Source organism: Pseudomonas sp. WSY_20 (genome assembly GCF_043104335.1).
GTDB lineage: Bacteria > Pseudomonadota > Gammaproteobacteria > Pseudomonadales > Pseudomonadaceae > Aquipseudomonas > Aquipseudomonas parafulva_B.
Window position 1 is genome coordinate 170,861 of sequence record NZ_JBICKP010000030.1, and the last position, 46,319, is coordinate 217,179.

40 protein-coding genes and 1 tRNA gene (1 of these 41 cut by a window edge) are annotated in these 46,319 nt (G+C 61.0%); 12 read left to right on the forward strand and 29 right to left on the reverse strand.

Annotated elements, in window-relative coordinates:
- Nucleotides 1–1,798: the 5' portion of a phosphodiesterase DibA gene (gene dibA / locus ACF8E5_RS09305; protein WP_196127041.1), read on the reverse strand. Its footprint begins 98 nt before the window's first position; 1,798 of the gene's 1,896 nt are visible here — the first part of the coding sequence; the start codon lies at nt 1,796–1,798; the stop codon falls past the left edge of the window.
- 208 nt (nt 1,799–2,006) lie between these two features.
- Between dibA and desA the strand changes: the two genes are divergently transcribed.
- Both desA and ACF8E5_RS09315 read left to right on the forward strand, forming a co-directional pair.
- A complete protein-coding gene (gene desA / locus ACF8E5_RS09310) occupies nt 2,007–3,191 on the forward strand; it encodes a delta-9 fatty acid desaturase DesA (RefSeq protein ID WP_058637055.1) in 1,185 nt (394 codons plus the stop codon).
- Nucleotides 3,192–3,319: 128 nt separating this feature from the next.
- Nucleotides 3,320–4,306 carry a sensor domain-containing diguanylate cyclase gene (locus ACF8E5_RS09315; protein WP_145253854.1) on the forward strand — a complete coding sequence of 329 codons (987 nt, stop codon included), beginning with the start codon at nt 3,320–3,322 and terminating at the stop codon, nt 4,304–4,306.
- A gap of 78 nt (nt 4,307–4,384) precedes the next feature.
- On the opposite strand, the gene gabT is transcribed toward ACF8E5_RS09315, so the two are convergent.
- Nucleotides 4,385–5,662, reverse strand: a complete 1,278-nt coding sequence (gene gabT / locus ACF8E5_RS09320) for a 4-aminobutyrate--2-oxoglutarate transaminase (protein ID WP_196124563.1) — start codon at nt 5,660–5,662, stop codon at nt 4,385–4,387.
- Between the two features lie 182 nt (nt 5,663–5,844).
- Complete coding sequence (gabD, locus tag ACF8E5_RS09325) at nt 5,845–7,287, reverse strand: NADP-dependent succinate-semialdehyde dehydrogenase (protein WP_023535744.1); 1,443 nt, start codon at nt 7,285–7,287, stop codon at nt 5,845–5,847.
- A 320-nt stretch (nt 7,288–7,607) separates the two neighbouring features.
- Between gabD and ACF8E5_RS09330 the strand changes: the two genes are divergently transcribed.
- Nucleotides 7,608–7,684, forward strand: a tRNA-Arg gene (locus ACF8E5_RS09330).
- Between the two features lie 155 nt (nt 7,685–7,839).
- Entirely contained in the window at nt 7,840–9,570 is a 1,731-nt protein-coding gene (locus tag ACF8E5_RS09335; RefSeq protein ID WP_392475196.1) for a dipeptidase, read from the forward strand.
- Nucleotides 9,571–9,639: 69 nt separating this feature from the next.
- Here the strand turns inward: ACF8E5_RS09335 and ACF8E5_RS09340 are convergent, their stop codons facing one another.
- The gene (locus ACF8E5_RS09340; RefSeq protein WP_197844578.1) at nt 9,640–10,530 is read right to left on the reverse strand and encodes an EamA family transporter; all 891 of its coding nucleotides are present in this window, start codon (nt 10,528–10,530) and stop codon (nt 9,640–9,642) included.
- 134 nt (nt 10,531–10,664) lie between these two features.
- Complete coding sequence (locus ACF8E5_RS09345; protein WP_197844577.1) at nt 10,665–11,924, reverse strand: MFS transporter; 1,260 nt, start codon at nt 11,922–11,924, stop codon at nt 10,665–10,667.
- Between the two features lie 139 nt (nt 11,925–12,063).
- On the opposite strand from ACF8E5_RS09345, the gene ACF8E5_RS09350 reads away from it, so the two are divergent.
- Both ACF8E5_RS09350 and ACF8E5_RS09355 read left to right on the forward strand, forming a co-directional pair.
- Nucleotides 12,064–12,519: a winged helix-turn-helix transcriptional regulator gene (locus ACF8E5_RS09350; RefSeq protein ID WP_392475186.1), complete on the forward strand. Its 456-nt coding sequence runs from the start codon at nt 12,064–12,066 to the stop codon at nt 12,517–12,519.
- Nucleotides 12,520–12,651: 132 nt separating this feature from the next.
- Nucleotides 12,652–13,089: a CBS domain-containing protein gene (locus ACF8E5_RS09355; protein WP_023535729.1), complete on the forward strand. Its 438-nt coding sequence runs from the start codon at nt 12,652–12,654 to the stop codon at nt 13,087–13,089.
- Between the two features lie 152 nt (nt 13,090–13,241).
- On the opposite strand, the gene ACF8E5_RS09360 is transcribed toward ACF8E5_RS09355, so the two are convergent.
- The 3 genes from ACF8E5_RS09360 to ACF8E5_RS09370 all read right to left on the reverse strand — a co-directional run bounded on the left by ACF8E5_RS09360 (nt 13,242) and on the right by ACF8E5_RS09370 (nt 16,372).
- A complete protein-coding gene (locus tag ACF8E5_RS09360) occupies nt 13,242–13,484 on the reverse strand; it encodes a DUF2789 domain-containing protein (protein ID WP_058637047.1) in 243 nt (80 codons plus the stop codon).
- Between the two features lie 214 nt (nt 13,485–13,698).
- Complete coding sequence (locus ACF8E5_RS09365) at nt 13,699–14,331, reverse strand: LysE family transporter (protein WP_058604691.1); 633 nt, start codon at nt 14,329–14,331, stop codon at nt 13,699–13,701.
- Nucleotides 14,332–14,461: 130 nt separating this feature from the next.
- Entirely contained in the window at nt 14,462–16,372 is a 1,911-nt protein-coding gene (locus ACF8E5_RS09370; RefSeq protein WP_058637046.1) for an ATP-binding cassette domain-containing protein, read from the reverse strand.
- A gap of 50 nt (nt 16,373–16,422) precedes the next feature.
- On the opposite strand from ACF8E5_RS09370, the gene ACF8E5_RS09375 reads away from it, so the two are divergent.
- Nucleotides 16,423–16,905 carry a TIGR02444 family protein gene (locus ACF8E5_RS09375; RefSeq protein ID WP_392475187.1) on the forward strand — a complete coding sequence of 161 codons (483 nt, stop codon included), beginning with the start codon at nt 16,423–16,425 and terminating at the stop codon, nt 16,903–16,905.
- Here ACF8E5_RS09375 and ACF8E5_RS09380 read toward each other — a convergent pair.
- Nucleotides 16,881–17,819, reverse strand: coding sequence for an AlgP family protein (locus ACF8E5_RS09380; protein ID WP_392475188.1), 939 nt, complete (start codon nt 17,817–17,819; stop codon nt 16,881–16,883). The genes ACF8E5_RS09375 and ACF8E5_RS09380 overlap by 25 nt on opposite strands.
- Nucleotides 17,820–18,076: 257 nt before the next feature.
- On the opposite strand from ACF8E5_RS09380, the gene ACF8E5_RS09385 reads away from it, so the two are divergent.
- The gene (locus tag ACF8E5_RS09385; RefSeq protein WP_196185966.1) at nt 18,077–18,715 is read left to right on the forward strand and encodes an FKBP-type peptidyl-prolyl cis-trans isomerase; all 639 of its coding nucleotides are present in this window, start codon (nt 18,077–18,079) and stop codon (nt 18,713–18,715) included.
- A 7-nt stretch (nt 18,716–18,722) separates the two neighbouring features.
- On the opposite strand, the gene rsd is transcribed toward ACF8E5_RS09385, so the two are convergent.
- The 7 genes from rsd to ACF8E5_RS09420 all read right to left on the reverse strand — a co-directional run bounded on the left by rsd (nt 18,723) and on the right by ACF8E5_RS09420 (nt 25,140).
- On the reverse strand, nt 18,723–19,193 hold the full coding sequence (gene rsd, locus ACF8E5_RS09390) for a sigma D regulator (RefSeq protein ID WP_144966069.1): 471 nt from the start codon (nt 19,191–19,193) through the stop codon (nt 18,723–18,725).
- Nucleotides 19,194–19,405: 212 nt separating this feature from the next.
- A complete protein-coding gene (locus ACF8E5_RS09395) occupies nt 19,406–19,927 on the reverse strand; it encodes a disulfide bond formation protein B (RefSeq protein ID WP_197844572.1) in 522 nt (173 codons plus the stop codon).
- Nucleotides 19,928–20,149: 222 nt separating this feature from the next.
- The gene (locus ACF8E5_RS09400; RefSeq protein ID WP_058604684.1) at nt 20,150–21,388 is read right to left on the reverse strand and encodes a heme biosynthesis HemY N-terminal domain-containing protein; all 1,239 of its coding nucleotides are present in this window, start codon (nt 21,386–21,388) and stop codon (nt 20,150–20,152) included.
- Nucleotides 21,385–22,485, reverse strand: a complete 1,101-nt coding sequence (locus ACF8E5_RS09405) for a uroporphyrinogen-III C-methyltransferase (RefSeq protein WP_392475189.1) — start codon at nt 22,483–22,485, stop codon at nt 21,385–21,387. The genes ACF8E5_RS09400 and ACF8E5_RS09405 overlap by 4 nt, the downstream gene beginning before the upstream one ends.
- Nucleotides 22,486–22,516: 31 nt before the next feature.
- Nucleotides 22,517–23,299 (reverse strand): uroporphyrinogen-III synthase, encoded by a 783-nt coding sequence (locus tag ACF8E5_RS09410; protein ID WP_058637038.1) that lies wholly within the window; start codon nt 23,297–23,299, stop codon nt 22,517–22,519.
- Nucleotides 23,296–24,237 (reverse strand): hydroxymethylbilane synthase, encoded by a 942-nt coding sequence (gene hemC, locus ACF8E5_RS09415; protein WP_023535732.1) that lies wholly within the window; start codon nt 24,235–24,237, stop codon nt 23,296–23,298. The genes ACF8E5_RS09410 and hemC overlap by 4 nt, the downstream gene beginning before the upstream one ends.
- Nucleotides 24,238–24,396: 159 nt before the next feature.
- A complete protein-coding gene (locus ACF8E5_RS09420; protein ID WP_058637037.1) occupies nt 24,397–25,140 on the reverse strand; it encodes a LytTR family DNA-binding domain-containing protein in 744 nt (247 codons plus the stop codon).
- Nucleotides 25,141–25,450: 310 nt separating this feature from the next.
- On the opposite strand from ACF8E5_RS09420, the gene argH reads away from it, so the two are divergent.
- On the forward strand, nt 25,451–26,845 hold the full coding sequence (argH, locus tag ACF8E5_RS09425) for an argininosuccinate lyase (protein WP_058604679.1): 1,395 nt from the start codon (nt 25,451–25,453) through the stop codon (nt 26,843–26,845).
- Between the two features lie 111 nt (nt 26,846–26,956).
- Here argH and ACF8E5_RS09430 read toward each other — a convergent pair whose 3' ends face one another.
- Entirely contained in the window at nt 26,957–27,616 is a 660-nt protein-coding gene (locus ACF8E5_RS09430) for a glutathione S-transferase (protein ID WP_392475190.1), read from the reverse strand.
- A gap of 148 nt (nt 27,617–27,764) precedes the next feature.
- On the opposite strand from ACF8E5_RS09430, the gene ACF8E5_RS09435 reads away from it, so the two are divergent.
- Both ACF8E5_RS09435 and ACF8E5_RS09440 read left to right on the forward strand, forming a co-directional pair.
- Nucleotides 27,765–28,064, forward strand: coding sequence for a hypothetical protein (locus tag ACF8E5_RS09435; RefSeq protein WP_058637035.1), 300 nt, complete (start codon nt 27,765–27,767; stop codon nt 28,062–28,064).
- A gap of 68 nt (nt 28,065–28,132) precedes the next feature.
- Entirely contained in the window at nt 28,133–28,378 is a 246-nt protein-coding gene (locus ACF8E5_RS09440; RefSeq protein WP_023535777.1) for a TIGR02647 family protein, read from the forward strand.
- Between the two features lie 147 nt (nt 28,379–28,525).
- On the opposite strand, the gene ACF8E5_RS09445 is transcribed toward ACF8E5_RS09440, so the two are convergent.
- The 6 genes from ACF8E5_RS09445 to ACF8E5_RS09470 all read right to left on the reverse strand — a co-directional run bounded on the left by ACF8E5_RS09445 (nt 28,526) and on the right by ACF8E5_RS09470 (nt 34,486).
- A complete protein-coding gene (locus ACF8E5_RS09445) occupies nt 28,526–29,944 on the reverse strand; it encodes an efflux transporter outer membrane subunit (protein WP_392475191.1) in 1,419 nt (472 codons plus the stop codon).
- Nucleotides 29,941–30,816, reverse strand: coding sequence for an HlyD family secretion protein (locus tag ACF8E5_RS09450; protein ID WP_058604675.1), 876 nt, complete (start codon nt 30,814–30,816; stop codon nt 29,941–29,943). The genes ACF8E5_RS09445 and ACF8E5_RS09450 overlap by 4 nt, the downstream gene beginning before the upstream one ends.
- Complete coding sequence (locus ACF8E5_RS09455; protein WP_023535833.1) at nt 30,813–31,025, reverse strand: DUF1656 domain-containing protein; 213 nt, start codon at nt 31,023–31,025, stop codon at nt 30,813–30,815. Before ACF8E5_RS09455 ends, ACF8E5_RS09450 begins: the two co-directional genes overlap by 4 nt.
- Nucleotides 31,022–33,109 carry an FUSC family protein gene (locus ACF8E5_RS09460; protein WP_392475192.1) on the reverse strand — a complete coding sequence of 696 codons (2,088 nt, stop codon included), beginning with the start codon at nt 33,107–33,109 and terminating at the stop codon, nt 31,022–31,024. The genes ACF8E5_RS09455 and ACF8E5_RS09460 overlap by 4 nt, the downstream gene beginning before the upstream one ends.
- Nucleotides 33,106–33,558: a MarR family winged helix-turn-helix transcriptional regulator gene (locus tag ACF8E5_RS09465; protein WP_058604673.1), complete on the reverse strand. Its 453-nt coding sequence runs from the start codon at nt 33,556–33,558 to the stop codon at nt 33,106–33,108. Before ACF8E5_RS09465 ends, ACF8E5_RS09460 begins: the two co-directional genes overlap by 4 nt.
- 136 nt (nt 33,559–33,694) lie before the next feature.
- On the reverse strand, nt 33,695–34,486 hold the full coding sequence (locus ACF8E5_RS09470) for a tetratricopeptide repeat protein (RefSeq protein ID WP_196185959.1): 792 nt from the start codon (nt 34,484–34,486) through the stop codon (nt 33,695–33,697).
- A 207-nt stretch (nt 34,487–34,693) separates the two neighbouring features.
- Between ACF8E5_RS09470 and ACF8E5_RS09475 the strand changes: the two genes are divergently transcribed.
- Nucleotides 34,694–35,254: a WYL domain-containing protein gene (locus tag ACF8E5_RS09475; protein WP_058604671.1), complete on the forward strand. Its 561-nt coding sequence runs from the start codon at nt 34,694–34,696 to the stop codon at nt 35,252–35,254.
- A 59-nt stretch (nt 35,255–35,313) separates the two neighbouring features.
- Here the strand turns inward: ACF8E5_RS09475 and ACF8E5_RS09480 are convergent, their stop codons facing one another.
- From ACF8E5_RS09480 to ACF8E5_RS09505, 6 genes are all read right to left on the reverse strand, one after another.
- A complete protein-coding gene (locus ACF8E5_RS09480; protein WP_058604670.1) occupies nt 35,314–36,177 on the reverse strand; it encodes an ABC transporter permease in 864 nt (287 codons plus the stop codon).
- 15 nt (nt 36,178–36,192) lie between these two features.
- Nucleotides 36,193–37,056, reverse strand: coding sequence for an ABC transporter ATP-binding protein (locus tag ACF8E5_RS09485; RefSeq protein WP_145253870.1), 864 nt, complete (start codon nt 37,054–37,056; stop codon nt 36,193–36,195).
- 3 nt (nt 37,057–37,059) lie between these two features.
- A complete protein-coding gene (locus ACF8E5_RS09490; RefSeq protein WP_058637030.1) occupies nt 37,060–38,079 on the reverse strand; it encodes an ABC transporter substrate-binding protein in 1,020 nt (339 codons plus the stop codon).
- A 16-nt stretch (nt 38,080–38,095) separates the two neighbouring features.
- On the reverse strand, nt 38,096–38,995 hold the full coding sequence (locus ACF8E5_RS09495) for a TauD/TfdA family dioxygenase (protein ID WP_196185958.1): 900 nt from the start codon (nt 38,993–38,995) through the stop codon (nt 38,096–38,098).
- Nucleotides 38,996–39,191: 196 nt separating this feature from the next.
- Nucleotides 39,192–39,533, reverse strand: a complete 342-nt coding sequence (locus ACF8E5_RS09500) for a hypothetical protein (RefSeq protein ID WP_023535786.1) — start codon at nt 39,531–39,533, stop codon at nt 39,192–39,194.
- Between the two features lie 186 nt (nt 39,534–39,719).
- The coding region (locus ACF8E5_RS09505) for an immunoglobulin-like domain-containing protein (RefSeq protein WP_392475193.1) at nt 39,720–46,319 on the reverse strand (6,600 nt) is incomplete at its 5' end.

Sequence of the window (46,319 nt, forward strand, 5' to 3'; positions counted from 1 at the left end):
GCTGCTCGATGCCTTCGGCGTGCACTTGCATGCCCATGCTGCGGGCCAGGGCGATGATCACACGCACGATGGCGACATCATCCTCATCGCACGGCAGCCCGGTCACGAAGCCCTGGTCGATCTTGAGCTTTTGCACGGGCATGCGCTTGAGACGTAGCAGCGAGGAATACCCAGTGCCGAAATCATCGATGGCCAGGGTTACCCCCAGCTCGCGCAGACGGTGAAGCTGCTCCAGGGCCACTTCCGGGTCCTCCATCACCGCACTTTCCGTGACCTCCAGCTCAAGCAGCGCTGGCGCCAGGCCTGTTTCATGCAGCACATCGGCCACCTGCCGGTACAACTCATGCTGGCCAAACAGCCGGCTCGAGATGTTCACGGCCACGAATGCCAGTGGGCGGCCTTCCTGCTGCCAGCGCACCATCTGCAGGCACGCCTGGCGTAGCACCCAGGCATCGATTTCGGCAATCAGACCGGTGCGTTCGGCAATCGGAATGAATTCGCCCGGTGCCACCAGGCCCCGCTGGGGATGCTGCCAGCGGACCAGCGCCTCGACCCCCACCTGGCTGCCCGAGGCCAGGTCCTGCACCGGTTGATAGAACACGCATAGCTCATCCTGCTCGAGGGCGCGGCGCAATTCCCCGGCCGTTTCCACGCGCAACTGGGCGTGCGCTGTCAGCTCCTCGGTGTACAGGGCGTAGCAGGCGCGACCGTTGGTCTTGGCCTTGTACAGCGCCGAATCGGCATTGCGCAGCAACTGCTCGGCACTCAGGGCGTCGCTTGGGAACAGGCTGATGCCTGCGCTGACGCTGATGAACAAGCGATGGCCCTCGAACAGGAAGGGCTCGCGCATGCGTTCGATGATGCGCTGGGCCAGCTTTGCCGCCTGCCCCAGGTCCTGGCAGTGCTCGGCCAGGACGCCGAACTCGTCGCCGCCCAGGCGCGCCAGGGTGACCCCGCTGCTCACCACTTCGCCCAGGCGGGCGCCCACCAACTTAAGCAACTGATCGCCGATCGTATGACCCAGCCCGTCGTTGATGCTTTGGAAATGATCGAGATCCAGAAGCAGCAGCGCACAACCGCGCTTCTTGGCCTGGGCCGCAGCCAACGCCTGTTGGACCCGGTCGGTGAACAACAAGCGATTGGGCAGGTCGGTCAGGGGATCATGGTGGGCCAGGTAGGCCAGCTCCTGCTCCGAATGCTTGATGGCGCTGATGTCACTGAATACCGCCACGTAATGGCTCAGTTCGCCTTCGTCGTCACGAATGGCGCGAATGGTTTGCCATTGAGGATAGATTTCACCGCTTTTGCGGCGGTTCCAGATCTCGCCGCTCCACTCCCCAGTCTCGGTCAGGGCCGCGTAGATCTGCTGGTAGAACGCGGCACCATGGTGCCCCGACTTGAACTTGCTCGGGCGCTGGCCGATGACCTCATCCTGCTGATAGCCGGTGATGCGCATGAACGCGCGGTTGACGTGCACGATCACCCCCTGCCGGTCGGTCACAAGGACCCCTTCCAGGGTGCAGTCGAACACCGCGGCGGCCATGCGCAGGCGCTCACGGTCTTCGCCGCGCAGGCGCGCACCGGCACCGATGAAGTTCAACAGCCGCACACGCGAGACGTAGATCAGCAAGGCGCTGAGCAACACCCAGACCACGACGTTGATCTGGCGCCCCACCGTCAGGGCCAGGGGGTCTTCAGTCATGCTGTGCAGCACCACCTCGGCCAGCACCAGCCAGAGGATCGAGAGCACCACATAGAGCGCAGCCATGCGCAAGGCGTCGCGAACGGAAACAGACATGTCGGGTGGAATTGCCCATGGAAAGTGTTGGGGGATTATAAAGCTTCTGCTGCCCGACGTGCGGTTGCCGCTTTGCAAAGGCCTCGCGCCAAGGCATGCCGCGCACCGCCGCCCCGCTGAAACATCGCGTGGTCAGCTTTGACTGGTTTTATTTCCCGACCCAGGGATAATCGCACCTTTCCCCTGAATTTCGAGGGTATCTCTACCTATGTGGTACAACGGCCTGCTCGACTTGTCGGCCTGGCAACTGGTCGGCATCACTTTGTTGATGACCCATGTGACCATTGTCAGCGTCACGGTCTACCTGCATCGCTATTCCGCGCATCGCGCGCTGGAGCTCAATTCCGGGCTCAAGCATTTCTTCCGCTTCTGGCTGTGGCTCACCACGGCGCAGAACACCCGTGAATGGACCGCTGTTCATCGCAAGCACCACGCCAAGTGCGAAACCCCGGACGACCCGCACAGCCCAGTCTACAAGGGCTTGAGCACGGTGCTTCGTAAAGGGGCCGAGCTCTACCGCGAAGAGGCGCGCAACCCTGAGACCCTGCGCATCTACGGCAAGAACTGCCCGGACGACTGGGTCGAACGCAACCTCTACTCCCGCTACAAGCTGGGCGGTATCGTGCTGATGGCGCTCATCGACCTGCTGCTGTTCGGTACCGCCGGCATCACGATCTGGGCCGTGCAGATGATGTGGATTCCCTTCTGGGCAGCCGGGGTAGTCAATGGCCTGGGCCATGCCGTGGGCTATCGCAATTTCGAATGCCGCGACGCTGCCACCAACCTGGTGCCTTGGGGCATCGTCATTGGCGGCGAAGAGCTGCACAACAATCACCACACCTACCCCAACTCGGCCAAACTTTCGGTCAGGCGCTGGGAATTCGACATGGGCTGGGCGTGGATTCGCCTGTTCTGCCTGCTGCGGCTGGCCAAGGTCCAGCGCGTGGCCCCCATCGCCCACCGCGTTGCCGGCAAGGCCAGCCTGGACATGGACACTGCCATGGCCATTCTGAACAACCGCTTCCAGATCATGGCCCAGTACCGCAAGCTTGTGATCGGCCCGCTGGTCAAACAGGAACTGGACCGCGTCGATGCCTCGGTCAGCCACCATTTCCGACGCGCCAAGCGCCTGCTGTCCCGCGAGACCAGCTTGCTGGAGGATCGCCACCATGTCCGTATCGAGTCCATGCTGGCGCACAGCCAGGCATTGAAGACCATTTACGAGAAACGCCTGGCCCTGCAGCAGATTTGGGCGCGGACTAGCGCCAACGGCCACGACATGCTTGCCGCCATGAAGGATTGGGTGCATGAGGCCGAGACCAGTGGCATCCACGCCCTACGCGACTTTGCGTCACAGTTGAAAACCTATTCCCTGCGCCCGACCGCTGCCTGACCTCCGTTGATCGATACGCCCCGTTCTGGGGCGTAAGCTCAGGAACTTCACTGCTCTGTTTCGACTCGAACTGCCCACATCGGCCGGAAGGTGGCCGCACCTTTACCCGTCGAGCGCGCTCTGTGCACATGGCCAAGAACAATCCCAAGATTCTGCCCGGTACTCCTCCCCCCGACGCTGCTCAAACCCTGCTGGCACTGATGCATGCCCAAAGCGAAGTCGCCCGCCTCAGCGAACGTGAGCAGTTGTTCAGTTCGCTGCTCGAAAGTGTCAACGCCGTACTGTGGGCCTTCGATTGGGAAACGCGGCAAGTGCTCTACGTAAGCCCTGCATTCGAGCGCATCTTCGGTCGCCCTGTCTGCCGGGTCATGGCCGACTTCAACGTATGGCGCGACAGCATCTATCCGGATGATCTTGAATTTGCCGAACAGAGCCTGGCTCAGGTACTGTCCACAGGCTCCGTGGAACACCGCGAATACCGCATTCTCAATGGCGATGGCGAACTGCGCTGGTTAAGCGACAAGTGCTACGTCAGCCAGCAGCCAGGTAACGATCGGGTAACCATCGTTGGCATTGCCGAAGACATCACCGACAAGAAACGACTGGAGGGCGAGCTTCAGCGCCTGGCCACTACCGATGTCCTGACCCAGAGCAGTAACCGTCGCCACTTCTTCGAATGCGCCAAGCAGGCGTTTGACAAGGCACGCGAAGACGGTACACCGCTGACGTTCCTGCTTCTGGACATCGACGATTTCAAGAACATCAATGACAGCTATGGCCACCAGGAAGGCGACCAGGTGCTGCAGCGTATCGCCCACAGCGGCAGGACCGTACTGCGCCGAGGTGATCTGTTCGGCCGGATCGGGGGTGAAGAGTTTGCCGCGGTGTTCCCGGGCTGTAAGGCCAAAGTGGCAGAACAGATCGCCGAACGGTTGCAGCGGGAGGTTCAGCGGCTGAGCTTCGGCCAGGAGGGCCAGACCTACAGCGTGACGGTGAGTCAGGGTCTGACGGGTTTATTGGATGACGATGACACCCTGAACAGCTTGTATGCCCGCGCCGACGCAGCCATGTATCAAGCCAAGCGCCAAGGCAAGAACCAGATCGTTCAGGGGTGAGCATCGCCGCCGCCTGCCGTCTGTATATTGCTGACATGAAAAAACCCGCCGAAGCGGGTTTTTTTAAAGCCAGCTACATCAAGCGAGTTCAGCGAAGCACTCTTCGATGATGGCCAGGCCCTTGTCCAGCAGGGCGTCTTCGGCGGTCAGCGGCACCAGAATACGCAGGACGTTGCCGTAGGTACCGCAGGACAGCAGGATCAGACCCTTGTCGCGTGCCTTGGCAACGACCTGGGCGACAGCTGCAGCGTTAGGGGCATGAGTGCCTTTCTCGAAGACTTCGACGGCAATCATCGAACCCAGGCCACGCACGTCACCGATGATCGGGTGCTTCTGCTGGATTTCACGCAGGCCGGCAGTCAGGCGCTCGCCCACGGCCTTGCTGCGGTCCAGCAGGTTTTCTTCTTCGAATACATCGATGACGGCCAGGGCCGCAGCACAGGCGATTGGCGAACCGGCATAAGTGCCGCCCAGGCCGCCCGGTGCAATGGCGTCCATGTATTCAGCCTTGCCGCACACACCGGCCAGCGGGAAGCCGCCAGCGATGGACTTGGCGAAGGTCGTCAGGTCAGGCGCAACGCCCATCTGCTCCATGGCGAAGAAGGTGCCAGTACGGCCTGCACCGGTCTGCACTTCGTCGGCAATCAGCAGGATACCGTGCTGGTCACACAGGGCACGCAGACGCTTCATCAGCTCTTTAGGCGCTGGCAGGAAGCCGCCCTCGCCTTGTACGGGCTCGAGGATGATAGCGGCGATGTCACGTGGCTCGGCATCGTTCTTGAAGATGCGCTCGACCGAAGCGATGGCATCGTCAACGCTGACGCCATGCAGCTCGCTCGGGAACAGTGCACGGAAGACGCCACCTGGCATCAGGCCCATGCCTGCGGAGTACGGCACGACTTTACCGGTCAGGCCCAGTGTCATCATGGTACGGCCGTGGTAGCCGCCGGTGAAGGCGATCACGCCAGCGCGGCCGGTCGCGGCACGGGCGATCTTGACGGCGTTCTCGACCGCTTCGGAGCCGGTGGATACCAACAGGGTCTTCTTGTCGAAGTCACCTGGCACCAGCTTGTTGATCTTTTCGCACAGCTCTACGTAGGGCTCATAGGCCAGCACCTGGAAGCAGGTGTGGCTGACCTTGGTGAGCTGCTCTTGCACCGCTGCAACCACTTTTGGGTGCAGGTGCCCGGTGTTCAGCACGGCGATACCGCCAGCGAAGTCGATCAGTTCGCGGCCTTCGACGTCGATGACGGTGGAGTTCTTGGCCGATTCAACGAAAATCGGGTGGATCTGACCGACGCCACGTGGAACGGCGGCGACACGGCGTTGCATCAAGGATTCGTTGGTCTTGCTCATAATGCCCTCATTGCGCCGTTGAACATGGCGCTTTTATTCGGGGGTAGCTGGGGTTGCCCGCAGTCAGTATTCGTTGATCGACTGCCGCGAGCGCCCTGGCCACCAGGTGCTGCAATGTAAAAAAGGCCAGCGGAACGTCGCTCTCGCGCCCCGCTGGCAGAGGTAAAGCCTTTACCGTGCGATCAGACGCTGATGCACAGGTATTTGATTTCGAGGTAATCCTCGATACCGTACTTGGAGCCTTCGCGGCCCAGGCCAGAAGCCTTGATACCGCCGAATGGCGCCACTTCGTTGGAAATCAGGCCGGTGTTGATGCCTACCATGCCGTATTCCAGCGCTTCGGCGACACGGAACACACGGCTCATGTCGCGGGCGTAGAAGTAGGAGGCCAGGCCAAACTCGGTGTCGTTAGACATGGCGATGACTTCGGCTTCGTCTTTGAAGCGGAACAGCGGCGCCAGCGGGCCGAAGGTTTCTTCCTTGGCAACGGCAGCGGTCTTGGGCACGTCGACCAGAATGGTCGGCTCGAAGAAGTTACCTTCGATCAGCTTGCCGCCGGACAGGACCTTGGCGCCTTTGCTCACTGCGTCTTCGATGTGCTCCTGCACCTTGGCCACGGCCTTGCCGTCGATTAGCGGGCCAGTGGTGGTGCCGTCTTCCAGGCCGTTACCGATCTTGAGCTTGGCGACAGCGGCGGCCAGCTTCTGCGCGAACGCGTCATAGACGCCGTCCTGCACGTAGATACGGTTGGCACAGACGCATGTCTGGCCGTTGTTGCGGTACTTGGAGATGATCGCGCCTTCGACTGCCTTATCCAGATCGGCGTCGTCGAACACGATGAACGGGGCGTTGCCACCCAGCTCCAGGGATACTTTCTTAATGTCCTTGGCGCATTCCTGCATCAGCTGGCGACCGATTTCGGTGGAGCCAGTGAAGGAGAGTTTGCGCACCAAGGCGTTGCCGGTCAGCTCGCCGCCGACTTCGCCAGCACTGCCGGTGACCACGCTCAGCACGCCCGCCGGAATACCGGCACGGTTGGCCAGTTCGACCAGGGCCAGCGCGGAGTACGGCGTCTGCGAGGCAGGCTTGAGCACCATGGTGCAGCCAGCGGCCAAGGCCGGGCCGGCTTTACGGGTGATCATGGCAGCCGGGAAGTTCCACGGGGTGATGGCCGCAGTGACGCCAATCGGCTGCTTGATGACGATCAGGCGCTTGTCAGGCTGGTGGCCCGGGATGGTGTCGCCATAGACGCGCTTGGCTTCTTCGGCGAACCACTCGATGAAGGAGGCGGCATAGGCGATTTCGCCTTTGGCTTCAGCCAGCGGCTTGCCTTGTTCGGTGGTCATCAGGCGAGCGAGGTCGTCCTGATTTTCGATCATCAGTTCGAACCAGCGACGCAGCTTGGTCGAGCGCTCCTTGGCGGTCAGGGCACGCCAGGCCGGCAGGGCCTTGTCGGCTGCCTCGATGGCGCGGCGGGTTTCCGCAGTACCCATCTTCGGCACGGTACCAATGACTTCGCCCGTGGCAGGGTTGGTCACATTGATAGTCTGGCCGCTGTCCGCATCCAGCCATTCACCGTTGATGAAGGCTTGCTGGCGGAACAACTGAGCGTCTTTGAGCTGCATGTCGGCTTCCCGAATTGTTGATTGTTGAAAGCGCCCAGCGCAGGGCTCCGAGCGTTTGAAATCTCAAACGAATGCTAAGCGTCTGCTGGGGTGTTGGACAATAGGCTGTTCGAAAAAAAGAACGAGCGGTTGAACACCTTAATCTGAAATCGGCCCGCTGGCCTGGCGTAATGCAGCCCGCCGGACCTGGGCGAGCACGAATCGAAAATAGTAGCCCTAGGCAGCAGCACCATGGAGGCGAAACACGGCAGCAGGTAAAAAGGGCTACAGATCAAGGCGATGGACGCCGACGAACGAGATAGGTATCATGCGTGCGCGTTGCACTCGTAGCTCAGCTGGATAGAGTACTGCCCTCCGAAGGCAGGGGTCGTGGGTTCGAATCCCGCCGAGTGCGCCATACATGAAAAGCCCCAGGCCAACGCCTGGGGCTTTTTCGTTTGTGCGCCATGTCACACGCCTGGTACTGCCGTACCACAGGTCATTGGTGTTAGCGTGAGGGCCTTCCCGCACGACGGGGCCTCATCAATGACTGGCGAAGGAATGCGTACACTCATGCACCTGAAAAAGCTCACCTCTGTTTCCCTGCTGGCGGCCAGCATCGGCTTGTTCACATTGCCTGCCCAGGCCAACCTCACCCAGCAGCAGTCTGCGGCGATCGTCAAGGCGTTCGACGGCAGCGATCCGCATGACTTCAAGCAGTTTCTCGGCAAGCTCAAAGGCAGCGACCTGAACCAGGCCGATGGCCTGGGCGCCACCCTGGACACTTACCTGGCCGGCAAGCCGTTGGACGCCGAGCAGCAGAACGAGATCAATCGCCTGCTCGGGCTCTACACCCGCATCAAGTACGGCAAGGCCGCCACCCAGACGCTGCGCGAATTGGTGGCCATTCCCACGGTCACCGTCGAGGGTACACCTCAGCATGAAAACCCTGAGTTCCTGAAGATCGCCGACAAGATCAAGGCACTGGCCGAAGGCTTTGGGCTGGCTTTTCGCAACGTCGACAACCGTGTCTACGAAATCTCCCTGGGAAGCGGCAAGGAAGTGGTCGGTATCCATGCCCATGCCGACGTGGTTCCTGTCACACCGGAAAACTGGAAGCTTGCCGACGGCACGCGCCTGGACCCGTTCAAGGTGACCCTGGTCGGTGATCGCATGTACGGCCGCGGTACCGAGGACGACAAGAATGGCATCGTCGTAGCGCTGTATGCCCTGAAGGTCGCCAAGGATGAAAACCTGCCCCTGGCGCGGCAATTCAAACTGCTGATCGACACCACCGAAGAAACCAGCGGCGATGCCATCCCGTACTACTTCGAGCGCAACCCCACGCCTGACTACAACCTCGCCCTGGATGGCGGCTACCCGGTAGTCATCGCGGAAAAAGGCTACGGCACCATAATGGCGAATTTTGCCAAGCGTGCGGCCAGCGGCCAGGGGGCCGAAATCGTCAACCTCACCGGTGGGCTTGCTACCAATCAGATCCCGTCCACCTCGGTAGCGACCTTGCTCACCGACGACTCCAGCGCCCTGGCGCAGCGACTGAACACGGCCGGTGCCGAGTACGTGAAGCAAAACGGTGGCGACTTCAGCATCGCTGCCAAACCCGACGGCAAGCAGGTGGTGCTCACCGTAACCGGTATGTCAGCTCATTCCTCAGAACCCGAATCGGGCGTGAACCCTGTCGCGCGCATGCTGGACTTCATCAATGGCGTGGGCAAAACGGTGCCATTGAAGCAGAACCAGTTCACCGATGCTGCCCGCTATGCGGCGGACAACTGGGGCCTGGACTACCTGGGCAAGAAGCTGGGCATCGCCTATGACGATGCGTTCATGGGGCCGCTTACCGCCTCGCCAACCTTCGTCGGTGTGGATGACAAAGGCTTGAAGCTGGCGATCAACCTGCGCATTCCCAAGGGCAAGGCGGTCGCAACGATCAAGGATGAAATCGCCGACAAGCTCGGCAAATGGTCGCAGCAGAGCCATATCACGCCCGCCTACGACTACAGCCTGGATGAGCCGATGTACCGCAACCCAGAAGGCGAGTGGGTCAAGGCACTGCTGGCCGTGGCCAGCGAAAACCTGGGCATGGAGCACACCTTCGGTACGTCCGCCGGGGCCACCTCGGTTCATGACCTGCCCAACGGCGTGCAGTTTGGTCTGGCAATGCCCGGCGTGAAGTACACCGGGCATAACGACAACGAGTTCAAGACCGTGGACCAGTTCATGCTGGACCTGCAGGTGGTTAGCGAAATGGTGGCGCGGATTGGGCAGATGCCGAAGCTCTGAAGCATCTGCCTTCTTGAGCCTGGGCTCCGCCCGCTTGTGCATGACGACCCGACCTTCGCGTTGGGATCGTCATGCAGCGCGAACGCGTGCGAACAAGGCGGTGACGAGCCGGCGACCATAAAGCCCTACAACCAGACCGAGCATGATCAACGTTGCAGCCAATGCTATGCCTGCCGTCAAGCGTTCACCGAACACCAGAACCGACCCAACCAGGCCGAAGATCGGCACCAGCAGCGACAGCGGTGCAATCGTAGACAGGGGATAAGTCCTGAGCAAAGAGTTCCAGATCCAGTACGCGAACAATGTATTGGGATAGACCTGAAACAAAAGCGAAAAGACAGCAGTGCTGTTCATCTGGCGCAACAGCGCACCATAGCCTGCGCCGCCATGCACTGCATAATCCAGTATGAACAAAGGAACCGGCGCGACCGCGCTGGACCACACCAGAAATCCGAACACGTCGTTGGTTTGGGCCTTCTTGACGATGGTATTGGCGATACTCCAGCAGGCAGCACCGGCCAGCACGAACGCCAGACCAGGCCAGGTCACCGATCCACCGCTGAACTTTATGATGCACAGCAGGCCTGTGCTGGCGATCAGCATACCGAGCACTTGAAAACGGGTCAGTGCCTCCTTGAAAACCACTCCACCTAGCAGCAGCGTAAAAAAAGCGCTGAACTGTAATACCAGCGAAGCGACACCCGCTGACAACCCGGCTTGAATGCCGAGGTTCACCATACCCCAAAGCCCGACCCCGAAAACCAAGCCATACAAGATGATGAAGCGCCGAGGTACGTCGGGTTTACGGACAAAGAAGATAGCGGGCAACGCGCACAGCCCGAAACGCAAGCCGGCAAGAATGAGCGGATCGATCGCTGCCAAGCCCAGCTTGATCACCGAGAAATTGATACCCCATATCAATGTCACCAGTACAGCCAGCACTCCATGCAAGGGTTTCATTATCGGGTCACCTTAGGTATGGGCCTTGGAAATGTGGCACCTTTCACATTCGTACGCCTTCGCCAGCTGGTAGTGCATATCCAAACCGGCCGTAGACCAACGTTTCGACGCCACTAGACCGCCCCCCTCCTGCGTCAGCGCGTTTCGAACATCAACCACAGCCAGTAGATCAAGGCGGCGGCACTGATTGATGCGCCCACTAGGCAAACGGCTACCCAACCCGCCTGGGCGTAGGTATAGGTCGCCGCGATGGCGCCAAGCCCGCTGCCCAACGAGTAGAAGCACATGTACGCGCCAACGAGCCTGCTTTGTGCGTCTGGTCGTGCGGCGAAGATCAGGCTTTGGTTGGTGACGTGCACGGCCTGTACCGCAAAGTCGAGCATCACCACGCCCAGCACCATTGCCAGCAGCGAGCTGTGGACGAACGCCGTCGGGAGCCAGGACAGGGTCAACAAGACCAGCGCAATGCCTGTGGTGCGATTGCCCAGGCCACGGTCTGCCAGTCGTCCGGCCCTCGCCGCGGCGAGGGCCCCTGCTACGCCGGCAAGGCCAAATAGCCCGATTTGGGTATGCGAAAGCGCAAGGTCTGGCTCACTGAGCGGCAGGACCATGGAGGTCCAGAGCACGCTGAAGGCTGCGAAGATGAGCAACGCGAACACCCCGCGCACGCGCAGGGTACGTTCGCTGAGAAACAGCTGCAGCACCGAACGGAGCAAGGCAAAGTAGCCGCCGCTGACCGAAGCCCGTGGAGGCGCGGGCAGCATGCGCCACAACACCAAGGCCATCCCTGCCATCAGCGCTGCCGACACGAAATACACGCTGCGCCACCCGGCCAGATCGGCCATCGCGCCAGACACGAAACGTGCAAGCAGGATCCCCAGGACCACGCCGCTGGTCATAGTCCCCACAGCCTGGCCACGTTGCTCGGGGCTTGCCAGTGCCGCAGCGTAGGCCACCACCACTTGCACCAGCACGGCCATCAATCCCACCAAAACCATGGCACCCAGCACCACGGCCCAGGCCTGCGCCAGCCCTACGGCACAGAGGGCCAAGGCGCTAAGGAGCATTTGGCAGAGAATAAGTTTTTTCTGGCTGACCAAGTCGCCCAGCGGCACGATGAACAGCAAACCGACCGCATAACCTGCCTGGGTGGCCGTGACGACGATGCCGATGGTGCTGGCAGGCACCGCCAGGCTGCTGGCCATGGACTCGAGCAGCGGTTGGGCGAAGTAGACATTTGCCACGGCCATTGCGCAGGTGATGGCAAAGAGGAAGGTTTGGGAAGGACTGAGTGTGGTCTTACGCGGTATGTCGCAGCGCGCCGTGCCGTAACCGTTGCTAGACGCTTCGGCTGTCGCCGCGCGCTTGTCCGGGCTGTCTGGCCTGTACGGCATGCACTTCCGTCCCTGTACCTGGTTTTGAAAAGAAACCACTTGTAGCGACTTTTAACAAAACAGGTTTTAAAATGCAACAACTGACCACGAGCGTTTTCCCATATGGTTAGCGCTTTTCATCATCTGCTCACGGACAAACATGGCCAAACAGGAACAGCTAGCGCGCAGTGAATGCCCAGTAGCGCGCACCCTTGAAGCGATTGGGGACCGATGGGTATTGATGATCATCCGCGAAGCGTTCGACGACGTACGGCGGTTCAGTGATTTTCAGAAGCGACTTGGTGTCGCCAAGAACATCCTCACCGTAAAGCTCAAGGCAATGGTCGAATTGGGCGTGTTCGAGGTCCGGCCTGCTTCGGATGGAAGCGCTTACAAGGAGTATGTGCTGACCGAGATGGGGCGGGCCGCCTTCCCCATTGTCATCAGCATGCGCCAGTGGGGAGAGCGTTTCCTGTACGGTTCAGGCGAGTGCCATTCGATCATGCTGGATAACGTGACGGACGAGCCCATCGAGACGATCATCGTTCGATCCCGTGCAGGCCGGCAGTTGAGCCCCGAGGACTGCCACCGACGACTGATCACCCGAAAGGGTTGAGGCAGACGCCCTCTGCATGCTCATGACGTTTTTCAATCACCTCGATGCCGTTTCTTGCATTGCCGGACGGCGCCGGGTGGTCGATGCTTGCATGACCGTCGCCAGTGTTTTCCTCCACCCGCAGAGGCCGCCATGAAAAACGTCGAACAAATCCTCAAGAGCAAGTCCGAACACCAGACCGTGTATACCATCGGCCCGGACGACTCAGTGCTCGACGCCCTCAGACTGTTGGCCGAGATGAACATCGGCGCATTGCCTGTCGTTGAAGGCAACGAGGTGGTAGGTATCGTCAGTGAACGCGATTATGCGCGCAAGCTGGTGCTCAAGGGACGCTCGTCGGCCGCCACGCCGGTGCGCGATATCATGAGCGCACCGGTGGTCACCGTGGAGCCGAAGCACAACCTTGAATACTGCATGAACCTGATGACCAACCGGCATTTGCGCCATCTACCGGTGGTGAGCAACGGTGAGCTGTTGGGGCTGTTGTCGATTGGCGACCTGGTCAAGGAGACCATTGCGGAGCAGGCAGGGCTGATCTTGCAGCTCGAGCAGTACATCCGCGGTGAGTGAAACGCTTGGAAACGCGTTTTCCCGCACGCGCCACAGGTAAGGCTGGCCGTCAGTCGAGTCCAGAACGGTCCACACCCTATCCCGCTTGAATGGCGGTAACGGCGCATTGACTGGGGCGACTCACGGCCACTTACTCTTTCGCTGCGGGTAACTTATTTTTTGGCCGGATGAAGTGCTTCGTTCAACTGGTCGATCATGGGAATCCAGTCGGCATCGGCAGTGTAGCTTTCCTTGAGAAAAGCACGCTGGCCTTCACTCCAGAACGGTGCATCGACCAACTTCACATCATCGTCGAGCGGCGAATGGGTGGTGATGAAGCGCTCGATCTCGACCGGATCGTCGTCCAGTCCAAGCTGCTTGAACAATTCGGAAAAGTGGTGAGTCGGTTTGTCCATGATTCCTCCGCAGTGCCGGCATGCGCTTCGGTGTAAGCGCCAGTCCTGTTTAAGAGCTTGCGCTCAAGGGTGGGCATCAGCGCCCCAGGCAGGATGACCGCAATCATCGTGCCTGGGAAATAGACAGCGCGCCAAAGCAGAAGACTCGATAAATCCCACTAATGCCCTGAGCAGATGGCTGTGAGCCAAAAGGCGCAGCCCCCCTGCCCTGGATCTACAGCGGCGCGCGGCGCAAGGTGGCCAGGAACGTGGCCGCACCGATGAACAGCCCGGCAAAGGTACGGTTGAGGCGCTTTTGCTGCCTGGGTGTGCGCAGCACCCGCAGCACGCGGGCTGCAAGCCCGGTATAGCCCGCCATCACCAGCATGTCGACGGCAACCATGGTCGCGGCGATGGCGATGTACTGTGGCAGCAAAGGCGCATGGGGATTGATGAACTGCGGCAGCACCGCCAACATGAATACCAGGGCCTTGGGGTTGCTGACGTTCACCAGAAAACCCCGGAACACCAGGCTCAGCGGTTTGCCGATGGGTCGTATACCGGATTCATCGCTCATGTCCATGGGCAGGGCGCGCCATTGCTTATAGGCCAAGTACACCAGGTAGGCGACGCCGAACCATTTGATCACATGGAAGGCGGTAGCCGAGGCAGCCAGGATGGCCCCGACGCCTGCAGCAATGATTGCGATCTGCATCACCAGGCCGATCTGCAAGCCCAGCGCATTCCAGTAACCGCGCCAGAACCCGTACTGCAGCCCGCTGGACATCGAGGCGATAGCGCCCGCGCCGGGAGACAGACTGATTACCCAGCAGGCGGCAAAAAAGCCCAACCACACTTCCATCGACATCCCACACCTCGCTCATGCACATGTTTCAAAACATTAAGCTAAGGTGCCGATGAAAAAATGACCAGCGCAATTTGAACGATTCTGCAGCTCTGCTTCCGGGAGGCCGGTAGCAAAGCTCGCAGAGCGCGCGTCAGCTGAGCGCTTCGAGTTCGGCCTGCATGGCTTCAAGCGTTTCCAATGCCTGCATCCAAGCGTCTTCGAGGTCACCTTCACGTTGCTTGAGCGCAGTTTGCCGGGCCAGCAATTCACGCAGCTCTTCCTTGCGCGCCGCTTCGTAGAGACCACCATCACCCAACGCAGCCTCGATCTCGGCCAACTGTGCATGCACCTGGTTGAGTTCAGCTTCAAGCTTGTCAGCGGTCTTCTTGTGTGGCGCCAATTGTTGGCGCAATGCTGCCGCAGCTTGGCGCATGGCCTTCTTGTCGGTCTTGTCGGGGTTGGTTACCGCGCTACTGACCGGCGCGTTGCGCTGACGATAGTCCACGAGCCAGCGGCTATAGTCATCGAGGTCCCCGTCGAAGGGTTCGACCTTGCCATCGGCGACCAGCAAGAAGTCATCAGTGGTGCTTTTGAGCAGGTGCCGGTCGTGGGACACCACTACCACTGCCCCTGCGAATTCCTGCAAGGCCATGGTCAGGGCCAGGCGCATTTCCAGGTCCAGGTGGTTGGTGGGTTCGTCGAGCAGCAGCAGGTTCGGCCGCTCCCAGGCGATGAGCGACAGCGCAAGCCGTGCCTTTTCGCCACCTGAGAAATTCACGACCGGCTCGTCTACGCGATCGCCATGAAAATCGAAACCACCGAGGAAATCGCGCAGCGTCTGCTCGCGCTCGGTTGGGGCAATGCGCTGCAGGTGCAGCAAGGGGCTGGCCTTGTCGTCCAACGAGTCGAGCTGATGCTGGGCAAAATAGCCGACGGCGAGGTTTTCACCTCGCACCAGGCGCCCGGACAGCGGCTCAAGCTCACCGGCAAGGTTCTTGATCAAGGTGGACTTGCCTGCGCCGTTGGGGCCTAGCAGGCCAATGCGTGCACCTGGCACCAACTGCAGCTTCACCTTCTCGAGGATGGCCTTGTCGCCGTAACCCAGTCGCCCTTCGGACAAGCTCAACAGGGGGCTGGAGATTTTCTGCGACTCGCGGAACACGAAATCGAACGGCGAATCCACGTGAGCAGCTGACAGCTCCTCCATGCGCTCCAGGGCCTTTATGCGGCTCTGTGCCTGACGCGCCTTGGTGGCCTGGGCCTTGAAGCGCGCAATGTATTTTTCCATGTGCGCGCGCTGCGCCTGCTGCTTCTCGTAGGCCTGCTGCTGTTGGGCCAGGCGTTCGGCACGGGTGCGCTCGAAGGCACTGTAGCCGCCCTTGTACAGGTTCAGCTTGCGTTGTTCGACATGCAGCACGTGATCGACCACGGCATCGAGGAAATCCCTGTCGTGGGAGATCAACAACAGCGTGCCCGGGTAGCCCTTGAGCCAGTCTTCCAGCCAGAGGATGGCGTCCAGGTCCAAGTGGTTGGTCGGTTCGTCGAGCAATAACAGGTCGGAGGGGCACATCAATGCCTGGGCCAAGTTCAGGCGCATCCGCCATCCACCGGAGAAGTCGCCGACGCGGCGGTCCATCTGCTCGTTGGTAAAGCCCAGCCCCGCCAGCAGCTTGCGCGCTCGCGCATCGGCGGTATAACCGTCAGCACTGTCCAACTCACTGTGCAGCCGGGCCAGTGCCGTACCGTCATGGGCCTGTTCGGCCTCTGCCAACGCAGCCTGCACCCTGCGCAATCGCACATCGCCGTCGAGCACATAGTCCACGGCCACCCGGTCAAGGGTATCGACCTCCTGGCGCATGTGTGCGATCCGCCAGTCTGCCGGCAGGTGGCAATCACCGCCATCGGGCGACAACTCACCGCGCAGCAAGGCGAACAAGCTGGATTTGCCGGCACCGTTGGCACCGATGAGGCCGGCCTTGTGACCGGTGTGCAGGGTCATCTCGGCGCCATCTAGCAAGCGCTGAGGACCACGCTGTAAAGTGAGGTTGGATAGTCTGATCATGATGGTCGCGGAGTCTACCAGCTTCCTCGGCCCATAGCGCGAGTGGAACCATGCAAAGCGACTTGTGGGATCACGCCCTGAGCCTGTACGCCAGGCCCGGTGTGGAAGCGGCTTGCCTCGACCTGCAACGGCAAGGGAGCGATGTATGCCTGCTATTGTGCGCCACCTGGCTGCAGGCCAGGTCAATCGAGGTGCAGCAACTGCGCATCGAGGCATTGCAGGGCTGTGCAGGGCCCTGGCAACGGGATGTGGTATCGCCCTTGCGAAGCCTGCGCGAACAATGGCGAGAATCAGCCAAAGAGGATCAACCGTTGGCTGAACTTCGAGAGCAACTCAAAAAGCTGGAGCTTTCGGCCGAAAGAGCGCTGTTGGAGCGCTTGCAAGCCTGTGCATCACAGTGGCCCGCTGGCAGACCTGGACAAACGGGCGACTGGCTGGCTGGGCTTGTGCCGAGCCAGCTGCAAGATCACCGCGCGCTTGAACAATTGCGCGCGGCGGCACTGGCGCATCAGGCGTCGGTGGACGACGACTGAGCAGCACTTGCATCGGATACTGGTGTGGCAGGGCTCACCGAGTTGCCGGACGATGGGGCTTTTTCTTGCGCAGCTGTTGCCGGCTTGGCACTCGCGGAGCGGCTGCTGGCAGTGCGAGTCGCCGTTCTGGTAGCGGTGCCACGGGTGGAGGGTTTGGCAGGTGCGGGCTTGCTTGTGGCTTTTGCGCCCGCAGCGCCTGATGCAGACTTGGATGCAGCCTTAGCCGCCTGGGGACGGGCTGCATTAGGTTCGGTCGCGGAAGACTTGGCCGCCGTTGCTTTGGCAGGGGACTTGGCCGCGGCCGGCTTCGCGGCAGCCTTGGCCGCGGTAGGCTTCGAGGCCGATCTTGCAGCGGGTTTGGCTGCCACGGATTTAGCGTCGGCGGCCTTGGCCGCAGGCTTGGTCGCTGCGGTTCGCGCGGCTGGTTTGGCCTTGCCGGTAGCTTGGGTGGACGATTTGGCGGCTGTGGTCTTGGCAGCAGGCTTGGTAGCGGCTGGGGCGGCAGCCTGGGCTGCACGTTGGTCGAGGGCCTTGGTGGCAGCTTCACGCACCTTGCCAACGCCCTGGGCCAGTTTCAGGCTGTCCTGAGCATCGCGCTTTAGCTGCTGGATGTAGCCGCGAGTCTGGGTCTGACGGTCCTTGAGCGAGTCGAGCAGCGCTTCGAGCTCGGCAACTGCCTTCTTGGCCTTGTTTTGCGACTTGGCTTTGCCCGCCGTTGCTGCGTCCTGCAACTTCAAGCGACCGTTATGCAGTTTTTCCTGGGCCTTGCCGCGCTGCTTTTCCAACTTGGCCAACAGCTTCTCTGCATCAGCCAGCGCTTGCGAGCAGGCCTCTTCCAAATGTTCAAGCAAGCTACCCGAAAGTTGCTGAAGCAGGTGTAACGGCGTGCTGACTGGCTTTTTCTTGGCCGACATGACTTACCTCCTGACTGATGAGAGTGCGACTCATACTATGCTTCCGCTGCGCAGGCCGCTAGGGCATCTTGACCGCAATATCCATACACTGTTGCATATCAACGTCTGAGTACATAGCGCATCGCAAACACTGCAATCAACAACTCATCGCCGACGCTAACTGCCGTTGCTGAATGCATCATGTGCCCGGCACCGGGCGAGCCCGCACCGCCCTGGACACTGGCATACTTCGCCACCCACCGCCGTAGGAATTGGTCATGCTTCGATCCATTGTTCTAGGTTTTTGCCTACTGCCGATGTTGGCCGTGGCCAACACCGATGATCAGGACCTCGCCTACAGCCTGGGCGCCAGCCTGGGTGAACGGCTGCGACACGAAATGCCAGGGCTACAGCTCGATGCGCTCATTGAGGGCTTGCGCCAGTCGTACCAGCAACAGCCCTTGAAGTTGAGCCAGGCCCGCATGCAGTCGCTGCTCGAACAGCACCAACCGCAGCAGCAAGACGCTGTGCCCCAGGCGCCTGAAGCCGCAGAGGTACGTTTCATGGCCAATGAGCGGGCGCGTGCTGGTGTGCGTGAGTTGATGCAAGGCGTGCTGTACAGCGAGCTACAAGCAGGCAATGGCCCGCAGCCCAAGGCAGGCGCCAAAGTACTGGTTAATTACGTGGGGCGGTTGCCCAGCGGGGACGTGTTCGACCAAAGCCGTGAACCGCAGTGGTTCAGCCTCGACTCGGTTATCGAGGGCTGGCAGGTGGCGCTGCCGCAGATGCGGGTGGGGGCAAAATGGCGACTGGTGATTCCGTCCGCACTGGCCTATGGCGCCGACGGCGCGGGTGATTTGATCGCACCCTACACGCCGCTGGTTTTTGAAATCCAGTTGCTGCAAACCAAGGACTGAATGACCCTCAGACGGGCGCCAGGCCTTCTTCCTTGTGCGCGTTGTGCAGCACTTCGATCAGACAGTCTTCAAGCTCGAAGCGCTCATGCAACAAGCTGCCAAGCTTGCCGAGCTTCTCGGCAAAGCGCTCGGTGTCCCTGCATTGAGCCTTGACGCAGTGGTCGTTGAACGCCAGTGCAATCTGGGTAATGTCATCGATGCGTGGGCTGATCTCGCCTGCAAGGTCAAGGGCTCGGGTGTCTCCGAATGCCTTGGCCTCGCTGACCAGTTGTTCACAGATTTCGAAATGCCACGCCGAGACGTAGTCCACCAGCAACGCACAGAAGTCGCCGTTGGTGTCCTTGTCTGCAAAGGCAGGCTTGGCATCGCGCAAAGAACGATAGGCATGAACCAGTTGCTCGCGCTCGCTCAGCCAACGGTCGATCAGCGTGTTGACCCCGCCCCAGCGTTCCTGTGCATTCTGACAACTATCGAGCATGGCGATCTCTTCCCCTGTGGGCTGATGCCGCTGCTCCTCGCGTAGCGCTGCTATGGCACGAGACAGAATCAGCAGGACAGCATCAAACCTTGGATTTTCGGTATGCGTGCTCGGAGATTATTCCCACGCAAGCTGCCCTTCAAGGTACGCAGGGTAATAACTTCGTACAAGTGTTTAATAAACCGCCTGAACACCACCGGTCGTACGGCGGTTCAGCGTTGTTCGAGGTCATGGGTGACCAAGGCCTGCAGGCGACTTGCAAGTAGATGGCCAAGCGCCAACGCAGCCAGGAGCACAAAAGCCATCAGGCTCCATTCGGGTAGCGTCAAGTCCATGAAGCTCCAGGTCATGGCATTGCAATCAGGGGCCCCGGAAAACAGTTGCCGGGCAAGCTCGGTCCAGTACTGCCCGGCGTTGTGGTCGATGGCGACGGGGCACACCAGATCATCGACAACAACCCCCTGCAACCAGACATGCCTTGCGGCTACTGCAGCGCCACCCAGAGCAAAGCCAAGCGCTAGCTGGGCATAGCGGCGTTGACCTTCAGGTGTCGGCCCATGCAGCACCGCGCTTAGACACACCAGGACATACCCTGCCAGCAGCACCCGTTGCGTCAGGCACAGTAGGCACGGCAAAAGCCCAAGCGCGTCCTGCAGCTTGAATGCAGTGACCAGGGCGGTGAGCGCCACCAGGCAGGCAGGGAAGAAGAAAGTACGCAGGCGGGCCGGCAGCATGGGCAGTGGGGGTCCCGGTATCGGTGGTCGTGACTTGAAACGGTAGAGGAAACACATCCTTTGTTTCAAGGCACAACAGTCGAGACAATTCCCAGCGTTGCCTAGGAAATATCCAACTGCCGTGTAAGACGCACCTTAAGAAAATACGTCAGGATTTCTCCACCCCAAACCGAAAGATTACCTGCCCATGAAGCCCGCGGCTTCCCGCGGGCCAGGGTCAGGTCAAGCGCGAACCGTCTCCGGCAAAGGCAGCGCGAGCAAACGCTCATCGAGCAAACCAAGCCCTTCCTGGAAAAGCTGATTGCTGCGTTCGGTTTCGCCAAGGCCAGCGAGTAGACGCGCCAGCTCGGCGCAGGCTTCGGGGTTGCGCTCCATGCGCAAGCTGCTTTCCAGGTAGTCACGGGCCTTGCCCCACAACCGATTCTGCAAGCTGAGTCGACCCAGCGTCAGCAGCAGACTGGCATCCTGGGGATGGTCCTTGAGCCAAGCTTCGGCGGTCTGCAGCTGGCGCGCGGGATCTTCACCGCGCACCAGACCGTACAGCCGGGCAAGATGGCTTTCGTAGCTGCGCTTGAGCGCCGTACGCAACACCTGCTCGGCCTCGCCCTGGGCGCCGAGCTGGCGCAGTTGTTCGGCATAGGCCAGGACCAGTTGCGGCTCCTGACGCTGGGCGGAGGTCAATTGCTGCCAGGCACGCTCCAAGGCTTGGCGAGCCGTTTGCGCATCTTCGCCCCGGGTCTGTGCCAGGCTCAGGTTTTGCCCCCAGGCACGACGTTCGAGCGTGGCAAGCTCGGTAGCGGGCAGCACCTTGTTCTTGCGCAGGTCCGGCATCAGGCGAATGAGCGCAGGCCAGTCGCCGCGCTCGAGCTGCAAGCGTTGCAACAAACGCAGTACCTGAGTGTTGTGCGGATGGCGCTCCTGCATGGCCAGCAACGTCTGAAGCGCCCCGTCGTTGTCGCCACGGTCCATTTGCAGTTGGGCATGGGTCAGGGCTACGGCAAGCTCCGCCTGAGGTTGCCGCTCCAGCGCACGCTCCAGCAGACCGTCGCTTTCCTCGACACGGCCCTGCTCGTTGGCGGCCTTGGCGGCGCCAAGGTAATACATCAGCGGTTGACGTTCAGCCTCTGCGGCCCTGTGCAGATGACGCTGGGCGCTGGCCCAGCGCCCTTCTGCCAAGTCCAGCTGGCCCTGTTCGATGGCAACGCGGTTACGCCGGCTGCGGTTGCGCCGGGACCAGGGGTTGACCGCCCCGCCGGACGCCAGAACCAGGCCGACCAGAAAACGCAACACCAGCAGCGCCAGGATGACGGCCAGCAGCCCCAACAGCGCGGCCCAAAGCCCGGACTGGTAACGGAAGCTGCCATAGGAAATCATCACGTAGCCGCTGTGCTTGGCAACGGCCACGCCGAGGGCCGCCGCCACCACAATGGCCAATACCGCCAACAGGTAGACACGCTTCATGGCTTGTCTCCCTTGTCCTCGGCAGGCAGATGCCGGCGCTGGATATAGGCCTGAACGGAGGCAAGGCTTTCACTGAGATCAGGGGTCACGACCGAAACGGGTTGCTTGGCCAGTGCGTTGAGGCTGTCGAGCATGGCTTTGCTCTGCGGGTTGTCGGCGTTGAAGTTGGCCAGCAGCACGCTGCGTGCATCATCCAATGCCTGTGCATAGACCTTCGCATCACCGTTGAGCGCTGCCCATTGCGCCTGCTCCAGCGTAAGGCTCAGCGCCAGGCGCAGCTGGTTGAGCTGCTGACCGGCGAGCAACGGTTTCACATTCTCGTCGGCATTGAATTCAATCTGGAAATACTTGGATATTTCCGACCACCATTTGGCCAGGCGACTGGCGCTATCGCCGTCACTGGTCAGCGCACCCATGGCATTGGCGTCATTGTCGAATTCGGGCGACTGGGCGCTCAGTTGCTGAACGAGCTCACGCTGGGCCGCCAATTTCAGGAACAGGCCGGTGCGGTCAGGTTGCTGGGTATTGTTGAGGGTGGCGAGGCTGCGGGCCAGTTGCTCGCGCGCGGCGAAGGCGCCAGGGTCGCTTTGCTCGCGCAAAATCTCGTCCGCGCCTTCGACCAGTGCCTTGGCGCTGGTGATGTCCTGCAAGGCCGACAGCCTCAGGGTCGCCAGGCGCAACAGGTGTTCGGCTTCGGCCAGGCGCCATTCCTTGCGGCTTTCACCAAGTACGGTCTCAAGCCGCTGACTCAGACGCTGTTGATCGCCTTGGAGCTGCGCCACCAGGCGACGGCGGTCTTCAAGCTCGCTGGCTGCCGGCAGACCTGCCAACTGCGCGCTGATTTTCTGTTCGCGCTGCTGAAGTGCCTCGGCACGCTGGTTCAGCGCCTCCAGGTGCTGGCCCTGATCGAACTCGCTGCCTTGCAGTTGGTGCACTTGCCAAGCGCCCCAACCACCGATAGCGATGCCGGCAGCGCCCAACAACAGGGCCAGCGCGGCCAAGCCATTGCCGGAGCGCTTGGCGGGCATTGGGGTGACAGGCTCCGTCGGCGCCTGTGCCGATGTTTGATCCTTGTTGGACAAGACAGTCTCGCTCACGTATCCATCCTTTGCATGGGGGCGCGCCGCCTTAGAGCTTGGCGCCTGGGTCGGCAGGTGCAGCGCTGCGCTGCACGGCTGCCAGCAAGGCCGTGGCGCTGGCGCCACGGCAATCCACAACGTGTTGGGCACCTGCGGCCCGGGCCTGTTCGGCGACCCGCGGGCTCGGTACGAACACCGGCAAGCGTGCCAGCTGCGGCCATTGGCTACCAGCCAGTTGCTGCAAGTGTTCGAAACCCTGTCCACTGCTGACCACCAGGCCATTAAGGCGTTCCGCTTCGATGCGATGCAACAGGTAGCCTGCAGGGTAGGGCGGCAGGTTGCGGCGATACAGTTCCAGATAATCGACGGTAGCACCTAGCTGAGCAAGACGCTCTGCCAGCAGTTCGCGACCTCCGACACCCCGCACGATCAAGATGCGCGGCGCTGGGTTCGCCAGTACCTGTTGCAGCGCAGGCAATTCGAGCAGGGCTTCACTGTCGTCCCCGCCTGCGGGGAAGCTGACATCAAGCTGTGCATCCTGCAGCACCGCAGCTGTAGCCGCGCCTACCGTGAACCAACCCTGGGGCGGTAGGGATAGCTGCCGCTGCTCCGCTGCCGCCAGCAGCAGCCTGGCGGCCGGTTTACTGACCACGATGAACCCCTGGTAAGTGGACAGTTCCTTGAGCAATTCCAACTGCGGCCGCTGCAGCATGACAGGTTCGATTGCAAGCAAAGGCATGCAGCTGCTGGCTATGCCGGCTTCGCCCAGTGTGTGGGCAAGCGCTGCACACTCCTCGGCGGGTCGGGTCAACAGCAGGCGCCAAGGGCTCACGAATGCCCTGCCTCGCCGTAGACTTCCTTGAGAATGGCCTCAGCCCCCTGGTTGAGCAGGTCTTCGGCCACCTGCATACCGAGTGCTTCGGCTTGCAGACGAGGCGCCCTGGCCTGGGCGACCAACAGGGTACCGCCGTCTGGATGCCCTACCAGGCCGCGAAGCCACAGCTGGTCTTGTTCGAGCACGGCATAACAGGCGATCGGCACTTGGCAACCGCCGTTGAGGCGCTTGTTCAAGGCGCGCTCGGCTACCACACGATCGGCCGTATCGAGATGATGCAAAGGCGCAAGGAGCGCGTGGATCTCTGCGTCGGCGCTGCGGCACTCGATGCCGACGGCGCCTTGCCCCCCGGCAGGAAGGCTATCGTCGACGCTGATGCTGTCGGTGATTCGCGCTTCGAAGCCCAGGCGGATGAGCCCCGCTGCCGCCAGGATGATGGCGTCGTAGTCACCCGCGTCGAGCTTGGCCAGGCGTGTATTGACGTTGCCGCGCAGAAAGCGGATTTGCAAGTCGGGACGACGGGCCAGCAGTTGGGTCTGTCGACGCAGGCTCGAGGTTCCGACGATGCTGCCGGCGGGCAACGACTGGAGGCTGTCGAACCGGTTGGACACGAAGGCATCGCGCGGATCTTCACGCTCGCAGATGCAATACAGGCCAAGGCCCTCGGGAAAGTCCATGGGGACGTCTTTCATCGAGTGCACGGCAATGTCGGCTTCGTGCTCGAGCAGAGCGGTTTCCAGTTCCTTGACGAACAGCCCTTTGCCGCCGATCTTGGCCAAGGGTGCATCAAGCAGCTTGTCACCCCGACTGACCATGGGCACCAGGGAGACTTTCAGGCCAGGGTGGGCCTGTTCCAGGCGCGCCTTGACGTATTCGGCCTGCCACAGGGCCAGGGCACTTTTACGGGTGGCAATACGGATTTCGCGAGTGGACATGTAACGCCCCGAACCAGAGAAATGCTGCCGATGATAACAGCATCACCGGCGGCACTAGCAGATACGGATCAACAGCATGGCCGAAGCTGCCAATGACAGGCCCAGCGGGACGCCCCCGTGCGGCTGTCATGAGTGCTGGCGCGTCACTGGCTCAGGCGTTCAGAGGGTCTGCATCATCTTGCGCATGCCTGCTACATGGCGCCGGCTCACGGTCAGGGCATCACCGTCGAGCCCTTGAAGGTACAGTTGGAAATGCCCCAGCGGTGTACGTTGCAGGCGTTCGATCCGCTCCCGCGCAACCAGTGCATTGCGGTGGATACGCACAAAACGGTCGCCAAATTCATCCTCAAGCGCCTTGAGCGGCTCGTCGAGCAACACTTCGCCCGTTTCATGACGCAGGGTCACGTACTTGTGATCGGCGATAAAGTAGATGACCTGAGCGATAGGGATCAACTCGATGCCCTTGCGGGTTCTGGCGCTGATGTGGCTGCGAGGGCCACTGCCCTCGTGGCCTGGACGCGTGAGCGCGGCCAGCTGGCCGCGGTTTGGTCGCTCGGCCTTGCGCAGTGCCTCCCGAAGCGCCGGCCCGTCAACAGGCTTGGTCACGTAGATAAGGGAGGCTTGCTTGAAGGCATCTTCCCCATACTCGTCATCACCGGTACAGAACACGAGCGCAGGCGGCGCCTCACGCTCGCACAGTCGGGCGGCGACCTGCAGACCATCGAGGCCAGGCATTCCGATATCCAACAGGACAATGTCGGGTTTCAGGCTTTCGATCAGCGCAAGGGCCTCTTCACCATTGGTGGCACTTGGCTCCAGCACGGTATAACCCTCGAGTTCACCGAACATTAGGCTTAGGCGCTTGAGGTCTTGGGGTTCGTCATCAACGATCAGGACATTCATAATTGCGCTGGATTCCTGAGTGAGTCTCGCACGGTTAAAAGCGTAGACAGCTGTGTTTGAAGCGACGCTGCGTGTCACGCTCTAGACCGGTGCGATAGCCAAAGATTCACTGTGGCTGGCAGATTAGCTGCCCGCCTCTGTCAAACTGTAGACGGTCCATGGAACACTGCCGTTCAATCCGTAAAATCTCCGTTGCCTACAGCGCGCTATGCCTTTTCCTCGCGCCCACCCTGCAGGCGCCCTGCGGCACTGGGCCTAACCCTGTTATCATCGCGGCAATTTTTCGTTCACGCCTGTAATGAGTGAAACCATGAGCACTGACAAGACCAATCAGTCCTGGGGCGGCCGCTTCAGTGAACCCGTAGACGCCTTCGTCGCCCGTTTCACGGCCTCGGTCGATTTCGACAAGCGCCTGTACCGCCACGACATCATGGGCTCCATCGCTCATGCCACCATGCTGGCGCAAGTCGGTGTGCTCAGCGATGCCGAGCGCGACACCATCATCGATGGGCTCAAGACCATCCAGGGCGAAATCGAGGCTGGCACCTTCGACTGGCGTGTCGACCTGGAAGATGTGCACATGAACATCGAAGCGCGCCTGACCGACCGCATTGGTATCACCGGCAAGAAACTGCACACCGGCCGTAGCCGCAATGACCAGGTCGCGACCGACATTCGTCTATGGCTGCGTGACGAAATCGACCTGATTCTGGCCGAAATCACCCGCCTGCAAGAAGGGCTGCTGGAACAGGCCGAACGCGAAGCCGAAACCATCATGCCTGGCTTCACGCACCTGCAGACGGCGCAGCCGGTGACCTTCGGCCACCACCTGCTGGCCTGGTTCGAAATGCTCAGCCGCGACCATGAACGCCTGGTCGACTGCCGCAAGCGTACCAACCGGATGCCATTGGGCAGTGCTGCGCTGGCCGGCACGACCTACCCCATCGACCGTGAGCTGACCTGCAAGCTGCTGGGCTTCGAAGCCGTGGCAGGCAACTCACTGGACGGCGTGTCGGACCGTGACTTCGCCATTGAATTCTGCGCCGCCGCCAGTGTGGCGATGATGCACCTCTCGCGCTTCTCCGAAGAACTGGTGCTGTGGACCAGTGCCCAGTTCCAGTTCATTGACCTGCCCGACCGATTCTGCACCGGCAGCTCGATCATGCCGCAGAAAAAGAACCCGGACGTGCCCGAGCTGGTGCGTGGCAAGAGCGGGCGCGTCTTCGGTGCACTGACTGGTTTGCTGACCCTGATGAAAGGCCAGCCGCTGGCCTACAACAAGGACAACCAGGAAGACAAGGAACCGCTGTTCGATGCCGCAGACACGCTGCGCGATTCGCTGCGTGCCTTCGCCGACATGATCCCGGCCATCAAACCCAAGCATGCCATCATGCGCGAGGCCGCCTTGCGCGGGTTCTCGACCGCAACGGACCTAGCCGACTACCTGGTGCGCCGTGGCCTGCCGTTCCGTGACTGTCACGAAATCGTGGGCCACGCGGTGAAGTACGGGGTCGATAGCGGCAAGGACCTGGCAGAGATGAGCCTGGAAGAGCTGCGTCAATTCAGTGACCAGATCGAACAGGACGTATTCGCCGTCCTTACGCTGGAAGGCTCGGTAAATGCCCGTGATCACATCGGTGGTACGGCACCGGCGCAGGTACGTGCAGCGGTGGCGCGCGGCAAGGCGTTGCTGGCCGCACGCTAACGGCGCTGAGTGACGGGGCGGGGGCTACCCTGCCCCGTCGCTTTGCCAAAAATATTCAGATTGTTAGGGGCTGTAACACAAGCCCCCATCTGGTCGGACTAGCCCGCCGCCTCAGCGCCTGTTGCGCATCATTTCCAGGAAGGACGGCATTGCCGCTTCCTTGTCTGCGACGATTTTCGCCATGTGGGGGTTCTGCCCCATTAGTTCGAGCAATGCCTTGGCCTGAGGGAAATCTTCAAGGAAGTCGATGTTGAGCACTTTCTTGCCTACGGCGCATGCCAGGTCGACCGAGAAGCAGAACATCAGGTCGGCCAGGGTCAATTGCTCGCCTGCCACGTAAGGTGCAAAACGCCCGTTGCGCTTGAGCGTGGCGAAACCTGCCAGAAGCTCGGTGCGCGCCTTTTCCTTGACCAAGGGTTCCACGGGCATGCCAAAGAATGCTTCGGCGTAGCATGTACGCGCAGGGAGCTCGATGTACAGCTCGATCTCCTTGACCAACTCATGCACCTTCGCCTTTGCGTACGGAGCAGCGGGAAGCAGCGCCTTGCCGCCCTGGGTCTGCTCGATGTAGTCGAGGATCACCGTGGTTTCGCTGAGAAAGCCGTGCTCGGTCTGCAGTACCGGCACCTTGCCCCGTGGGCTGACTTCCAGCACCTGAGGCGTCTGACCGCTGAAGAACAGGACTTCTTCGAAAGGCGCGCCCTTTTCCAACAAGGCCAATTTGACCATGTTGTAGTAGTTGCTGACAGGGAATCCGTGGAGCTTGAGCATGGTTCGACAGCCTCCGGGCCGTATGGGAATGGCAGGGCTTTTATAGCCCTTTTGGCCATCGGCTGACCAGCGTCATGCACCCGGTCAATGACCAGGCATTGCCACCACGGACGTGGCAAACTGTAGCGCCCACGACAGGAGTAATCCCATGAGCGAGCCCACCGATATCGACAATGACGATGAAGCGTTCGCCGAAGCCACGCTGACCCAGGCCATTGAAAACCAAATTGAAAGCGGCGAGCCGGCTGCGGCGAAGGCTACGTTCAACAAGCTGACACTGGTCGGGTATGAGCGCGAGGATATCCTCAACCTGATGGCCCACGTGCTGGCCTTCGAGATCGACAACATGCTGGCGCAGGACCGAGCCTTCGACAGCCAGTGGTATGAAAACGCCTTGCGCGCGCTACCCGAACTGCCTCCTGAGATGGATCAAGGCGACGACGAATAACCCGGCTACACTCCAGATTCAGGCACCCCCGCGGTGCCGCTATCCTCGTCTGGAAGTCAGGAGTCGCCATGTCCTTTTCACCCGAACTGATCGCTGAACTGGAAGTGCTTGCACTGTTCAATCTCGACAGCAGCCAGGAAGGCATCAAGATTCACAACACCGCATCCCCGACGCTCATCGCCGCCGCGCAGCGGCTGCACGAAAAAGGCCTGACCGATCAACCCGACGGGGGCTACCTGACCAGCCTGGGTCACGACGCGGTCGAAAGTGTTCAGTTGCTGCAGAACATTCTGAGAGCGCCCCAGCCGGCCTGACCTTGTGATTGACTGGGGCTGCGCTGCAGCCCCTGCTGTACATTGGCCGCGGAACACTCATTCACAAACCGTAAACTCTGTTTTCTCGGCTGCGCGCGCCTTGCCTGACCCTTGTCTCGATACTTTTACACAGACTCTATTTACCCCTCAGTGCTCCATGGGACGCTTCCAACCGCCTCCAAGCGCCAGAAACACGCCAACCTGCCCCATTGCAACCTGGCTGTTCGCAGCCGCCAACTGCGCACGCATGTCGGTATAGGTCCGCGTCGCCTGCAAGTCCGCCAGAAATGACTCACGCCCGGCCTGGTAGTACCGGTGCGTCTGGTCGGCCGCTTCCCGAGCAGACTTCTCTGCCTCGGCCAGTGCATCGCGCCGGTCCAGCAGTGCGCTGTATTGAGCCAGCCTTGTCTGGGTTTCGCGTATGGCATTGAGTACCACACCATCGAAATTCGCCAAGGCCGCCTGGGTGGACGCTTCAGCCATGCGAATGCGGGCCCGCGTGCCGTTGGTGGGGATGCTCCAGCTGATCTGCGGGCCGAAGCCCCAGCGGTTGGTCGCAGGCTCGCCCAGGTTGTCCAGGATGCCGATGGTCCCGACCTGCGCGCCGATGCTGATCTGTGGATAAAGCGCGCCGGTCGCTACACCGATATTGGCGGTGGCAGCCGCCAATTGGCGCTCTGCCTGGCGTACGTCGGGGCGACGTTTGAGCAACGCGGCGCCATCGCCCACCGGCACTAACTGAGTCAGCTGCGGCAGTTCAGAGCAATCGGCAGTTCCTGCTGGCAGCTTCTGCATGGGGACCGCCAGCAATGCGGCCAGGGTATACAGGCCTGTCTCACGTTCGGCCTTGAATCGCGGCAGCTCGGCGCCCAAAGACTTGAACTGGGTTTGCGACCGCGTCACCTGAGTTTCATCACCACGCCCCGCATCGCGCAGGCGCTGGCTGAGCTTGACGCTTTGCGCCTGTAAATCGAGCGACTCACGGGCAATGTGGTATTCCTCGTTGGCCGAGCACACCTGGGTGTAGGCCTTGACTACATCCGCCACCAGCGTGATCCGCGCCGTGTCCGCTGCGGCCTGTACCGCATCGGCATTGGCCCTGGCAGCCTCCGTACCACGTTTGAAGGTGCCCCACAGGTCGAACTGGTAGGACGCGCTGATGATCGCCTCGCCGATGTTCGCCACAGGCACCTTCTCGGGCTGCAAGAAAGCCTCCCCAGACTCCTGCAGGCGCTGGGCACCTAGCTTCACTCCACCGTCGAAGCCCCCTTGAGACTCAGCAATGTCGACCTGCGCACGCGCCTTGGCGATGTTCGCCGCAGCCACGCGCAACTCGGTATTGGCACTCAGGGCCTGGCGTACCAGCGCGTTCAACCGCGGGTCGTGATACAACTGCCACCAATCTTCCGGCACCGGTGCCGACACCACGCTGTCGGCATCTTGGCGCAGGGGGCCGTTGAGGTCAGTGCGCTGGATTGCCGCTTCTTTGGGCAGCTCGTAGTCTGGCCCGACCGTCATGCAGGCGCCGAGCGACAGGCATAGCCCTGCGAGCATCAGCCGTTTCATGGGTGCATGTCCTCGACGATCGAGACGGTGGCGGTTCGCCCGGCAATCATGCGGAAATCCTGCGGGACTTCGTCAAAGGCGATCCGCACCGGAATCCGCTGGGCCAGCCTCACCCAGCTGAAGGCAGGGTTGACGTTGGGCAGCAGGTTGGTGCCGCTGCTGCGGTCGCGGTCCTCGATGCCGGCTGCAAAGCTTTCCACATGCCCGCGCAGGCGGGTGTTGTCGCCCATCACACGAATATCCACCACGTCCCCGATGTGAATGCCCCCCAGCTTGGTTTCCTCGAAGTAGCCATCGACGTGATAAGAGGCACTGTCGACCACCGACAGCACCGGTCGCCCGGCGGTTACGAACTCATGGTTGCGCGGCGCGCGATCGTTGAGATAACCGTCCACGGGGCTGCGCACCACCGAGCGATCCAGGTTCAACTGGGCACTGTCGACAGCCACCTGCGCCTCACTGACCGCCGAGCGGGCGCGCGCTTGGCGCGACTGGCTTTCTTCGAGCTGTTCGGCCGCGACCAGGTTGCCCAACTTACGATTACGGTTCACCTCCCGCGAGGCCTGGGCCAAAGTTTCCTGACGCTCGCCGAGCGTGGCCTTGGCCTGACGCAGCGCCAGGGTGAAACGGTCCTGGTCGATGGTGAACAGCACATCGCCACGCTTGACGGTCTGGTTGTCGCGCACCTCGACCTTCTGGATCAACCCGGATACGTCCGGGGCGATCTGGATCACATCGGCGCGAATGTGGCCATCGCGCGTCCAGGGTGCGAACAGGTAGTACACAACCATCTGCCAGACGAGTACGGCGGCAAATGTCACGACCAACAGGGTAAGGACCACACGGCCCAGGGTCAGCAAAGGTTTTTTCATGGCAGCATCAGGCTTCGACAGAAGTGGTCCACCGCACCGAGCAGCACGGCGTAGAGGGCAACGTTGAACAATGCCCGGTGCCAGACCAGGCGATAGAAGTGCACACGCACCAGTACGGCGTGGACACCCAGAAACAGCAGGTAGGTTCCAATCATCATCACCAGCAGCGTGGGCAGGAATACCCCACTGATATCCAGTTCACCGATCACAGGGGTGCTCCATCCAGGCCAGACGGTAGTTGCAGTTGCTCCGCAGGCTCGAGCATGACCTCGACGCCTGGCAGCAGCGCCAGGCGCAGGCCAGCCAGCGCATGCAACAAATGCGGGCGGGCGTCGAGGCGTTCGCAGGGCTCATCGAGACTGAGCGCCAGCCGGGCCCTTTCCATGTTGCGCAAGAGTGCAGGTGGCGCGTGCAGCCGCTCACCGGCGCGCAGGCAGGCCGCGTAATGGGCACCCACTTCAGCGACCACCAAGGCCAGTCGTTCACGGGCGACCTGACCGGCACGCGGCATGTACGCCAGCAAGTCGAGCAGGTTCAGCCCAACACGCAAGTCCCGTAGCGCCACGCTGCTGTCCTGGCCGGTTTGCGACAGGCGAGGTAAATGCTGCATCAAACGATCGAGCATTTTTACACCCACCTTGCGATGCTCGGCCAAGGTTGCGTGCTCGGTCACCTCGACGATGTCGCGCCAGGCGAAACGGGTCATGCGCTTGGCAGCCAGCTCCACACCGAAGGGGCGCATGACCAGGGTCCAGATGAACGCGAAGAGCAGGCCAACCGGGCCGGCGAGGTTGGAATTGAGGAAGGTGAAGAAATCGGCGTCGTAGGCACCCTGGATGCTGATGAAGGTCGAGGTGTTGACGATGGTCAGCAATGTCCCTAAGTAAAAGCGTGGCTGTACTGTCAACGTGCCGATGCAGATGAAAGGCACGGCGAAGGCCAGTACCAGCATCGGGAAGTCATGCAGGTTGGGCAGCACGAGGAACAAATACAGGCTCGAGAAAATGACCGACAGCAGGGTCCAGAAGAAAAAACGGTAGATCTGTGGGGCCGGGTCGTCCATCGCCGCGAAGAAGCTGCATGAGACGGCCGCCAGGATCACCGCACTGGCGCCATCATTCCAGCCCAGGCCGATCCACAGGCCGCAGGCAACGATGATGGCCAGGACGGTGGAGGTGACCGAGTAGAGCATCAGGCCCCGGTCGAAGAATGGCCGCAAGCGTGCCAGGCGCCAGTGCCGGTAAACGGCGCGCCAGGGGGTGGCGTCGTCGGTACGCAGAGCATGCTGCAAGGTACAGCAGTCCTGCCACAGGTCTACCCATTCGGTGAGCCGATAGAGCGCGTTGGACAGCAACAGCTCGGCCCGTTGGTCCAGTGCAGCCGCATCCGGGCGCAGATCGTCGATCCTTTGATGCAGAGCTGCCCACCGCTGGACAGAGGGGCTGTCTGCGGTGCCCTTGAGCCATTCACGTGCAGCATCGAGCACAGGCAGGATGTGTTCAAATTGCTGCGCAGCGCGCCCTTGCAAGGCCGCCAATGCATCGTCCAGCGCGTCGATGACCGGCAGCAGGTGGATCATGCGCCCACGTAGCTCGCGGGCGTTTTGCAAGGTATGGGGGCCGGTACCTTCATGGCCGAGCTGGCCGATCATCAACTCCAGTGAGTTGAAGGTCGCCACCATCGCCCCGCGCATGCCACCGACATCGACCGCGCTCTGCTGCCGGGCAAGATAGCTGTCGCTGTAGCGAATGGCATCGTTGAACCAGTTGCCTGTCGCCCCTACCACCACGGGCGCCAGCCGTCGTGGCCAGAAAATGGCCCCGACCACGGCTGCGCAGACGATCCCCAGGCAGATTTCCTGGGCCCGCGAGGAAGCCACGTCGAACACGGCCAATGGGTTATCGACCACTGCCAGGGCGATCATCGGCAAGGTATACCCGGCCAGCATGAACACGTAGTTGTTGGCCGTGCGCACATTCAGCGAGAGGAACAGCAACGTCCCCGTCCACAGGGCCACTGCGATGCTCAGCAGCAGCGGCGACTGCACCAGGGGCGGTACCAGCAGCACTGCCCCAGCGGCGCCCAGCAAGGTGCCCAGGGCGCGGTACAACGCCTTGGAGCTGGTAGGCCCCAGGAAGGGGCTGGAAACGATATAGACGGTCGCCATGGCCCAGTACGGACGCGGCAACTGCATGAGCAGGGCGATATACAGCGCGATCATGGAGGCGGCGAATGTGCGCACGCCGTAGAACCAATCGCGCGCCGGTGGCACCGAGCTGAAGAAGCCGTTCATGCGACCCCGCCCGTGCTGCCCAGCCCGGCTGCTTCGAATGCGCGCAGTACACGCAGCGTGGCCTGCAGGTCTTCTGGATCGAGCCGACTCAGCACATCACCGCGCACCCTCACCAACTCCGCCTCGATGGCCTCGGCCAGCACGCGCCCTTCAGCCGTAAGGCTCAGGGCCTTGGCGCGCCTGTCCATCGGATCTTCGCTACGCAACACCAACCCGGCCCTGCACAGCTGGTCGAGCAGGCGCACCAGGGACGGGCTTTCCAGCCCGGCCGCCTGGGCGACCGCCACCTGGTGCACGCCATCGCCCAGGCGCACGATCATCAGCAGTGGCGCGGCACAGGCTTCGGAAATGCCGTAGCCGGTCAGTGCCATGTGGCAGATGCGGCGCCAGTGCCGAGCGGCAACGACCAGGCCACTGCTGACCTGAAGACGCAGAAGATCAAGGGACATGGGAATCACATATATTCATAGTTTGCTAACTATCAATATACGCCTGATGCTCCCCCTTCCGTCAACCGGGGGCGACGAAGCGCCTGCATGAAATCTTGTTCACACGGCCAGGCCAACCGCTACCCACTCTATTACTTCAAGGCTGAACCTGATCTTCCAGCTTCATGGTCAGGGCCAAGGTACTGCCCATCTGCACGGCGCGATCGCGCCATTGCTGATAGCGCTCCTGATCGCGTCGACTGAAGTGCACGGCCAGTTCTTCTGCCGCCTGCACCACACCCGCAGCGGCCGCCAGTTCGAGCCAGTACAATGCCGGCTTGAGCTCCGGTTGCACATGCAGGCCGTGAATCAGCCGGTAGCCAACCTCGAAACGACAGCGTGCCTCACCCTGTTCGGCACCCTGCAGGAACCATCGGTAGGCCAGCTGCGGATCGACCTGCCATTGCATACGGCCATCGCACACTTCTTCTTCGTACAAGTCTCCCAGCGCAGCGGCCGCATGCGACATGCCTCGCTCGAACGCCTGGCGGTAGCATTCGGCGGCCTGCGTGTAGGAACGATCCACACCTTTGCCGAAGTAGTGCTGCTGCCCCAGGTTGAACCAGGCCACGGCACTGCCCTGCAATGCCGCCATGCGCAGAAGGTGCCCGGCCAACACCGTATCAGCACGCCAGTACTTGCCATTGAGCCAGATCCAACCCAGGTCGTTCAGCGCTGCCACATTCCCCTGCAGGGCTTGCAGGCGCAGATCCTGGTAGACCGCTTGCAGGTCACTGGCTTCGTCCAGACGGCTGACCAGCATCGTCCGTTGACTGGGCATGCCGACACCTGCAAACAGCCGCTGGCGTCGGGCGACAGCGGGCGAAACGATCACCTGTGCCGGAAGCAGGCGGGCGAGCAGCGAATGGATATTGCCGACAGCAGACATGTTCATCCTCATTGAACGACGCACAACCTCAACCTTCGGCTGTGATGAGGCGTGATTCTGCGCAACAGGACGTCAAAACCTGTCGCGAACGATTCGGATGCAGGCAACCAAACGTCACTTACTTGATCTGAGCGGTCCGTGGCCAATTGCCATGCCCCTCGCGTGCCGCCATCCTAGAGCGGCAAGCCTAGACAAGGACGTTACCTTTTGCCGTTCGCCACCACTCGCGCCACCCTCAGCCGTCAGTGGGCGCTGCTGCGCCAGCTACCGGGCCGTTCTCCAGGCCTCACCAGTTCCGAGCTGGCTTGTCGGCTACGAGACCTGGGCTTTACCGTCAGCAAGCGAACCGTAGAGCGCGACCTCAATGACCTGTCGTTGATCTTCCCGCTGGAGCGCAACGACAAGAGCATTCCCTACGGGTGGCACTGGGCCGCGGGCGTTGTGAGCGAGCTGCGCGGCACCACCGATCTGCTGGCGCATCTCAAAGGAGAAGCGCTGCAAGCGCCACCGGGCGAAGGCATTGAATTGGTGGCGCGCATCAGTGACCCACTGGCGCGCCAGCTCAGAGAGGCTCCACTGAGCAGCGACATGCAGTTGACCGCCCATGACCAGGGGCATCGGCTGCGGGCCACGGTGAGCGACGGGAGCTCGTTGCGCTGGTGGCTTTTGAGCCGTGGGGACGAACTGGTGGTCGAGCAGCCTGCGCAGTTGCGCGAAGAGATCGGCAAGATTCTCAGCAACGCCGCAGCCCAGTATCTAACACCATGACCAGGGACGCTCGCATTGGCCTTGGCCAATGCGATCGGCCAACGCCGGCGCTTGCAAGCTCAGCGCTGCATGCCCCAGCGCTTGACCGTCAGGCGCTCCAGGGTGTTGAAGACTAGCCCCTCAACCAGCAGCCCGATCAGGATGACCACCGCAAGGCCTGCGAACACCTTGTCGGTATAGAGTTCGTTGCGGTTCTGAAAGATGTACCAACCCAGGCCACCTTTGCCGCTGCTGGCACCAAAGACCAGTTCTGCGGCAATCAGCGTGCGCCAGGCGAACGCCCAGCCGATCTTGAGCCCGGACAGAATCGAGGGCAACGCCGCCGGCACCAGGATGTGCATCACCAGCCGTAGCCCTTTGAGGCCATAGTTGCGCCCGGCCATGCGCAGGGTGTCGGAAACACCCTGGAACCCTGCATAGGTATTGAGCGCAAGGGCCCAGAGCACCGAATGCACCAGGACGAAGATCAGGCTGTTGTCGCCTAGCCCGAACCACAGCAAGGCCAATGGCAACAGGGCGATGGCAGGCAGGGGGTTGAACATCGAGGTCAAGGTGCTCAGCAGGTCGCGCCCAAGCTGGGTGGAGACGGCCAGGCTGGTGAGACCAAAGGCCAGGATAATCCCTAGCAGGTAGCCCTTGAGCAAGATCACCAGCGACACGCCGACCTTGGCCGGCAGCTCTCCACTGACCAGGCCTTCCCACAGCGCGGCAGCTGTCTGCAGGAAGGTCGGTAGCAGCAGGTCGTTGTCCTGATAACGGGCGACGGCTTCCCACAGCAATGCGATAACTATCAGGATGACGGCCTTGCGCAGCCAACCGTGCTGCCAGAGGCGCTGACTCAACGACAGGTCGCGTTCCACAGGCACGCTGAGCAATGGCTCCAGCTGCACCTCGTATTCCTGGCGCACAGGGGTTGTGGTCATGGCTCAAGCTCCTGATCAGTAGGCAATGCGGATGTCGTTGAAACCAATGTCATCGACTTGAGCGGGGTCGGCCGCTTCATCGAACAGCAAACGGTGTATGCGCCGGGCACTGGCCTGGAAATCGCTGCCCCCCAGGCTGCCCAGGTGATATTGGTGGCTGTGCACCTCGGCGCGTACCCGGCCGGGGTGAGGCGTGAGCAGCAAGATGCGGTTGCCCACCACCAAGGCCTCTTCGATGGAGTGGGTGACGAACAGCAAGGTGAAGCGTACTTCCTCCCACAGCAGCAGCAACTCTTCCTGCATCTTGCGCCGGGTAAGTGCATCGAGTGCGGCGAACGGTTCGTCCATCAGCAATATCTTCGGCTGCGTGGCCAAGGCCCTGGCAATCGCCACGCGCGCTTTCATGCCGCCTGATAGCGTATGCGGGTAGGCATCGGCAAAGGCTGCAAGACCGACTTTCTCCAGGTAGTGAAGCGCCCGCTCTTCAGCATCGGCCCGCTTCAATTGGCCCGATACCAACAGTGGAAACATGACGTTGTGCTTCACCGTCTTCCAAGGCGGCAACTGGTCGAATTCCTGGAACACCACGATGCGGTCCGGTCCCGGGCCGCTGACGGGTTGCCCCTGAAGCAGGATCTGTCCTTCACGGGGTTCGATGAAGCCGGCCACGGCTTTGAGCAAGGTTGACTTGCCACAACCGGATGGCCCCAGCAGGACGAAGCGATCAGCCTGATCCACCTCGAAACTGACCTGATGGGTAGCGCGTACCACCCGTTGCCGGGTGCGGTATTCAAGGGTAAGGCCCTGCACGTTCAACAACGGCGGTGCTATAGGATGGCTCAAGGTGCTGACCGTGTGGCCTGGCAATGGCGCAGTCATGGCTCAGCTCCCCTGCAGCGGATGTTCATCCTGGAAGAAATAATCCTTCCACGACGCTGGCTTGTGCTTGATCGCGCCGACCCTGTAGAGAAATTCGGCGAGCTTGTAGGTGTTCTTTGGCGTGACGGTAAATTCGTACCGAGGGTTGTCGATCAGCTTGATGAGGCTTGCGCGGTCGATCTTAGCGTTGGTCACCCGGATGTAGGTATCGGCGGCTGCCGCCTTGTCGTTCTGGGCAAACGTGGCCGCTTCGGCGATGGCATCGACGAAGGCTCTGTACGTCTTGGGGTTGTCCTTGCGGAATTTTTCGGTGGCAAACAGCAGCGTGGGCGAATTCGGCCCAAGCAAGTCGTAGCTGTCGAGCACGATGTGCACGTTCTTGTTGGCCAGCGCCTGATCCTGGAACGGCGGGTTTGAGAAGTGCCCGTTGAGTTCGGTACCGCCTGCCAGCAAGGCGGCCGTCGCATCAGGATGAGGAACCGCCAGGGTGTACTTGTCCAGGCGGTTGTATTGCTCGTCTCCCCATTGCTGCGCCGCGGCGTATTGCAGCAAGCGCGACTGCACGGACACCCCCACCGCCGGCACGGCGATGCGGTCCTTGTCGGAAAGATCCGCAATGGTCTTCACAGCCGGATTGCTGCTGACCAGGTAATACGGGAAGTTGCCCAGCGAAGCCACGGCCTTGACGTTCTGTCGCCCTCGGGTTCGATCCCAGACGGTGAGCAGCGGGCCTACGCCAGCACCTGCGATATCCACCGAGCCGGACAGCAATGCGTCGTTGATGGCCGAGCCACCGGAAAGCTGTGCCCACTCGACGTCGATGTCGATGCCTTGCGCCTTGCCGTGCTTTTCGATCAGGTGCTGGTCACGCACCACATTGAGCAGCAGGTAGACGATGCCGAACTGTTCGGCGATACGAATCTTGCCTTCTGCCTGGGCGGCGGCGGGGGCCACGAGGCTGCCAATAACGAGGCTTGCGCCCAGCCCGATGCTTGCCGCCAGGCGGCTGATGGATTTGCGCATGATGGAATCCTTGTCGTCAGAACGGGGCATCGCCCTGGATGGTGGTGCGGTAGAGCTTGCGCCGCAGGTGTGCAGGGCAACCGGCAGCCAGGTGGATCAGGGAGCGGTTATCCCAGAACACCAGGTCGTGGGGCTGCCATTGATGGCGGTAGACGTTGTGCTCCAGCACGCTCAAGGCATACAGCTGCTGCAGGACATCCCGGCTTTCGTCCTCCGGCAGCCCGACGATGCGGGTGGTGAACCCTTCACTGACGAACAATGCCTGGCGACCGGTTTCGGGGTGGGTACGCACGACGGGGTGGATGACTTCCTGCACCTGAGCCAGTTGCTCGGCTGTCAGTGCAGGGCGCCAATTGCCTTCGAATCGGGTTTCGGCGTAGCGGGCTGTGTAGGAATGAGCGGCACTGCGCCCGGCTACCAGTGTGCGTAGCGCAGCGGGTACTGCGTCCCAGGCCTTGTGCATGTCGGCGAACAACGTGTCCCCGCCCTCGTCAGGGAGTTCCTGGGCATGCAGCATCGAGCCCAAGCTGGGCAGTGCCTTGTAGGAGAGGTCCGAGTGCCAGAACTTGCCCGCATCGCCCAGGCCGATGTTCTGGCCGTTCTCGATGATGTTGGAAACAATCAGGATTTCAGAGTGCCCCAGAAGCAGGAACTGCTTGAGCACATGAATCTGCAGTTCGCCAAAGCGGCGGCTGAACGCGATCTGCTGCTCAGGCGTGATGCGCTGATCGCGAAAAACCAGAACATGATGATCGAGGTGAGCGCGATGAATACGCGCGAAGTCCTGGGCATTGAGCGGCCTGGATAGGTCGAGGCCGATGACTTCGGCGCCGACGGCGCCGGCGAACGGGTGGACTTCAAAAAGTTGTGACGGCGCGCTATCGATGAGCGACAGGGCGTTCAAGGCGGCTGGCATGTTTCACTCCCACGCAGTGCGCGACTTCATGACGCGCGACGATCGGAAACGCACGGGGGACTCCCGTGTGGGTTCGAGTCGTGCGGCGCATCGATTAGTCGACGGGTACGCAGTGGGTGAACTATAAGGTCATAAGAAAGATATTTTAAATACCTTTAAAGCATAACCATAGTCCGGCCGGTGCATGGGCTGGGTGTCAGATCAGGCCACCCTCTTCTTCTTCCTCTATCAGGTTGTTGAGGCTGCTCAGCGCCTTGCGCGCCGTCGAACGGTTGAGCAGTTTGGCCTGGGCGCCAGGTGGCAGATCGGTGATCTTGAACACGCCTTTGGCGGTCAGCACATCGATCAGGTCTTCAAGCACCCGGATCATGTCCAGGTCGCTTTGCTTGAGCTGATTGAGGCTGTTTTCCACGACGTCATCGGCAAACCATTCCTGGATGTCGGCATGGTCGGCCGGAAGCATTTCGGTAAATTCGTCGAACGCAGCAGCTTCCACTCGCTGCAACTGGCCAGCGGCGTCGCGTTGCACGTAGAACATGGCGATGTCCCTCGTCACATGGATTCCTTCAGGGTAGACAGCAGCATAGGCAAAAAGCGCCGTACGCGTGGATGCGGCGCGAAAGTATGCGCTGTGGGAGTGCGTGGCGGGAAGGCCTGCCCAGGCAGTTGCGCCAGGTCAAGGCATACCGGGGCAACCTTTTACGGTTGCCCCGGTGATGGGCCGTCAGCTGTCTTTGTTGTGGATGATGATGGTCGGGTCGGCACCGCTGATCAACGAATTGATCGTCTGGTTGGACCAGTTCACACCTTCGAGCTTGATGGTGACGTCAGCATTGGCCAGCCCGCCATCGGTGTTGAGCTTGCCTTCGCTGCTGACCTGCAGCGTCGTGGTGCCCTCCACGGTCGACAGCTTGAGGTAGTTGTCGATGATGCTGCCTTTCTCGCCTTGCAACAGGTCCTTGAGGTCGATGCGGTCACCTTCGGAGCGGTTGAAGTCCTTGATGACGTCATTGCCATAATCGCCGGCCTTCCAGACGAAGGTATCGGCACCGCTGCCGCCGATCAGGATGTCGTCACCCGGGCCGCCGATGAGGGTGTCGTTGCCTGAGCCACCCAACAGGATGTCATTGCCTTTGCCGCCATCGAGGATGTCATTGCCGCCCTGACCGAACAGGATGTCGTTACCGTTACCGCCCGACAGGATGTCGTTGCCGTCATTAGGCCCTGAAATATCGAACTCGGTGTAGTGCTCAGCGATGTATTGGTGGACATTACTAGTCGTGACAGCACTGGCATCTACCCCTGTTTTCTGGGCGACATACGTTTGCAAGGCTTGATAGCCCTCGCTGACAACACCGTTCAAGGTAATCAAGTCACCAAAGATGATGTCGTTGCCATTCCCACCGTCGACAGTATCGGCACCAGGCAACGTCGCCTCAGTATGTCCAAGGATAGCGCTTGCCAGTTTGGTTGGATCTATATTGATCTGCGGTTTGCCCGCCGTGTCGTACGGCTTGAGATCAGCGAGGCTGACCTCAGAATTCAATCCAATAGCCTGCACCTTACTCAGTCCAGGTACGGTAGAACTACCACCGAGCAACATGAAACTATCAGTTGTATTTGTGGCCGAATCGCTCCAATTAGTGGATGACTTCTTGCCAGTGCCGCCCAAACTGGACAGCTCGTAGGTGCCATCCCCTTGGGCATGTATTGTCCCGATAGTGTTTGAGGAAATGGGAACAAGGAAACCCAAAAGATTGCCATACGTTGTGACTTTTAGTTGTCCAGCACTGTTTATGTCAACCTTGTGAGTTGAGTCAGCCCACTCACTGAACGTGGCACCAACCTTGTAGTTGTTAACATTAACAACCTCATCCAGCATTTTGCCGTTCGTCCACAGTCGAGCATCGGTCTGCTCGCCACGCTGGTAAAAGGTCGGCTTACCATCGGTAATGAAGTACGTCAGATTCTCAGCGTTCGTGTTGCCCATCGCCATCTTGCTCTTGAAGAAGTTGGCTGTAGTTTTAAACGCATCCTCATAATTGGTACCGCCGCCGTAGTCGCCGCCCTGCATGGAATTCAGAACTCTCTGAAGTTGGCTCAAAGCATCCGCGTCCGATAGATTGACGGCTATGTTTTGGTTTACCTGAGTATCGAAATCTACCAGGAAGATATTAACCGTTCCCGACGTGTCGGCCCCCACGCTCGCTTTGAGTGTCTTGAATACAGACTCCAGCTGTGTCTTCGCAGCAGCCACTGAGTCGTCGGTCATACTGCCGGAGCTGTCAACAATGAATGCAATATTGTAGTTTTTACCGGCCACCACGTTCAGGCCAGATACATCCGCCACGATGATGTCGTGACCTTCACTGCCATTCAGTACGTCGCTGCCCGATGTACCAACACTGGCTTTGTAAACGCCGCCATAAACCGTAACCGGAATACGGCCCACGGTGCTGGCGGAGTCACCTAGACTTTCAGTAGCAGTTGAAGTGACCGTTATGTCAAACGAGCCCTTGAAGTAGGCAGGGGGGGTAAGGGTCAAGCCACTGAGTTTCCACCCTGTTACGTTGATCGGCCCATCGCTGACTGTAGCCGTATGGCCTGCATTGTCAGTTACCACCGTTCCTTTTGGTAAGCCACCCAACGTCACTTTCAGCGTCTCGGAACCGTCGGTATCGGTCAGGGCAGTCGAGATACCGACCAGTTTCACCGTACCGTTCTCTGGGCCTTCGTTGAGCTTGTAGCCATCGTAGTAGGTTTGGCCGTTGACCGTGTGCGCGTCTGACACGCTCAGACCAGCGTTGGCCATCTCGGTCACGTTCTGGTACATGCGGATGTTTGCGCTGCTCAGGTCGGTCACGCCGCCAGAGCCGACCTGAATGTTCAGGTCATAGCTGCCCGGGCCGGACTGGTTGGCATGGTAGACCTCGATCGGGTAGTAGCCGGTCGCCGTAGGCGTGAACGACCCCGTCACCTGGCCGCCGCCGCCCCACGTGGCCGTGACCACGGTCTTGCCACCGATATTGACCAGGAAGCTGTCGTCGGCAGTACCACTGAAGGTGTAGGTCTTGCCAGCTTCCAGGTAGATCAGGCCGGAGGTCTTAGAACCGCTGCCCCCATTCACGCTGCCGTCGGACTGGACGTTGGTGGTGGTGGCACTGGAGGTGGCGCTGCCGGAGTTGGCAAAGACCGTTTTCAGTGCATCACCGGTGATGCCATTGCCGTTGGTACCCAGGTTCTTCAGGGTGGTCCACACTTCCTTGGTCAAGCCTTTGGACACTACATCGGCGCTGCCGATGGCCAGCGTCGGCATGTCTGCCACAGGGCTGATGTCGACCTTCATGGTCGTTTCGGTATCCAGGTTGGTCCCGTCGTTGGGCTTGTACTTGAACTGCGCGTAGTCAGCCTGCTGGTTGCCCACGCCGGTGCCACCGTAGCCATCAGCGCCGGACTGGTTGAGCAGTGGCACGAACTTCAGTTTGCTGGCGGCGATATCGGCCTGGCTGATCACCTGGCCGACAGTAACGTTGGTCCAGCTGCTGCCGTTGAAGTACTTGAGGCTGCCTGCAGCCGGCAGCGAGGTGATGGTCACGGCCAGACCGGTATTGCCATCCGGGTCGGTGACCTTGAAGTCACCCCAGGCGAATACGTAGTCGGTGTCTTCCACGCCATACACGGCACCGCCTGGTGATACCGGCAGGTTGTCGTTGTCGAGGATGGCGGTGGTGACGCTGCCTTTGCTGCCGTTTACCTGCAGGTTTTCGAAGTTGCCACCGGTGGCGCTTTCGATCTTGACCGTGAAGTTCTCGGTGCCTTCGACCAGCTTGTCGTCGATCGTCGGCACATCGAAGGTCACGCCGGAGCTGTTGGCCGGGATCTTCACGGTGGTGACACCCGTGAAGTCTTCGCCGTTCTTGGCCGTGCCCGAGTAGCTGAGGGTCACAGTGACTTCGGACTGGGACGGGTTGCTCAACGTCAGGGTGTAGTGCGCCGTCTCGCCTTCGGTGAGCGAGGTGGTGCCACTGATACCGACGGTGGTCACGTCGCCCTGGCCGCTCGGCTCGTCGGTCACGGTCGTGGTCACGGCAGTCTTGCTGCCCACCAGGCTCTCGAACTGCTTGTCACCGGCAACGCTGATGTCGGTGATGGCCTTGGTGATGGCAGGCTGGCCACCGACGTACACGTCATCCGGCGCATTGATGCTGACCGTACCGCTTGCGGAACCCGCGGCAATGAACACTTGCGTGCCACCGGTCAGGGTCACGGTCACGCCGCCGTGGCCTGTCACAGGCAGGCTGGTGTCTTCACTGACCAGCGTCACGGTGTAGGTGATCTTGCCACCCTCGACGACGGTGGTGTTATCCACAGCCAGCACAGCAGTGACCTTGCTGATGGTGTCAGTGATGTTGACCGAGGCAGGCGCGCCCAGCACCAGGTTCTCGAACTTGGCGTTTGGTACTTCGGCCTTGGTGATGCCGATCTCCAGCTTGCCCTCGTCCTTGAACACGTCATCACCCTGAGCTGGCGCGACGTAGGACTTGCTGGTCTCCCCGGCCTTGAACACAACGGTGGCGTTGTTGCTCAGGGTCACGGTGAGGTCTTTGTCCAGCACGCGGTTCAAGGTCAGGGTGAACAGAGGCGGCGTGGCTTCATTGATCGAGGCCTGGTTGGCCACGATGTTGACCAGTACCAGGTCACCCTGGCCGGCCGGCTCATCGGTCACCGCCGTGGTGACCGTGTTCTTGCTCGCCACCAGGTTCTCGAACTGCTTGTCACCGGCGACGGTGAGGTCAGTGATGGCCTTGGTGATTGCAGGCTGGCCACCGACATACACATCATCCGGCGCATTGATGGTGACGGTGCCGCTGGCAGAGCCGGCGGCGATGAACACCTGGGTGCCGCCGGTCAGGGTGACGGTCACGCCACCATGGCCGGTCACTGGCAGGTTGTTGTCTTCGCTGACCAAGGTCACGGTGTAGGTGATCTTGCCGCCTTCAGCCACAGTGGTGTTATCCACAGCCAGCACAGCGGTGACCTTGCTGATGGTGTCGGTGATGTTGACCGAGGCAGGAGCACCCAGCACCAGGTTCTCGAACTTGGCGTTTGGTACTTCGGCCTTGGCGATGCCGATCTCCAGCTTGCCCTCGTCCTTGAACACGTCATCGCCCTGCGCCGCGGCGGTGTAGGTCTTGGTCATCTCGCCAGCCTTGAACACAACGGTAGCGTTGTTGCTCAGGGTGACGGTCAGGTCCTTGTCCAGCGCACGGTTCAGGCTCAGGGTGAAGGTTGGGGCCGTGGCTTCATTGACCGACGCTTGATCCGCAACGATGTTCACCTGCACCAGGTCGCCCTGCCCAGCCGGCTCGTCGGTGACGGTGGTCGTGACTGCCGCCTTGCTGGCCACCAGGTTCTCGAACTGCTTGTCACCGGCCACACTGATATCCGTGATGGCCTTGGTGATTGCAGGCTGGCCGCCGACGTATACGTCATCCGGTGCGTTGATGCTGACGGTACCGCTGGCAGACCCGGCGGCGATGAACACCTGCGTGCCACCGGTCAGGGTGACGGTCACGCCACCATGGCCGGTGACCGGCAGGTTGTTGTCTTCGCTGACCAAGGTCACGGTGTAGGTGATCTTGCCGCCTTCAGCCACAGTGGTGTTATCCACAGCCAGCACAGCGGTGACCTTGCTGATGGTGTCGGTGATGTTGACCGAGGCAGGGGCGCCCAGCACCAGGTTCTCGAACTTGGCGTTCGGCACTTCAGCCTTGGCGATGCCGATCTCCAGCTTGCCCTCGTCCTTGAACACGTCGTCGCCCTGCGCCGCGGCCGTGTAGGTCTTGGTCATCTCGCCAGCCTTGAACACAACGGTAGCGTTGTTGCTCAGGGTGACAGTCAGGTCCTTGTCCAACGCACGGTTCAGGCTCAGGGTGAAGGTTGGGGCCGTGGCTTCGTTGACCGACGCTTGATCCGCAACGATGTTCACCTGCACCAGGTCGCCCTGGCCAGCAGGTTCGTCCGTCACGGTGGTGATCACTGGCGACTTGTTGGCCACCAGGTTCTCGAACTGCTTGTCACCGGCCACACTGATATCCGTGATGGCCTTGGTGATTGCAGGCTGGCCGCCGACGTATACGTCATCCGGTGCGTTGATGCTGACGGTACCGCTGGCAGACCCGGCGGCGATGAACACCTGGGTGCCGCCGGTCAGGGTGACGGTCACGCCACCATGGCCGGTGACCGGCAGGTTGTTGTCTTCACTGACCAAGGTCACGGTGTAGGTGATCTTGCCGCCTTCGGTCACGGTGGTGTTATCCACAGCCAGTACCGCAGTAACCTTGCTGATCGTGTCGGTAACGTTGACCGAAGCCGGGCCGCCAATGACCAGGTTCTCGAAGGTGGCGTTCGGCACCTCTGCCTTGACGATGCCGACCTCGATCTTGCCTTCGTCCTTGAACACGTCATCGCCCTGCGCCGCGGCCGTGTAGGTCTTGGTCATCTCGCCAGCCTTGAACACAACGGTAGCGTTGTTGCTCAGGGTGACGGTCAGGTCCTTGTCCAGTGCACGGTTCAGGCTCAGGGTAAAGGTCGGTGCCGTGGCTTCGTTCACCGACACCTGGTTGGCGACGATATTGACCTGCACCAGGTCGCCCTGGCCGGCAGGTTCGTCGTGCACGGTGGTGGTGACCGGCGACTTGTCCGCCACCAGGTTTTCGAATTGCTTGGCGCCTGCGACCGTGATGTCGGTAATCGACTTGGTGACCGCAGGCTGGCCGCCCACGTACACGTCATCTGGCGCATTGATGGTGACGGTACCCGTGGCAGAGCCAGCGGCGATGAACACCTGGGTGCCACCGGTCAAGGTAACGGTCACGCCGCCGTGGCCAGTCACCGGCAGGTCGCTGTCTTCGCTGATCAAGGTCACGGTGTAGGTGATCTTCCCGCCTTCGACGACCGAGGTGTTATCCACAGCCAGCACAGCCGTGACTTTGCTGATGGTGTCGGTGACATCGACCGATGCAGGTGCGCCTAGCACCAGGTTCTCGAAGGTAGCATTCGGCACTTCGGCCTTGACGATGCCGATCTGGATCTTGCCTTCGTCCTTGAAGACGTCATCACCCTGGGCAGGTGCGACATAGGACTTGCTGGTCTCGCCGGCCTTGAACACAACAGTGGCGTTGTTGCTCAGGGTGACGGTGAGATCCTTGTCCAGCACGCGGTTCAGGGTCAGGGTGAACAGGGGTGGCGTGGCCTCGTTGACCGAGACCTGATTGGCCACGATGTTAACCAGAACCAGATCACCCTGGTTGTCATTGCCTGG

Coding starts and splice junctions, on each gene's coding strand:
- desA (WP_058637055.1), top strand. CDS start 2,007: ATGTGGTACAACGGCCTGCTCGACTTGTCGGCCTGGCAACTGGTCGGC.
- ACF8E5_RS09315 (WP_145253854.1), top strand. CDS start 3,320: ATGGCCAAGAACAATCCCAAGATTCTGCCCGGTACTCCTCCCCCCGAC.
- gabT (WP_196124563.1), bottom strand. CDS start 5,662: ATGAGCAAGACCAACGAATCCTTGATGCAACGCCGTGTCGCCGCCGTT.
- gabD (WP_023535744.1), bottom strand. CDS start 7,287: ATGCAGCTCAAAGACGCTCAGTTGTTCCGCCAGCAAGCCTTCATCAAC.
- ACF8E5_RS09335 (WP_392475196.1), top strand. CDS start 7,840: ATGCACCTGAAAAAGCTCACCTCTGTTTCCCTGCTGGCGGCCAGCATC.
- ACF8E5_RS09340 (WP_197844578.1), bottom strand. CDS start 10,530: ATGAAACCCTTGCATGGAGTGCTGGCTGTACTGGTGACATTGATATGG.
- ACF8E5_RS09345 (WP_197844577.1), bottom strand. CDS start 11,924: ATGCCGTACAGGCCAGACAGCCCGGACAAGCGCGCGGCGACAGCCGAA.
- ACF8E5_RS09350 (WP_392475186.1), top strand. CDS start 12,064: ATGGCCAAACAGGAACAGCTAGCGCGCAGTGAATGCCCAGTAGCGCGC.
- ACF8E5_RS09355 (WP_023535729.1), top strand. CDS start 12,652: ATGAAAAACGTCGAACAAATCCTCAAGAGCAAGTCCGAACACCAGACC.
- ACF8E5_RS09360 (WP_058637047.1), bottom strand. CDS start 13,484: ATGGACAAACCGACTCACCACTTTTCCGAATTGTTCAAGCAGCTTGGA.
- ACF8E5_RS09365 (WP_058604691.1), bottom strand. CDS start 14,331: ATGTCGATGGAAGTGTGGTTGGGCTTTTTTGCCGCCTGCTGGGTAATC.
- ACF8E5_RS09370 (WP_058637046.1), bottom strand. CDS start 16,372: ATGATCAGACTATCCAACCTCACTTTACAGCGTGGTCCTCAGCGCTTG.
- ACF8E5_RS09375 (WP_392475187.1), top strand. CDS start 16,423: ATGCAAAGCGACTTGTGGGATCACGCCCTGAGCCTGTACGCCAGGCCC.
- ACF8E5_RS09380 (WP_392475188.1), bottom strand. CDS start 17,819: ATGTCGGCCAAGAAAAAGCCAGTCAGCACGCCGTTACACCTGCTTCAG.
- ACF8E5_RS09385 (WP_196185966.1), top strand. CDS start 18,077: ATGCTTCGATCCATTGTTCTAGGTTTTTGCCTACTGCCGATGTTGGCC.
- rsd (WP_144966069.1), bottom strand. CDS start 19,193: ATGCTCGATAGTTGTCAGAATGCACAGGAACGCTGGGGCGGGGTCAAC.
- ACF8E5_RS09395 (WP_197844572.1), bottom strand. CDS start 19,927: ATGCTGCCGGCCCGCCTGCGTACTTTCTTCTTCCCTGCCTGCCTGGTG.
- ACF8E5_RS09400 (WP_058604684.1), bottom strand. CDS start 21,388: ATGAAGCGTGTCTACCTGTTGGCGGTATTGGCCATTGTGGTGGCGGCG.
- hemC (WP_023535732.1), bottom strand. CDS start 24,237: ATGTCCACTCGCGAAATCCGTATTGCCACCCGTAAAAGTGCCCTGGCC.
- ACF8E5_RS09420 (WP_058637037.1), bottom strand. CDS start 25,140: ATGAATGTCCTGATCGTTGATGACGAACCCCAAGACCTCAAGCGCCTA.
- argH (WP_058604679.1), top strand. CDS start 25,451: ATGAGCACTGACAAGACCAATCAGTCCTGGGGCGGCCGCTTCAGTGAA.
- ACF8E5_RS09430 (WP_392475190.1), bottom strand. CDS start 27,616: ATGCTCAAGCTCCACGGATTCCCTGTCAGCAACTACTACAACATGGTC.
- ACF8E5_RS09435 (WP_058637035.1), top strand. CDS start 27,765: ATGAGCGAGCCCACCGATATCGACAATGACGATGAAGCGTTCGCCGAA.
- ACF8E5_RS09440 (WP_023535777.1), top strand. CDS start 28,133: ATGTCCTTTTCACCCGAACTGATCGCTGAACTGGAAGTGCTTGCACTG.
- ACF8E5_RS09445 (WP_392475191.1), bottom strand. CDS start 29,944: ATGAAACGGCTGATGCTCGCAGGGCTATGCCTGTCGCTCGGCGCCTGC.
- ACF8E5_RS09450 (WP_058604675.1), bottom strand. CDS start 30,816: ATGAAAAAACCTTTGCTGACCCTGGGCCGTGTGGTCCTTACCCTGTTG.
- ACF8E5_RS09460 (WP_392475192.1), bottom strand. CDS start 33,109: ATGAACGGCTTCTTCAGCTCGGTGCCACCGGCGCGCGATTGGTTCTAC.
- ACF8E5_RS09465 (WP_058604673.1), bottom strand. CDS start 33,558: ATGTCCCTTGATCTTCTGCGTCTTCAGGTCAGCAGTGGCCTGGTCGTT.
- ACF8E5_RS09470 (WP_196185959.1), bottom strand. CDS start 34,486: ATGTCTGCTGTCGGCAATATCCATTCGCTGCTCGCCCGCCTGCTTCCG.
- ACF8E5_RS09480 (WP_058604670.1), bottom strand. CDS start 36,177: ATGACCACAACCCCTGTGCGCCAGGAATACGAGGTGCAGCTGGAGCCA.
- ACF8E5_RS09485 (WP_145253870.1), bottom strand. CDS start 37,056: ATGACTGCGCCATTGCCAGGCCACACGGTCAGCACCTTGAGCCATCCT.
- ACF8E5_RS09490 (WP_058637030.1), bottom strand. CDS start 38,079: ATGCGCAAATCCATCAGCCGCCTGGCGGCAAGCATCGGGCTGGGCGCA.
- ACF8E5_RS09495 (WP_196185958.1), bottom strand. CDS start 38,995: ATGCCAGCCGCCTTGAACGCCCTGTCGCTCATCGATAGCGCGCCGTCA.
- ACF8E5_RS09500 (WP_023535786.1), bottom strand. CDS start 39,533: ATGTTCTACGTGCAACGCGACGCCGCTGGCCAGTTGCAGCGAGTGGAA.